Source organism: Caulobacter hibisci (assembly GCF_016135805.1).
Classification (GTDB): Bacteria; Pseudomonadota; Alphaproteobacteria; order Caulobacterales; family Caulobacteraceae; genus Caulobacter; species Caulobacter hibisci.
In genome coordinates, this window is record NZ_JADWOX010000020.1 from 1 (window position 1) to 55,642 (window position 55,642).

A 55,642-nucleotide genomic window follows, 5' to 3' on the forward strand; every position below is an offset into this window, starting at 1 on the left:
GGTTATGGTGGTTTGTCGTTCACACCCCGCGCTGCTGGTCGTTGGTCGTGAGCGCGCGTCCGGCCTCCCACCCCCCCCTCTGGTTGGTTCGGCACCCCCCCCGCGGGGGGCCCCCGGGGCCTTGGCGCGGCGGAAGCTGAAAACGGCCCCCCTCCGGCCCTTCGGGCCACCTCCCCCAGAGGGGGAGGATCGCGACCGTCATTTCGAGATCAGCGTGCCCGCGCCGTGCTCGCTGAAAAGTTCGACCAGCATGGCGTGCGGGCGGCGGCCGTCGAGGATGACGACGGCCTCGACGCCGCTCTCCACGGCGTGGATGGCGTTCTCGAGCTTGGGGATCATGCCGCCGGTGGCCACGCCGTCGGCGATCAGCTGGCGGGCCTGCTCGATCGTCATCTCGCGGATCAGCTCGCCGTTGGCGTCGAGCACGCCCTTGATGTCGGTCAGCATCAGCATCCGCTTGGCCTTCAGGGCGCCCGCCAGGGCGCCGGCCACGGTGTCGGCGTTGATGTTGAAGGTCTCGCCCTGCTCGGACACGCCGATCGGCGCGATCACCGGGATGTAGTCGGTTTCCGAGGTCAGCAGGGCCTGGATCAGGTGCGGGTCGACCTTGGTCGGCTCGCCCACGAAGCCCAGGTCGACGACCTGCTCGATATTGCTGTCCGGATCCTTCTTGGTGCGGGTCACCTTCTCGGCGGTGATCAGGCGGGCGTCCTTGCCCGACAGGCCCACGCCGCGCACGTCGGCCTCGGCGCCGGCGAGCGTGATCCAGTTGGCGATTTCCTTGTTGATGGCGCCCGACAGCACCATCTCGGCCACTTCCATCGTCGCCTCGTCGGTGACGCGCAGGCCGTCGATGAAGGTCGACTTGACGCCGGCCTTGTCGAGCATGCGGCTGATCTGCGGACCGCCGCCGTGCACCACGACCGGGTGCACGCCCAAGAGCTTCAGCAGCACGGCGTCGGCCGCGAACAGCTTGGCGACCTCTTCCTGGCCCATGGCGTGGCCGCCGTATTTGATCACCACCGTCTCGCGGTCGTAGATCTGGATATAGGGCAGGGCCTCGGCCAAAGTCTTGGCGGTGGCCCAGCCGGCTTCCTCGGCGACGTCGGTCAAGGCGGTGGTCCTGATGCGCGAAAATAGGCGCGCCTCGATAGCGGACCCCGCCCCCCCTGTCACCCTTTGACGTCTTTACGGTCCCTTTGGCGGCCATAGCGCCATTTCAACGCGAGCACGGCGGCCGACATCAGCAGGCAAGCCAGGTTCGAGGCCGCCACCGGCCAGGCCTTGATCATCAGACCGTAGGCCAGCCAGCAGGAGAAGCCGGCCACGGTGACCACATAGGTCCGCAGCGACACCGACGAGGCGTCCTTCTCGCGCACGATCTTGACGATCTGCGGGGCGAAACTGGTGATCGATAGCAGGGCCGCCACGGTTCCCACGACCACGGCGAAGGGCGAGGCCTGGGCCATCAGGCCGTGCGCGGCATGTCGGTCAGGCCCCAGCGCTCGGCGAAGGCCGGGGCCAGCTCCAGGCCCACGGGCGGCCAGCCGGGGGCGTGGCCCTCTTCCAGGCAGACGGCCAGATAGGCCAGGGCCATCTTCACCCCATGTTCGGAATAGGGCTTGCCGATCACCCCGCAGGCGCCGGCGAAATCGTCGGGCAGGCGCTTGACGTTGGCGGTCATGAACAGGGCCACGCAGCCGCAGTCGTCATGAATCTTGCGCACCACCTCGACGCCGGTCGGGCCGTCCTGCAGGTGCACGTCGACGAGAGCCAGGTCGGGATGCAGCGAATTGGCCAAGTCGACCGCCTCGTCCGAACTCATGGCCAGGCCCACCGAGTGGTAGCCCACCTCTTCGGCGAGATATTCCAGCTCCGTGGCCAGCAACACCTCGTCCTCGACGATCAGCACATCCAACGCACGCCCGGACATGAAAACTGGGTCCTAACTCTGCTCAATGATGCACGCCGTTTACGGGCAGATGGATGACGACGCGGGTGCCGGAATCGGCCGCCGTGGTCTCGGACCGCGCCTTGAGCTGCTGGCAGAGCAGCTGGACGATGGTCAGTCCGAAACCCGAAGACCGGGCCGTTTCAGATAGTCCAACGCCGTCATCGGCGATTTCGATCCGGAAATCGCCGTTCAGGCGAGTGATCGACACCAGGATCTCGCCGGGGCGGCCGTCGGGGAAGGCGTGGCGCAGAGCGTTGGAGAACAGCTCGCTGATCACCAGGGCCAGGGGCGCGGCCTTCGAGGCGGCGACGTCCACCCGCTCCAGGTCCAGCCGAACTCGGATCTCCTCGCGGTTGGCCGAGCCGGTCATGTCCGAGACCAGGTCGCGGACGAAGGCCGAGACGTCGAAGCGCTCGACGTCGGCGCTCTGGAACAGCCGGCGGTGGACGGTGGCGATGGCGTTCACCCGCTCGAGGATGCCGCGCAGGCTGGCCTTGACCCCCGGCTCCTTCTCGCGCCGGTTCTGCAGCAGCAGGAGGCTGGAGATGAGCTGCAGGTTGTTCTTCACCCGGTGGTCCACCTCGTGGAGCAGGGCGGTCTTCTGCTCCAGGGCCTGGGTCAGCTCGCGGGTGCGGGCCTCGACGGCGGCCTCCAGGTCGCTGCGGGTCTCGCGCAGGTGGTCCTCGGTGCGCTTCTTGTCGCTGACATCCAGCTGCGAGCCGAAGAAGTAGATGATCTGGCCCTGCTTGTTGCGCACCGGCGACAGGTACAGGGCGTTCCAGAAGGTGCTGCCGTCCTTGCGGTAGTTGAGGATGTCCATGGCGATGTCCTCGCCGTCGGCGATCGCGCCGCGCAGCTCGGCCACCGACGCGGGATCGGTCTCGGGACCCTGCAGGAAGCGGCAGTTGCGGCCGATGATTTCCGAGCGGACATAGCCGGTCAGCCGCAGGAAGGCGTCGTTGGCGAAGATGATCGGATTGTCGGCCTGGGTGGCGTCGGTGACGATCATCGCCATGCGGGTGGCCCGGATCGCCGCGGCGAAGGGGTCGTCTATGCCATGCTCGGCCGCGAGCTGGTCGCTCGCCCGCTGGGACTGCAGATAATCCGTCATTCCTCAGCCCGACCCCGGCGTTGTTTTTGTTATGCCCCGTATCGCCTCAACGCCGGGCGCAGGGTCGGGTTCCCGACCAAGCTTCAGTGCTGAAATGCAAAACGCGGCGGTCCCCATGGGGACCGCCGCGCCGCGATAGGTCAAGCTTCAGCTAAGCCGTTATTTCGGCTGGTAGATCTTGTCGAACACGCCGCCGTCGGCGAAGTGCGTGGCCTGGGCCTTGCGCCAGCCGCCGAAGGTGTTGTCGATCGTCACCAGCGGGATCTTCTTGAACTTGTCGGCGTACTTGGCCGCGACGGCCTTGTTGCGCGGACGATAGTGGTTCTTGGCGATCAGGTCCTGGGCCAGCGGGCTGTAGAGGAACTTCAGATAGCCCTCGGCGACCAGGCGGGTCTTGTGACGGTCGACGTTCTTGTCGACGATCGCGACCGGCGGCTCGGCCAGGATCGAGATCGACGGCACGACGATCTCGAACTGACCCGGAATTTCCTCCAGCGCCAGGAACGCTTCGTTCTCCCAGGCCAGCAGCACGTCGCCGATGCCGCGCTGTGTGAAGGTGGTGGTGGCGCCGCGGGCGCCGGTGTCGAGCACCGGCACGTGCTTGAACAGGTCGGTGATGTAGGCTTGGGCCTTGGCCGGGTTGCCGCCCTTCTGCTTCAGGGCCCAGGCCCAGGCGGCCAGGTAGTTCCAGCGCGCCCCGCCCGAGGTCTTCGGGTTCGGGGTGATGACCTCGACGCCCGGCTTCACCAGGTCGCCCCAGTCCTTGATCTTCTTCGGGTTGCCCTTGCGGACCAGGAACACGATGGTCGAGGTGTAGGGCGTGGAGTTGTCGGGCAGGCGCGACTGCCAGTTGGCCGGCAGCAGCTTGGCCTTGTCCGAGATCTCGTCGATGTCGTAGGCGAGCGCGAGCGTGACGACGTCGGCTTCCAGGCCGTCGATCACCGAGCGGGCCTGCTTGCCCGAGCCGCCGTGGCTCTGGTTGATGGTCAGGGTCTGGCCGACCTTCTTCTTCCAGTAACCGGCATAGGCGGCGTTGATCGCCTTGTAGAGCTCGCGGGTCGGGTCGTAGCTGACGTTCAGCAGGGTCAGCGGCTTGGGCTGGGCCAGGGCCTGGCCGGCGGTGAGGGTCGCGCCCCCGAAGGCCGCGGCGGCGCCGGCCGCGCCCAGCAGGCCGCGGCGGGTGGGAGACTTCAAGGCGGTGGTCATGGCGATGTCGCTCTGTCTCGGGTGATGTCCATGGCGGTGTCGTGCGGATAACGCGCGAAGCTGACGCTCAGGCTCATACCCTATTGCCTAGGTAGGCTTCACGCCCAAGAAGACTCTCAGGGCCGGTAGATTTGGTCGAAGACCCCGCCGTCGGCGAAATGCCGGGCCTGCGCCTTGGCCCAGCCGCCGAACTGGCCGTCGACCGTGGCCAGCGGGATCTTCGGGAATTTGTCGGCATACTTGGCCGCCGCCTTGGCGTTGCGGGGGCGATAGTGGTGCTTGCCGATCAGGTCCTGGGCGAGCGGGCTGTAGAGGAAGTTCAGATAGCCCTCGGCGATCAGCCGGGTGCCGCGCCGCTGCACCACCTTGTCGACCACGGCCACCGACGGCTCGGCCAGGATCGAACGCGACGGATAGACGATCTCGAACTTGTCGGCCCCGAACTCGTCGCGGGCCAGATGGGCCTCGTTCTCCCAGGTCAGCAGCACGTCGCCGACGCCCCGCTGGGCGAAGGTGGTCATCGAGCCGCGCGCGCCGCTGTCGAGCACCGGCACCTGGCGATAGAGCTGCTGGACGAAGGCCCTTGCGGAGGCGTCGTTGCCGCCCTTCTGCTTCAGCGCCCATGACCAGGCGGCCAGATAGGCCCAACGCGGGGCGCCGCCGGTCTTGGGATTGGGGGTGATGATCTCGACGCCGGGCTTGGTGATGTCGCCCCAGTCCTTGATCTTCTTCGGGTTGCCCTTGCGGACCAGGAAGATGATCGTCGAGGTGTAGGGGGCCGAGTTCTGCGGCAGGCGCGACTGCCAGTTCTTGGCGATCAGGCCGCGGGCGGCGATCTGGTCGATGTCGTCGGCGAGCGCCAGGGTGACCACGTCGGCCTGCAGCCCGTCGATCACCGAGCGGGCCTGTTTGCCCGAGCCGCCGTGGCTCTGCTTGATGTCCAGGGTCTGGCCGACCCGCTTCTGCCAGTAGGCGGCGAAGGCGGGGTTGATCTCCTGGTACAGTTCCCGGGTCGGGTCGTAGCTGACGTTCAGCAGAGTGACCGCTTTAGGCTGGGCCAGCGCCCCCAGGGGCGCGGCCGCCGCCACGGCGCCGACGCCGATCGACAGGTCTCGGCGGGAAAGCGGGCGGAGCAGGGTCATCGGGCGTCCTCTGGGATAACGCCGAAACCTTGGCCGATCCGGGGGCCGCCGCGCGCCTGAATGTTTCTGAAGGCGGGATCAGAAAGGGGCGGGGGAGGGCTGCTCCCACGTCTTCCCTTCATCCCACTTTGAAGCCGCGACCCCCTCCCCCTTGATGGGGGAGGGGCAGGGGTGGGGGTGGTGCGGCGTCAGACGCAGCACCGCCGCCAATTCAGCAGTCACCCCCATCCCCGACCCTTCCCCCATCAAGGGGGAAGGGAGAGTAGGCGGGAATGACGGGAGTTAGAGGCCTACCCTAGAACGCAAACTGGCTGCGCAGGTTGACGGCCTGGTAGCCCTGGCTCAGCGCCACGGCGCCGCCGGCCGGGTCCAGGCGATCCACGTCGACGTCCAGGTAGTCGAGCGAGAACTTGGTCACCGAGTTGGGGAACCAGTTCACCCCGGCAGTCCAGATGGTCTGCTCGCCGCCGCGCACCCGGTCGGCCGCCAGGGTGGCGGTCTCGTGGTGGTTCAGGTCGAGCACCGAATAGCGGGCCGCCAGCTCCCAGGAGCCCCACTTGCCGGCCTTCGGGTCGAAGGCGTTGGCGATCGTCGGGGCGTCGAAGGCGAAGGTCGAGGCGTTGTAACGGCGGGCCTCGCCGGTCAGCACCCAGCCGGCCTCGACATACCAGCCGCCGAACTTCGGATCGCTGACGCCTGCGGCGGGGTTGCGGCGCTCGACGGCGATGTCGAACACCTCGCCCTGCACCAGCAGGTTCTTGTGCTGCACGGCCAGTTCGCCGCTGAAGTGGCGCAGGTTGTCGGCGTCGATGGCGCCGGTGGTGACCAGGGTCGTGCCGTCGACGCGCAGTTCCGGACGCTCGGCCAGGGTCAGCGGATAGGCGCCGCCGATGGTCGACTGGGCCGGGGTGACGATGTAGCCGCCCGCGACGCCGGTGTGGACGATCCAGTCCTTGGCCTTGACCGGCGCGAAGGCCGCGCGGGCCACATAGGCCTGCTGCTCGTCGAAGGTCTGGGCGTCGCCGCTCTTGCCGCCGGTGGCGGCGGCCGACAGCAGCCAGTTCTCGCCGCTGGTCTGGACCTGCAGGGCGTAGCGGCGGTCGGCGGCGGCCAGGCCGCGCGTCAGTTCCGAGATCGCCGGACGCTCGGCGAACAGCGAGCCGTTGGTCGAGGCCGCGTCCTCCAGGCCCACGTTCGGGGCGAAGGCGCCGACCCGCACCTTGAAGGGCGCGTAGTTGTACTGGATGAACAGCTCCTGCAGCGCGCCGGCGCCGTCGGTGCCCGCGCCGCCGAAGTCGAGCAGGATGCTGTAGTCGAAGGCCTTGAAGAATTTGCCGTCGACGCCCAGGCGGGCGCGGCGGAAGTTGCTGCCGCTGTTGAGGTCGCGGCCGTTGCCGATCACGGCGGGCAGGCCCTTGTCCTGGAAGTAGTGGGCGGTGTCGAGCTGCATCACCCCGTGCAGGGTGGCGCTGAAGGCGCCGTCGGACGAGGCGATGGTCGGGCGGCCGCCGGCGATGCTGACGGTCGCGGCGGGGGCAGCGGCGGGAGCGGCCTTGGGAGCGGCGGCGGTGGCCGTCTTGATCTCGGCGATCTGCTTCTGGAGGGCGGCGAGCTGGGCCTCGAGGGCCTCGATGCGCGCCTGTTGATCGGTCTGGGCGTGAGCGCCGCCGGCGACGGCGAGCGTCGCGGCGCCGGCCAGGGCGGCCGCGCCCCGGGCGAAGCGATTGATGGTCAAGGTCTTCCCCTCACGGCGATCTGGGCCGCCGTCTGTTGTCGATGGGAGGATGCTTAACGTTAGTCCTTAAACGGACCTTTAGTGCAGCGGCTCGCGGCGACGCTCGGCGCTGCGGCCGATTGTCGCCCGAGCAGCATCAAGCCCTTATGAAAAAGGGCCCCGCACGTTGTGCGAGGCCCCTTGTTCCACCTGAGCGGAAGTCGATCAGAACATCGTCCGGCCGGTCAGTTTCACGTTGTAGCGCTTCTGGCGCTTGGTGCTTTCGGCCGTGCCTTCCAGCGCCACGTAGGACATCGCCGTGCCGGCCCGCAGGGCGAAGCCCAGGGTCAGGGCGCCGTCCTTGTCGTCGAACGGGGCCAGGATGTACTGCTGGCCGTTCAGGGTGGCGACGGTGTCGGCCAGCTTGCCGGCCACGGTCTTGCGATAGCCGATCCGCACTTCCGGGCGCACCCAGACGTCGCGGCCGAACTCGGCGCCCAGCACCACGCCGGTGTCGGCGCTGAGGTTGCTCCACTTGCGGCGGCCGATCAGGTTGTCCATCGCCTTGCCGCCGCCGGTCTCGTCGTGGGCGGACTCGTTCAGATAGGTGTAGTCGAGGCGGGCTTCGGGACGGCTGAAGAAGCGGCCGAACTTGACCTCGTAGGCGGCGCCGGCAAAGGCGTTGGCCGTCAGGGCACCCCAGTCGGCGCGCGAGGTGCGGAACGAGTCGGGCGAGCCGTCGCTGTTGGTGTCGAGCGCCAGGACGCGGTCGCTCTCGAACCAGCCGTAGCCGCCGCCGCCGCCGAGATTGAAGCGCCAGGGGCCCACCGACCGGCGCCAGTAGAGGCCGGCCTGCAGGATCGACGAGGTCGTCTGCTCGCCGACCTGCGCGACGGTGTCGTGCTCTTCCAGGGCGCTGTAGGCCAGGGTCACGCCCAGCGCGCCGCCGGCGTCGCCCATGGCCTCGTAACCGGCGACGAAGCCGAAGGCCTGGGTGTCGGTGCCCAGGGTCTCGCCGTCCTCGCGACGGACCAGGGCGTTGATCTCCTGGATCCAGATGCTGTCGGGGCCGTAGCGGTCGCCCGGATCGGGCCGCAGCGACGTGGCCTGCGAGATCTGCTGGTTGACCGTCTGCAGGGTGGCGAACATGCCCTCGCCCTGGTCGGGCAGCAGCTGGTTGTAGTTGTGCAGGAAGGTGGCGCGGTCGTTGATGCCCAGGAAGGTCGAGGCGACGTCGGCGTCGCCGGCCAGGGCGTTGAAGATCGCGTCATAGGCCGAGGCGCCCGAGCGGGCCATGCCGATCTCGGCGGCCGTGCGGCGGCGCACGTCGATATAGACGTTGTTGCTGTCGGCGCGGCTGCTGGCGACGTAGAGGTACGGCGCGTCGTTCAGCAGGCTCTGGCCCAGGGTTCCCGAGGTCAGCGAACCGGCGGTGATCACCGTGTAGGAGGTCGGGGCGGTCAGCAGACTGGTCAGGCGCAGGCCCAGCTGGGCGCCCGAGGCGACGTTGGCCGCGCCCGACACCACGAGGCGGGTGTTGGTCGAGGTCGACGGGTCGGCGGTGAACAGCAGCTTGCTCTCGGCGCCCAGGTTCAGGCTCGAGATGTTGATCGTCTCGGCCTTGGTCAGGCCCAGCGAGCCCTTGCCGATGGTCACGGCCAGCTGGCCGTCGCTGTCGCTGATCGCGCCGATCACCGCCGCGCCGCCGTCGATGCGGAAGACGTCGGCGCCGGCCCCGAACGAGATGTCGCCGATGACCGTGCCGTTCAGCACGTTGAAGGTGTCGGCGCCCGAGCCGAAGCGGATGGCGCCGATGATGCTCGGCTCGTCGGCGTCGTCCACGCCGTCGCCGTCCGTATCGGTGTCGGCGATGCCGTCGGCCCCGTCGTCGCCGTCGTTGACGCCGTTCTGGGTCAGGGTGACGCCGGTGGTGTTGCGGCTGACGTCGATGGCCACCGCCTTGCCGGTGATGGTCTCGTTGGTGGCGTCGGTGTCGGCGTCGTCGGTGTCGAGGTCGTCGTCGGTGGGCGAGATCGAGGCCAGGATCGCGCCGGTGTTCTCGATCGAGGTCAGGCTGCCCGAATAGTCGATGACGCCGTAGGCCGAGCCCTTTTCGCCGACCACCGAGGCGCTGATCACGCCGCCGTTGCGCAGGGTGGTGGCCGAGGCGCCGGCCTCGATGACCACGCCGCGGGCGTCGAACACGCCTTCCGACACGCTGTAGGCGGTCAGTGAGCCCTTGTTCCAGATCGTCGGGACGTTGGCGCCGGACGTGACCCGGATGGCGCTGCTGTTGGCTTCATAGGCCTGGACCGTGACCGAGCCGTCCTGGCGCAGGCCGCCGGCGATGGTCGTGGCCTGGCCCGCGTCGCCGCCCAGCTGGATGCCGGTGGCGGTCACGTTGTCGAACAGGCCGTTGGCGAGGATCGAGCCCTTGTTGATCACGCCATAGGCGTTGTCGCCCGTGCCCACCGCGCCGATGGTGATGGCGCCGGTGTTGGAGCCGACCAGCAGGGCCGGGGCCGAGCCGTAGACGGCCAGGGCGGCGTTGCCCTCGGCCGAATCCTCGACCCCGTCGCCGTCTTCGTCGGTCTTGGTGGTGTCGGCGTCGGCCGGACGCACGTCCAGCAGCACGCCGCCGGCGACGCTGCCGGCCACCCGCACCGCCGAGCCGCCCTGCAGCAGGTCGTCGGCGTCGAGCTTGTCGCGCACGGTCTTGTCGGACGGGCGGCTGGTGTAGCGGTAGCCGGTGGAGTTGACCGCGCCCTGCACGACGAAGGCGCCGCTGACGTCGCCGTCGATCGCCACGCCGGTGGTGTTCTGGCCGATGGTGCTGACGCTGCCGTTGATCGTGACCTTGCCGGTCACCGGGGCGGCCACGCGCACGCCGTAGGAATTGTTGCCCGTGACGGCGATCGTGCCGCCGTGGGTGAGGTTGCCGACCAGGGCGCTTTCCAGCGACACGCCGGCCGAGTTGTTGCCCTCGATGGTGATCGAGCCGCCGGTGAGCAGGATGTCGCCGGTGAAGGCGCCGGGGCCCGTCAGGCGCACGCCGTAGCGGTTGCTGCCCAGCGCGAAGGCGCCGTCGATGTCGCCGTCCGAGTCGGTGTCGGTCGGGGTGTAGTCCTCGTCCAGCGTGATCGTGCCGGTGTTGGTGACCGTGCCGGTCGTACCGCCGTTGATCTGGATGGCCGTGGAGTCGTTGACGCCCTGGGTGCTCAGCGCCCCGGTGTTGTTGACCTTATTGTTGCTGTTCAGCGTCACCAGCGCGCCGGCGGCCGTCAGCTTGATCGTGCCGGCCGTGTCGATCTTGACATCGTCGGCCGCGCCGTTCGTTCCGGCCGAGCCGGTGGCGATCGGTGTCGTCCGCGCGGTGTTCACCACCGTCTCGGCCTGCGCGGCCAAGGCCATGGCCATAAGAGGAGCGGCCGCGACCGTCGCGACCAGGACCTTGCGCTGCATACGAACCGACCACCCTAAGGAGAATACCCTCGACCCCCGAGATTGCGTCATGTTGCGGCGAAATTGCGGTGACCGCCGATAACCGACACGCATCCAGGGTTTCCCCGTCTATCCCATGAGATCGGGCGGCGCCATATCTGCTTCGACGAATCATCGCTTCGTCACAAAACTGGCCTACGAGCCTTGGTCCCGCCCTCCGGTCGTCCTTCCGGGGACGCCAGCGCCCTCTTTCCCGATGGAGCCCGTACGCCCGCCATGCCCACCGTTTCCCCCCCCTCGCCGGTCGCGCCGGAACGTTGGGGCGACGCCTTGGCGGGCGCGTGGGCCGGCGCCTGGACGGCGGTGGCCGCGGGGCCGGCGGCCCTGGTGGCGATGGCCGCCCTGGGCGCGGCCAAGCCGGGCGTGGCCCTGCCGGCCGCGGTGCTGCTGGGCGGCGGCGGGATCTTCCTCCTGCGTCGCCTGCGCCGCGGGATCGAAGGCCAGGCCCTGGCGGCGGCGCCCGCCGCGGCGGCGACCGACCGCGCCCCGCCCTTCGCGACGATCCTGGAGAACCTGCCCGAGCCGCTGATGGTGATCGCCGCCGAAGAGGCCGACGATCTCACCGGCCGCCGCTTCGTGTTCGCCAACGGCGCCGCGCGCGAGCGCTTCCGCATCCGCGAGGGGGCCCTGCTGGTCACCGCCGTGCGCAGCCCGCAGGTGCTGGAGGCGGTGGACGAAAGCCTGTTCGGCGGGCTGGAGCGCACGGTCGAATGGACCGGCGTCGGCTCGCAGGGCCGCGACTGGACCGCCCATTCCCGGCCGCTGGGCCGCGACGACCGCGGCTCGCAGCTGGCCCTGCTGGTGCTGCGCGACGAAACCGACGTGCGCCGCACCGAGCGCACCCGCGCCGACTTCCTGGCCAACGCCAGCCACGAACTGCGCACGCCCCTGGCCTCGCTGTCGGGCTTCATCGAGACCCTGCGCGGCCACGCCAAGGAGGATCCGGGCGCCCGCGACAAGTTCCTCGGCATCATGCAGGCCCAGGCAGAGCGGATGTCGCGGCTGATCGACGACCTGATGAGCCTGTCGCGCATAGAGCTCAACGAGCACATCGCCCCGGCCGGCCGCGTCGACCTGGCCATGGCGGCCGAGGACGTCATCGACGCCCTGGCGCCCCAGGCCCGCGACAAGGCGGTGACCTTCGACTCCATCCTGCCGCCGCGCGGCGCGGCGGTGGTCGAGGGCGACCGCGACCAGATCGTCCAGGTGATCCAGAACCTGGTCGACAACGCCATCAAGTACACGCCCAAGGAAGGGGTGGTGCGGGTCGAGATCTTCCCCGGCCTGACGGCGGGCACGGCCTCGGCGGCCCGCGATCCGGCGGCGGCCCGGCTGTCGCTGCTGACCCCCGACCTGTCCGACCGCGACGAGCGCTATGCCGGCCTGCGGGTCAGCGACAAGGGGCCGGGCATCGCCCGCGAGCACCTGCCGCGCCTGACCGAGCGCTTCTACCGGGTCGAGGGCCAGAAGAGCGGCGAGCGCCAGGGCACGGGCCTGGGCCTGGCCATCGTCAAGCACATCATCAACCGCCACCACGGCGGGCTGCACGTGGAGTCGCTGCAGGGCGAGGGCACGACCTTCGGCGTCTATCTGCCGATGGCGAAATCCTTGCCGCAGAAAGACTTGGCCACAGCTGACGGGGCGACTCCGGGCGGTGTCGTAAAACTGTCGTAGAAACGTCGCATAAGGTCGGCGCCCGCCCGGCATAGATCGGTCACGGGCGGGGCGGCGCAACGGGCGTCGTGCTCGCATCCTACGCGCAAGACCGCTTCACGCATGCTGACCTGGCTCTCGCTTCTCGCCCTGGCGCTCTTCGCGCTGGCGGCCTTCATGCTCGGCCGCGGCCGAGCGCTCAAGGCCGCTGGCGGCGCCTCCGTGCGTCTCCATTCGCTGCCCAACTACTACGGCGCCTACGCGGCGCTGTGGGCCGGCGCTCCCGCCGCCCTGCTCCTCCTGCTCGGCGCCGTTTTCGGCGGCCGGATCGAGGAAGCGGTGCTGCAGGCCGAACGCCCGGCGGCGGTCTCGGCCCTCACCCCCGATCGCCAGGACGTCTTCTTCAGCGACGCCCGCGCCATCGCGGCCAAGGAGTCGCCGTCGGAAGTCGCCTACGAGGGCGAGCTGAAGACCGCGCTCGACGCCAAGGTCGCCGAGTCGCGCAAGATCACCGCCACCGTGCGCTACACCACCATCGCCCTGGCCGCCCTCGTGGCCCTGGGCGGGGTGCTGCTGGCCCTGCCGCGGGTGGGCCTGGAGTTCCGCGCCCGCAACCGGGTCGAGGGCTGGATCAGCGGCCTGCTGATCGCCTGCTCGGTCGCCGCCGTCCTGACCACGCTGGGCATCGTTCTCTCCCTGGTCTGGGAAAGCTGGCGCTTCTTCCAGAGCGTGTCGCCGCTGTCGTTCCTGTTCGGCACCGAGTGGAGCCCGCAGATCGCCATGCGCGCCGACCAGGTGGCCTCCTCGGGCGCCTTCGGAGCCGTGCCGCTGTTCGCCGGCACCTTCCTGATCATGCTGATCGCCATGCTGGTGGCCGCCCCGGTGGGCCTCTACTCGGCGATCTACCTCTCGGAATACGCCAGCCGCGGCCTGCGCTCGACGATCAAGCCGCTGCTCGAGATCCTGGCCGGCGTGCCGACCGTGGTCTACGGCTTCTTCGCCGCCCTGACCGTGGGCCCGCTGTTCCGCGCCGGCTTCAACGCCATCGGCGCGGTGCTGATCGGCGGTCCGCTGGACGGCGTCGGCCAGTACCTGATGGAAGTCCAGAACCAGATGGCCCTGGTGGCCGGGGTGGTGATGGGGATCATGCTGATCCCGTTCGTCTCCTCGCTGTCGGACGACATCATCAACGCCGTGCCGCAGTCGCTCCGCGACGGCAGCTACGCCATGGGCGCCACCAAGTCCGAGACGGTCAAGCGGGTCATCCTGCCGGCCGCCCTGCCGGGCATCATGGCCGCCATGCTGCTGGCCGTGTCCCGCGCCGTCGGCGAGACCATGATCGTGACCATGGCCGCCGGCCTGCAGGCCAAGCTGACCGCCAACCCGCTCGACACCGTCACCACCGTGACCGTGCAGATCGTCACCCTGCTCACCGGCGACCAGGAGTTCGACAGCCCCAAGACCCTCTCGGCCTTCGGCCTGGGCCTGACGCTGTTCGTCGTGACCCTGGCGCTGAACATCATCGCCCTGCGCATCGTCCAGAAGTATCGGGAACAATATGACTGACGCCGCCATCAACGCCGGCGCCGGCCCGCGCGAGCAGGGGCCCCGCCCCGCGCTCTCGGCCGCCGAGGCGCGCCTGAAGAAGCGCTACCGCTCGGAAATGTGGTTCAAGGCCCAGGGCGTCGCCGCCATCGTCGTGGCCATGATCTTCCTGGTCGTGCTGGTCGGCCGCATCGTCGCCCAGGGCTACACCACCTTCGAGACCCACTCGATCAGCGTGCCGGTCTATCTGAATCCGGACCGCATCGACCGCTCCGCGCTCGACGGCGTCAACTACGACTACATCGTCGCCGAAGCGGTGATGAAGAAGCTGAACATCCAGGACGACGACCTGGGCACGACGTCGGGCAAGGTCATGGACCTGGTCTCGCGCGACCTCGGCTTCCAACTGCTCGACAAGATCAAGGCCGACCCGTCGGTGATCGGCAAGACCATCGAGGTCACCGGTCCGGTCAAGGCCGACGCCGATCTCTACTACAAGGGCGAGATCAAGCGCTCGACCGCCGAGGAAGACCGCAAGCTCGACAACCAGCAGCTCGCCTGGCTGGACCAGCTGGAAAAGTCCGGCACCGTGAAGGGCGGCTTCAACGTCAACTTCTTCACCCGCTCGGACTCCACCGAGCCCGAACAGGCCGGCGTGCTGGGCGCGGTGGTCGGCTCGGCCCTGATGCTGATCATCACCGCCCTGATCGCGGTGCCCGTCGGGGTGATGGCCGCCGTCTATCTGGAAGAGTTCGCGCCGAAGAACCGCTGGACCGACGTCATCGAGGTCAACATCAACAACCTCGCGGCCGTGCCCTCGATCGTCTACGGCCTGCTCGGCCTGGCCCTGTTCATCAACTGGCTGCACGTGCCGCGGTCCTCGCCCCTGGTGGGCGGCTTGGTGCTGGCCTTGATGGCTCTGCCGACCGTGATCATCGCCACCCGCTCGGCCCTGAAGGCCGTGCCGCCCTCGATCCGCGAAGCCGCCCTCGGCGTCGGCGCCTCGAAGGCCCAGACGGTGTTCCACCACGTGCTGCCGCTGGCCATGCCTGGCGTGATGACCGGCGCCATCCTGTCGCTGGCCCACGCCCTGGGCGAGACCGCGCCGCTGCTGATGATCGGCATGGTCTCGTTCGTGCCCGGCGTGCCGGAAGGCTTCACCGGCGCCTCGACCGTGCTGCCGGTGCAGGTGTTCATCTGGGAGAACGCGTCGGAACGCGCCTTCCACGAGCGCACCGCCGCCGCCATTCTCGTGCTTCTCGTCTTCATGATCGTCATGAACGCCGCGGCCGTCATCCTGCGCCGCCGCTTCGAACGCCGGTGGTAGGATCAAGATGACCGTCACCAATCCCCACGCTCTCGCCCTCGTCCAGGGACACGCCATGCCTACCCAGAACCGTGACGGCGGCGTCGCCGCCCCCGTGATCCACACCGCCGTGCCGCAAGGCCACGGCGTGGTCGAGACCCGCGACTTCAAGATCCGCGCCCGCGACGTCAACGTCTTCTACGGCGACAAGCAGGCCCTGTTCGACGTGGCCCTCGACATCCCGGCCAAGTCGGTCACCGCCTTCATCGGCCCGTCGGGCTGCGGCAAGTCGACCTTCCTGCGCTGCATCAACCGGATGAACGACACCATCCCATCGGCCCGGGTGCAGGGCGCGATCGAGATCGACGGCGCCGACGTCAACGCCAAGAGCGTCGACCCGGTGGTGCTGCGCTCGCGCGTCGGCATGGTGTTCCAGAAGCCCAACCCCTTCCCGAAGACCATCTTCGAGAACGTGGCCTACGGTCCGAAAATCCACGGCATCGCCAGCCGCAAGGACGAGCTCGAGGCCATCGTCGAAAGCAGCCTGAAGAAGGCCGGCCTCTGGAACGAAGTGGCCGACCGCCTGCACCAGCCCGGCACCGGCCTGTCCGGCGGCCAGCAGCAGCGCCTGGTCATCGCCCGCGCCATCGCCGTCTCGCCCGAAGTGATCCTGATGGACGAGCCCTGCTCGGCGCTGGACCCGATCGCCACGGCCAAGATCGAGGAGCTGATCGACGAGCTGCGCAGCCAGTTCTGCATCGTCATCGTCACCCACTCGATGGCCCAGGCCGCCCGCGTCTCGCAGAAGACGGCCTTCTTCCACCTCGGCAAGCTGGTCGAGAGCGGTCCGACCGAGGAGATGTTCACCAATCCTCGCGACAGCCGCACCCAGGACTACATCACCGGCCGCTTCGGCTAAGCGGAAGGGAACGAGGACATGACCGAACATACCGTCAAATCCTACGGCGAAGAGCTGAGCCACCTGACGGCCGAGGTGACCCGCATGGGCGGCCTGGCCGAAGCCCAGGTCGCCGACGCCATCGAGTGCATCGCCCGTCGCGACGCGGGCCTGGCCCAAAGCGTGGTCGGCCGCGACGAGCGCCTCGACACCCTGCAGGTCGAGATCGAGCGCAAGGCCTTCCGCCTGATCGCCCTGCGCCAGCCGATGGCCGTGGACCTGCGCCACGCCGTCGCCGCCCTGAAGATCTCGATGAACCTCGAGCGCTGCGGGGACCTCGCCAAGAACATCGGCAAGCGCGCCCTGATCCTCAACGACGCCGAGCCGATGAGCGCCCTGACCCGCTCGATCGAGCGCATGGGCCGCCTGGTGCAGAGCCGCCTGAAGGACGTGCTCGACGCCTACACCGCCTCGGACGTGCAGCGCGCCATCGGCGTGTGGAGCAGCGACGAGGAAGTCGACGAGCACTACAACTCGATCTTCCGCGAACTGCTGACCTACATGATGGGCGACCCGCGCACGATCAACGCCTGCACCCACCTGCTGTTCGTGGCCAAGAACCTCGAGCGCATCGGGGACCATGCGACGAACATCGCCGAGAACATCCACTTCGAGCTGACGGGCGAGGAGATCATCTCCCAGCGTCCCAAGCTCGACGTGATCGCTCAGTAAGCTTCTGGAGGGTCGGTCGACGTGACTCCGTACGTTCTGGTGGTCGAGGACGAGGACGCCCTGGCCACGCTCCTGCACTACAATCTCGACAAGGAAGGCTACCAGGTCGCGGTGGCCGCCGACGGCGAGGAAGCCCTGACCCTGGCCAGCGAGCGCGCGCCGGACCTCGTCATCCTCGACTGGATGCTGCCCAAGGTCTCGGGCATCGAGGTCTGCCGCCGCCTGCGCGGCCGCACCGACACCCGCAACGTGCCGATCATCATGCTGACGGCCCGGGGTGAAGAGAGCGACCGCATCCGCGGCCTCGACACCGGCGCGGACGACTATGTGGTCAAGCCGTTCTCGATGGTCGAGCTGACCGCCCGGGTCCGCGCCGTGATGCGCCGCATCCGCCCGGCCCTGGCCGACGACCGCATCACGGTCGGCGACATCATCATCGACCGGGTGGCCCACCGCGTGAAGCGCCAGGGCAAGGAAGTCCACCTCGGCCCGACCGAGTTCCGCCTGCTCGACTACCTGATGCAGCACCCGGGCCGGGTGTTCAGCCGCGAACAGCTGCTGGACGCCGTCTGGGGCTCGGACGTCTATGTCGAGGCCCGCACGGTCGACGTCCACATCGGCCGCCTGCGCAAGGCGCTGAACGGCTCGGCCGAAGCCGACCCGATCCGCACCGTCCGCTCGGCCGGCTACTCGCTGGACGTCGAGGCGGCTTAAATACTCCCTCTCTCTGAGAGAGAGGGCGGGGCCCGCGCCGAAGGCGTGGGAGGGTGAGAGGTTACAGTCTCACCGGATGAGGCTCGGCGGTTCGGCCAGGTCTTCTCTGCAAGTCCGAAGTTTGAGGTTTCCCGGCCGACGGTGAAACCTCTCACCCTCCCACCGCTTGCGCGGTGGGCCCCTCCCTCTCTCAAAGAGAGAGGGTTTGGTTAGCTCCCCCTCAACCGCTCCAGGATCCCGCACTCCGCTACCGTGTCGCTGTGGCAGTGGTCGAGCATCTCGCGCAGCTCTTCCCGCATGGCCTGCAGGTCGGCGATCTTGCGTTCGACCTCGGCCAGCTGGTCGCGCGCCAGGGCGTCGACCTCGTCGCAGGGGCGGTCGGCGGCGTCGGCCAGGTCGAGCAGGGCGCGGATGCGGTCCAGGCCGAACCCCAGATCGCGCGAGCGCTTGACGAAGGCCAGCCGCCGCTCGTGCGTCGCCTCATAGGCGCGATAGTTGCCCTCGGTGCGCGGCGGCTTGGGCAGCAGGCCCATGCGTTCGTAATAGCGGATGGTCTCGACCGGCACGCCGGTGCGGCGGGAAAGATCGCCGATGGACGACATGTCAGACTCCGAGCGGGGCGCTTGACCCTGTAGCGGCTACAGGGTGCAGAGATAGGATCTTCTTCGAGGAGGTCCAGTGATGGCCAACTGCTGCGGCGATGATCTGTGCAAGGCCGACGCCCCGGCGCCGTCCGGTCGCTGGCGCCTGGCGCTGTGGATCGCCCTGGTCGTCAATGGCGGCATGTTCCTGGTCGAGGGGGCGGCGGGCCTGCTGTCGGGCTCGGCCGCCTTGCAGGCCGACTCCCTGGATTTCCTCGGCGACGCGGCCAACTACGCCATCAGCCTGGGCGTGGCGGGCCTGGCCCTGACCTGGCGGGCGCGGGCGGCGCTGCTGAAGGGCGTCACCATGCTGGCGTTCGGCGGCTGGGTGTCGGCCATGACCGTCTGGGGCGTGATCGCCGGCCGCACGCCCGAAGCGCCGGTGATGGGCGCGCTTGGCCTCGTCGCCCTGGTCGCCAATGTCGCGGTGGCCGCCCTGCTGTTTGGCTTCCGCACCGGCGACGCCAACATGCGCTCGGTGTGGATCTGCTCGCGCAACGACGCCATCGGCAATGTGGCGGTGATGCTGGCGGCGGCCGGCGTGCTGGGCACGGGCTCGCGCTGGCCCGACCTGGTCGTCGCCGCGGTGATGGCGGCTCTCGCCCTGCAAGGCGGCTGGCAGATCGTCCGCCAGGCGCGGGCCGAGCTGCGCCAGGTCAAGACCCCGCCGCCGCCGAGGTTCAGCGTGGCGGCGCGTCGCCGTTAGCGCGTCACAGCCGCCACCACTTCCTCGACCGTCACGATGGCGTGGGCGTAGGTCGGGGCGTTGATGGCGTGGGCGGCGTGCAGGGCCTCGTCTGAGAAGGCCGCCGTGGCGTCGGTGACCAGGGTGACGTGGTAGCCCAGCTCCGAGGCGAAGCGGCCGGTGCCCTCGATGCAGGTGTTGGCCACCAGGCCGATCAGGATCACATGGGTGATCTCGCGCTGCTTGAGGCGGTAGTCGAGGTCGGTGTTGGCGAAACCGCTGGAGCCCCAGTGCTCGGTGACGATCACGTCGCCGGCCAGGGGCGCGAAGTCGGGATGCCATTCGCCGCCCCAGGCCCCCTTCTCGAACACCAGGGCCCGGGCGCTGCCCTGCAGATAGGGCGAGGCGTGCTTCCAGCCGTCGAGGTCGCCCAGGGCGAAGCGATGGTGCGGCACCACGAACACCGGCAGGCTCGCGCCCCGCGCCGCCGCCAGCACCGCCTTCAGGCGCTCATGCAGGCCCTGCGCGCCTTTCGTGGCGGCGACCCTGGGCCACAGCTTGCCGCCGTCGGCCAGGAAGTCGTTGTAGGGGTCGACGAACAGCAGGGCGGTGCGCCCCGGCGGATAGGCGAGCGACATGGCGGCGGCTCCGGTCGGCGTGGGCCGCCAGGAGGCGCGCGATCGGCGTGCGGGGCTTGGATGTTTCGGTCGTGACGGGAAGCTTCGTCCGCCTCCTAAACACCGTCATTCTCGCCTTGTGGCCAAGAACCCTCCGTCAGCCGCAAGAGCGGATGAGGCGGCGTGCTCAGTACGCCGCTTGCACTTCATCTGCGAGCGGAACCAGGGGGCGCCCCAAGGATGTTGACCGAACCGACACTTGCTCGCGACAGTAATCTGACCGTTCAAAGCAGGCAGGACCAATTTCGGTTTTCGCCCGATTGCGGACCCCGCGCCCTGACGACAATGATTGCCCATGCCCACTATCGAACTCATCGTTGAGGCCGACGAGCCCGCACTGTTCTTTTCGTCAGCAAGCGGGGCCGAGGCTTACCTCGAAGCCATTGATGTCCGAGAAGGTGTCTACTCCGTTGCCTACGGGCCTGACGGGCAAGTCTTCAAGTTGGAGGCGATAGGCGACCGTGTGCGGATCACCTCCGTCGAAGGCTTAAAGGAGCCCGACGCTCTACGCGCGCTTCTGCTTCGCTATCTCTCCGCCGCTAAAGCGCACGACGTCAAAGACACGGAAACCCTTTCAGGTCTTTTGGCGAGATGCGAGGCAGCAGCGATCTGATGCCCGCAACTAACCTTGGCTGACGTTTTGCCTGTCCGCCATTTAATGATTGCCAACGTCGGTGGAGGCCCCGCCACAAGGGCGGGAATGACGGGATGAAAGGGGGAGTGGCGTACCCCCTAGACCAGCGCCCCTAAACCGGCTCCGCCAGGTCGCAGGCCTGGGCGATGCTGTCGAACAGGGCCGAGACGGTGATCGGCTTGGCCAGGTGCAGGTCGGCGCCGGCCGCCAGGCAGGCCTCGACCTGGTGGGGCATGGCGTTGGCGGTCAGGGAGATGATCGGGATGCGGGTGCGGCCGGCGGCCCGTTCGCGCTGGCGGATCTCGCTGATCGCCGTCAGCCCGTCCATCACCGGCATCTGGGTGTCCATCAGCACCAGATCGAAGTCCTGGCGCTCGTAGGCCGCCAGCGCCGCCTCGCCGTCGGCGGTGATCACCAGGTCGGCGGCGCCGTCGAGCATCAGCTCCACGACCCGCTGGTTGGTCGGATGGTCCTCGGCCAGCAGTACGCGCAGGCGCTCCGGAGCGGGCGCCTTGGGCGCGCGGCGAGCCGGGACGGGGACTTCGGGGCCGGCCTGGGCCAGGCGGGCGGTGAAGGTGAAGCAGGCGCCCTCGCCGGGCGTCGAGCGGCAGGTGATGTCGCCGCCCATCAGCCGGGCGAAGCGCAGGGCGATCGACAGCCCCAGGCCCGAGCCGCCGAACCGGCGGGTGATCGAGCCGTCGCCCTGGACGAAGCGTTCGAACAGGCTGGCCTGCACTTCGGGCGTGAAGCCCTCGCCGGTGTCCTCGACGGTGACGGTCAGCAGCAGGTCGTCGCCGTCAGGCCGGGTTGCGGCGCGCACGATGACCGCGCCCTCGCCGGTGAACTTGACCGCGTTGCTGATCAGGTTGCTGACGATCTGGCCAAACTTCAGGGCGTCGCCGGTGACGCGGTCGTGGAAGCCGTCGTCGAAGCCCAGCGAGAAGGTCAGGCCCTTCTGGTGGGCGAGGCCCTCGAAGGTGGCGGCCGTGGCGATCAGCGCGCCGCGCAGGTTGAACGGGGCCGGCTCCAGCTCGACCTCGCCGGCCTCGACCTTGGCCAGGTCGAGAATGTCGCTGAGCAGGGCGTTCAGCGTGCGCCCCGAATTGAGGATCACATCCATCATCTCGCGCTGGCGCGGGGTCAGTTCGGTCTGGGCCAGCACCTGGGCCATGACCAGCACGCCGTTCAGGGGCGTGCGGATCTCGTGGCTCATGTTCGCCAGGAATTCGCTCTTGGCGATGCTGGCGGCGCGGGCGCTTTCCAGCGCGGCCTCGAGCGCGGCGGCCGAGGCCTTCCGCTCGGTGATGTCCTCGCTGATGATCAGCAGCAGCTTCTCGTCGCCCTCGCCGGGAATGGCGATCTTCTTGGTCTGCAGCCAGCGGTCGCCGTTGTGCGGGGTCTTCAGCGGCTCTTCGTCGATGACCCACAGCCGGTCGCTGTCGAGCACCTTGCGGTCCATCTCGGCGAAGAAGGCGGCCTGTTCGGGCGGGAAGAAGTCGGCGTCGCTGCGGCCGATCAGGGCCTCGCGCGGCACGCCCAGCAACTCCTCGCCGGTGCGGTTGACCAGCACGAAGCGGCCGTCGCGGCCGTTCTTGACCACCAGCATGGCCGGCACGCTCTCGACCACGGCGTCGAGGAAGGCCCAGGAGTGCAGGGCCTTCGACGTGCGCGACGCGGCGGCGGCTTCGTCCGTCGCGACGGCCGGGTCGCGCGGATGGGAATGGTCGTCCTTGGCCATGTCCTGGCGGTCTGCCCCGTTGATCGCGTCCAGCCCCAGACGCGAGAATTTACACGCCAGGAGGCCCTCGAGCGTCGCCGCTGGCAACGGCGCCAAGCGTCGCAGGGCGGGCGATGGGACCATAGGACGCAGCGCGCGCTTGACCCGGGGCCGCGCCCGCGCGACATCCCCGGCTCATGGAAAAGCTGACCATCCTCCTCGTCGGGTCCGGCGGGCGCGAGCACGCCCTGGCCTGGAAGATCGCGCAATCGCCGCTGTGCGGACGCCTTGTCGCCGCCCCGGGCAATCCGGGCGTCGAAGGCGTCGCCGAGCTGCGCGCCGTCAAGGTCACCGACGCCGACGGCCTGGTGGCCCTGGCCCAGGAGATCGGCGCGGACCTGGTGGTGGTCGGCCCGGAATCGGCGCTGGAAGTCGGCCTGGCCGACAAGCTGGCCGACGCCGGCATCCCCTGCTTCGGCGGCAGCCAGCGCGCCGCCCAGCTGGAAACCTCCAAGGCCTTCACCAAGGACTTCTGCCAGCGTCACGGCCTGCCGACCGCCGCCTACGGCGTGTTCGAGGACGCCGCCTCGGCCGGGACCTTCCTCGACACCTTGGAAGCGCCGTTCGTGATCAAGGCCGACGGCCTGGCGGCCGGCAAGGGCGTGGTGATCGCGCCGGACCGCGAGGCGGCCGACGCCGCGGTGGTCGACATGCTGGGCGGCCGCTTCGGCTCGGCCGGCGCGCGGGTGGTGATCGAGGAGTTCATGCACGGCGAGGAGGCCTCGCTGTTCGCCCTCTCCGACGGCAAGACCGCCGTGCTGTTCGGCGCGGCCCAGGACCACAAGCGCGCCTATGACGGCGACGAGGGCCCCAACACCGGCGGCATGGGCACCTATTCGCCGCCGCCCGTGCTGACCGACGCCCTGGTCGAGCAGGCCTGGCGCGAGCTGATCGTTCCGACCGTCGAGGGCATGGCCGCCGAGGGCAATCCCTATGTCGGCGTGCTCTATGCCGGCCTGATGCTGACGCCCACGGGGCCGAAGCTCGTCGAATACAACGCCCGCTTCGGCGACCCGGAATGCCAGGTGCTGATGCTGCGGCTGGAAAGCGACATCGTCCCGATCCTGCTGGCCGCGGCCAAGGGCGAGCTGGCGAGCGCCGAGCCGCCCAAGTGGCGCGACGAGGCGGCGATCTGCGTGGTCCTGGCCGCCGAGGGCTATCCCGACGCCCCCGAGACCGGCGGCCTGATCCAGGGCGCCGAGGCCGACTACGGCCATGAGGCCGAGATTTTCCACGCCGGCACCACCCGCGACGCCGAGGGCAACCTCGTCGCTTCGGGTGGCCGCGTGCTCAATGTCTGCGCCCTGGGCGCGACCCTGCACGAAGCCCGCGACGTGGCCTATGCGGCGCTGGGCACGGTGTCGCTGGAAGGCGGCTTCTACCGCTCCGACATCGGCTGGCGGGCGCTCTGACCTGGTCCCTCTCCCCTTGCGGGAGAGGGTGGCCTCCGAAGGAGGTCGGGTGAGGGGTCGATGATCCGGTCCGCCGCGTCGGTGGAGCGACCGGGTGCGGCCGTTTATGTTTGAGAGACCCCTCATCCGTCGGCTTCGCCGCCACCTTCTCCCGCAAGGGGAGAAGGGCTTGCGTGTCTGACTGCGCCCTCTAAACTCCCGTTCAAACAAACGTTGGGAGTGAAGCGCCGTGGCCGAGCCGTCCGCTCAGGAGCTGAATTCGGGCACCAAGCCGGTCGATCCGCGCCATGCGATCGACGAGGCCGCCCTGGCCGCGTGGCTGGAAGCCAATGTCGAGGGCTATGCCGGCCCGCTGGAGGTGCGCCAGTTCAAGGGCGGGCAGAGCAATCCCACCTACCAGCTGGTGACCCCGGCTAAGCGCTACGTCCTGCGCCGCAAGCCGCCCGGCAAGCTGCTGCCCAGCGCCCACGCCGTCGACCGCGAGTTCAAGGTGATCTCGGGCCTGCACCAGGCGAAGTTCCCGGTCGCCAGGCCCTACGCGTTCTGCATGGACGAAGGCGTCATCGGCACGATCTTCTACGTGATGGACAATATCGAGGGCCGCATCCTCTGGGACGGCAGCCTGCCGGACTACGAACCGGTCGAGCGCCGAGCGATCTACGAGGCCCAGATTGACACCCTGGCGGCCCTGCATAACGTGGACTACGCCGCCGTCGGCCTGGCCGACTACGGCAAGCCGGGCAACTACTTCACCCGCCAGATCGACCGCTGGACCAAGCAGTACCGCGCCAGCGAGACGACGAAGATCGAGGAGATGGACCAGCTGATCGACTGGCTGGCCGCCACGGCCCCGGCCGACGACCAGACCTCGATCGTCCATGGCGATTACCGGCTCGACAACATGATCCTGCACGCCACCGAGCCGAAGGTGATCGCGGTGCTGGACTGGGAGCTGTCGACCCTGGGCAATCCGCTGGCCGACTTCACCTACTTCCTGATGAACTGGGTGATGCCGTCCGACCAGCGCGGCGGCCTGGCCGAGATCACGGATCTCACCGCCTACGGCATCCCGACCATCGACGAGGCCGTGGCCCGCTACTGCGCCGCCACGGGGCGCGAGGGCCTGCCGCAGCTGGACTGGTACTTCAGCTACAACCTCTTCCGCCTGGCCGGCATCTGCCAGGGCATCGTCGGCCGCGTGCGCGACGGCACGGCGGCGAGCGCGCATGCGCAGCTGATGGAGGCCCGGGTGCCGGTGCTGGCCAAGGGGGCTTGGAGCTTCGCGAAGAGGGCGGGGGCGGCTTGACGGAGCAAGATGCTCCCCCTCTGGGGGAGCTGTCGCGGAGCGACTGAGGGGGTTCTGAGCGCCGCGCCGGCCCCCTCCGGCCCTTTGGGCCACCTCCCCCAGAGGGGGAGGATCTTGGCGAAAAGAAAATGGCGTGACAGCCCCGCCTCTACCCCGCCATCCTCGCGCCAAACGCCCCTGGGGAGGGGCAATCGTTCCAGAGGGGCTTATCCAATGCGCATCCGTACCCTGGCCGCCGCCGCGCTCGGCGTCGCGGCCGCCGCCCTGTCGTTCGCGGCGGCTCAAGCCGCCGGCCCGCTGACCTTCGTCCAGGCCGGCAAGCTGCTGGCGGATCCTGCCAGCGGCAAGGTCGAGAGCACCAAGACCGTGGTTCTGCAGGACGGCAAGGTGGTGCGCATCGCCGACGGCTATGTGTCCGAGCCCGGCGGGGTGGTGGTCGATCTGAAGGACCGCTTCGTCCTGCCCGGCCTGATCGACAGCCACGTGCACCTGACCGGCCAGCAAGGTCCCAATTCGCGCCTCGACGAGGTGACCCAGTCGTCGGCCGACCAGGCCATGGTCGGGGCCGGCTACGCCCGCAAGACCCTGCTGGCCGGCTTCACCACCGTCGCCGACCTGGGGGCCGACAACGACGCCATCTTCGCCCTGCGCGCCGGCATCAAGCGCGGCGACGTGGTCGGACCGAGGATCATCGCCGCCGGCTCGGCCGTGTCGATCCACGGCGGCCACGGCGACATCAACGGCTTCAGCGAAGAAGTCATGCACGTGCTGCGGCCGGAATCGGTGTGCTCGGGCGCCGACGACTGCCGCCGGGCCGTGCGCGAGCAGGTCTGGCGCGGCGCCGACGTCATCAAGATCACCGCCACCGGCGGCGTGCTGTCCAACACCGCCGCCGGCCTGTCGCAGCAGTTCAGCGACGGCGAGCTGGCCGCCATCGTCGAGAGCGCCCACCGCATGGGCCGCCGGGTCACCGCGCATGCTCACGGGGTGGACGGCATCAACGCCTTCCTCAAGGCCGGCGGCGACTCCATCGAGCACGGCACCTATCTCGACCAGGAGAGCATCGCCCTGTTCAAGAAGAACGGCGCCTATCTGATCCCGACCTTGATGGCCGGCGACTTCGTGGCCCGCATCGCCGCCAGCCCAGGCAACTTCTTCACGCCGGCCCAGACCGCCAAGGCCCTGGAGGCCGGTCCCAAGATGCTCGACATGGCCCGCCGCGCCCACGACGGCGGCGTCAAGATCGCCTTCGGCACCGACAGCGGCGTCAGCGCCCACGGCGATAACGCCTACGAGTTCGTGCTGCTGACGCGGGCTGGGCTGACCCCGATCGAGGCCATCCGCACGGCGACCGTCAACGCCGCCGACCACCTGGGGATCACGGCCGAGGTCGGCTCGCTGGCGCCGGGCAAGGCGGCCGACCTGATCGCGGTGGCGGGGGATCCGCTGGCCGACGTGTCGGTGCTGCAGAAGGTGGACCGGGTGATCAAGGGCGGGGTGGTGGTGAAGTAAATTCCCGGGGTCCCTCTCCCCTTGCGGGAGAGGATGGCCTCCCGGAGGGAGGTCGGGTGAGGGGTCGATGATCGGTTCCGCCGCGACGGCGGAGCGACGGGGCGCGGCTGTTCAAATCTGAGAGACCCCTCATCCGTCATCCTTCGGATGACACCTTCTCCCGCAAGGGGAGAAGGATTAGGAAACCCCCGCCAACACCCGCGCCAGCGCCTCTTCATCCTCGAACCGCGCCCGCACCGGCCAAGCCGCCACCCGCTCGCGCCAGGCCGGCGGCAGGCGGATCCAGTCCTTCTCCGTGGTGATCAAACTGGCGCCCAGGTCGCGGGCCCGTTCGGCCAGGCCTCGCAGGGTGTCTTCGCTATAGGCGCCATGGTCGGGGAAGGGGGCGAAGTCGACGAGGTCGCAGCCGGCGGCCTGCAGGGCGCGCTCGACCTTCCAGGGCTTGCCGACGCCCGCGAAGCCCAGCTGCGGTCCGCCGGGCGGCGGGGCCGACGGTTCCAACCGCGCGATCAGCACGGGCTTGGAGGCCAGCAGGGCCAGCAGTTGCGGATCGGCCTCCGGCAGGTCGGCTGGCAGTAGCACGATCACCGCGTCGGCGCGGGCCAGGCCGATGTCGAGCGGCTCGCGCATGGGGCCGGCGGGGAACACCCGGCCGTCGCCGAACGGCCACTCGTCGTCGCGGGTCTCGCCGTCGACCACCACCAGCGACAAGGTCTTCTTGAGGGCGGGGTTCTGGTGGCCGTCGTCCATGACGACGACCTGGGCGCCGGCCGCGGCGGCGGCCTTGGCGCCGGCGACGCGGTCGTGCGAGATCCAGATCGGGAAGTCCTGAGCCAGCATCAGCGGCTCGTCGCCGACCTCGCTGGCCTTGTGGCGGGCCGGATCGACTTGCAGCGGACCCTTCAGCGACCCGCCATAGCCGCGCGACAGGCCGTGGGCCGCCACCCCGCCGTTGGTCAGCACCAGCAGCAGCTCCCGGACGATCGGCGTCTTGCCCACCCCGCCGGCCGTGAGGTTGCCGACGCAGATCACCGGCGCGCCGGGATCCTGGGGGCTGGCCTTGGCGATGCGCCGGGCCGTGACGTCGGCCCACAGCCACGACAGCGGCGTCAGCAGGGCGCGGGTCAGGGGGGCGGGGCCGCCTTCGCGGCGATACCACCAGCGGGGGGTGGAAAGCTTCATGCGGCGGCTCCTGGCGCGAGGTTGGGCGGCACGAGGTCCAGGATGCGGGAGAGGCCGGCGCGGGCCGTGGCGTCGCGGGCCTCGACGAAGGCCTTGGCGCGAGCGGCCTGAGCCTTCAGTCGCTCGGGCGTCTCGAGCATCGCCGACAGGCGCGAGCACAGCACCGAGGCGTCGGCATAGGACACGCCCTCGACGGCGGCCAGGTCGCCGTAGGCGGTCAGCCAGTTCTCGACATGCGGACCCGAGACGATCGGGCAGTCCAGCCGCGCCGGCTCCAGCGGATTGTGGCCGCCGATGTCGGGCACCAGGCTGCCGCAGACCAGGGCCAGGTCGGCCAGGCGGTACCACAGGCCCATCTCGCCCAGGGTGTCGGCGATGATCACTTCAGCCACCGTCGACGGCGCCTGGCTGCGGCGCACGGCGTCGAGACCGCGCTCGCGGGCCATCTCCAGGATCGCCTCGCCACGCGCCGGATGGCGGGGCACGATCACCAGGCGCGGGGCCAGGTGGAAGCCGGCGACGGCGTCGAGCACGATCTCGTCTTCGCCCGGATGGGTGCTGGCGGCCAGCAGCAGCGGCCGGTCGGTCAGCTGGAAGCGTAGACGGGCATATTCGGCCTCGTCGACCGGCAGGGGCGGCGAGCCAAACTTCAGGTCGGCCTCGCCGGCCACGGTTCCGCCGAGGCTGGCGAAGCGGTCGGCGGCGCGGCCGTCCTGGGCCAGGATCAGGTCGAAGCCGGAGAACAGCCAGGCGGCCGCAAGGGGGCGCATGCGCCAGCTGTCATAGCTCTTGTCCGACAGCTTGGCCGAGACCAGGGCCAGCTTGACGCCCCGCTGCTTGGCGCCGAGCAGGAGGTTGGGCCACAGCTCGCTCTCGACGAACACGGCCAGGTCCGGCCGCCAGTGGTCGAGGAAGCGGGCCGCGCCGCTTGGCGTATCGACCGGCAGGTACTGATGGATGGCGCCCGCCGGCAGGCGCTTGGCCAGCAGTTCGGCCGAGGTGACCGTGCCCGAGGTGACCAGGATCGCCGCGTGCGGCCGCTCGGCCCGCAGGCGCTCGACCAGGGGCAGGATCGACAGGCTCTCGCCGACGCTGGCCCCGTGCAGCCAGACCAGCACGCCGTCGGGACGGGGGATCGCCGGCTTGCCCAGCCGCTCGTTCAGGCGGGCGGGGTCTTCCTTGCCCTTGTCCGCCCGGCGGCGCAGCAGGGCCGGGGCGAACGGGGTCAGGGCCGTGGTGGCGGCCCGATAGGCGGCCAGGGTGAAGGGCAGGCTCACACGCTGCCTTCGGCGGCGAGGGCGCAGGGGTGGGCGTGGCCGCCGCGCTCGATCTGGATCGTCGCGTGACCGATGCTGAACCGCTTGGCCAGGGCGCCGCAGACGTCGTGCAGGAACTGGTCGTGGTCGGCGTCGTCGGGGCGGACGATGTGAGCGGTCATGGCCGTCTCGGTGGTGCTCATCGCCCAGATGTGCAGGTCGTGCACCTCGGCCACGCCCGGCTGGTGCTCCAGCCAGTCGGCGACGGCCTTGGGGTCGATGCCGCGCGGGGCGGCGTCCAGCGCCAGGTCCAGGGAGTCGCGCAGCAGGCCCCAGGTGCCCAGCACGATGACCGCGACGATGGCCAGGCTGACCACCGGGTCGAGCCACAGCCAGCCGGTGGCCCACATGGCCAGGGCCGCGACCACCACGCCGGCCGAGACGGCGGCGTCGGCGGCCATGTGCAGGAAGGCCCCGCGCACGTTGAGGTCGTCCTTGGAGCCCTTCATGAACATCAGGGCCGTGGCGGTGTTGATGACGATGCCGATGGCGGCGACGATCATCACCGGACCCGTCTGCACGGGCTGGGGGTCGGCGAAGCGGCGCACGGCCTCCCAGGCGATGGCCCCGACCGCCACCAGCAGCAGGGCGGCGTTGGTCAGCGAGGCCAGGATCGTGCCCTTGCGCAGGCCGTAGGTGCGGCGACCCGTGGGCGCGCGCTTGGCCAGCACCGCCGCGCCCCAGGCCAGCAGCAGGCCCAGAACGTCCGACAGGTTGTGGCCGGCGTCGGCCAGCAGGGCCAGCGAGCCGGTGACGAAGCCGGCGACGGCCTCGGCGGCCACGAAGGCGATGTTCAGCCCGGCCCCGATCGCGAAGGCGCGCCCGAAGTCGGCGGGGGCGTGGCTGTGGCCGTGGCCATGTCCGTGATGATGGCCGTGCCCGTGACCATGGGCGTGCGCGCGGTCATGATCATGGTCGTGATCATGGTGGTCGTGGTCGTGGCCCGGATGGTCGTGCGGCATGGGGTCTACATCCCACCAAGGCGGGCGGGGATCAATCGTCCAGCAAAAGGAACCTCCCCCCGTGGGGGAGGTGATCGCGAAGCGATCGGTGGGGGGAGGCGATGCGAAGCTGGCCTCGTCAGCGAAAGCTGAAAACGTCCCCCCACCGGCCTTCGGCCGCCTCCCCCACAGGGGGAGGTTTCAGAGCCCGACGATCTCTTCGGCCCTGCGGGTCACGGCGGAAAGCCGGTCGGCCCATTCCTCCACCAGGCCCTCGGGGTCCTCGCCGCGGCCGGCGGCGGTGGGGCCGTCCCAGACCATGGCGGCCTTGGCGAAGGGCAGGGGGACCATGGTCTGGTCCCAGGAGCCCAGACGGATGCAGGGCTTGGCGGCCAGGCCGACGAACAGCACCGGGGCGCCGGTGAAGCGGGCCAGGGTGGGGGTGCCCTTCTCCATGTGCTCAGCCGGGCCGCGCGGGCCGTCGGGGGTGATGGCCATGCCGCCGCCGTCCTTCACCCACTTGATCATGTCGCGGAAGGCCTGCTCGCCGTGCTTGTTCTTGCCGAGATCGCTCTTCTTGGCCGACGAGCCGCGAATGGCCGGGAAGCCCAGCTTCTCCATGGTGCGGGCGATGAACTCGCCATCGTTGGACAGCGAGATCAGGGCCCGCATGTCCTGGCGGGCTGGGCTCTGCGGCCAGCTGAGGGGCGAGAGCGGTATGCGCGAATGCCACAGGCACAGGATCGCGCCCGTGCCCTTGGTGCGGCCTTGCGCCCACACGCCCTCGGCCTTGTCCTGGCCCTCGACGGTTAGGCGCAGGGTGGCGAACACCAGTTTCGTATAGCCGGCGAAGATCGAGGACAGGATCTTGATGACCAGGGGGGAACGCAGCGGCCTCAAGAGGCGGTCTCCTCGGAATCGGGCGTGGGCGCGTGGTCGAGGTCCTGGGCCTTGGCCAAGCGGGCATAGAGACCCTTGGCGCGGACCAGGCCGGCGTGGGTCCCGGTCTCGACGACGCGGCCCTTGTCGATGACGTAGATGCGGTCGGCGTGCTTCACGGTCGACAGGCGGTGGGCGATCAGGATCGTGGCGCGGCCGGCCATCAGCCGTTCCAGCGCCGCCTGCACCAGGGCCTCGCTCTCGGTGTCGAGCGCGCTGGTGGCCTCGTCGAGCAGCAGGATCGGGGCGTTCTTCAGGAAGGCGCGGGCGATGGCGATGCGCTGGCGCTGGCCGCCCGACAGGCGCGCGCCGGCTTCGCCGACCCGGGTCTGGTAGCCCTCGGGCAGGGCGCTGACGAAGTCGTGGGCGGCGGCCTGGGCGGCGGCGGCCTCGATCTCCGCGTCCGTCGCGTCCGGCTTGGCGTAGGCGATATTGGCGCGGATGGTGTCGTCGAACAGGAACGGCTCCTGGGTGACCAGGCCGATGCGGTCGCGCAGGGACGCCAGGGTCACCGACCGCACGTCGCAGCCGTCGACGCTGACCGACCCGCCGACGACGTCGTAGAAGCGCGGGATCAGGTTGAGGATCGAGCTCTTGCCGCCGCCCGAGGGGCCGACCAGGGCCACGGTCTCGCCCTGGCGCACGTGCAGCGACACGTCGGAGAGGGCCGGGGCGTTTTCGCCATAGGCGAAGTCGACATGGTCGAGGACCACCATGCCGTCGCCGGGCGGAAGGAGCGGGGCGCCGACCGGCTCGACGATGGTCGGCGCGACGTCGAGCGCGGCGAACAGCCGGCGGGCGGCGGTGAAGCCCTCGCTGAACACCGTCTGCAGGTTGGCTACCTGGCGCAGCGACTGGGCGGCCATCAGCAGGGCGGTGAGGAAGGCGAAGAAGGCGCCGGCGGTCAGGGTTCCGCCCAGGACGCCGGCGCCGGCGGTCGCCCGCCAGCCGGCATAGACGAAGACGGCGGCGACGATCAGGGTGGTGAAGGCCTCGGTGGCGGGGGCGGCCATGGCCTTGGCGTTGCTGCCCTTGATCAGGTGCCGCTGCCGGCGTTCGACCACGGCCTCGACGCGACCCTCCTCGTAGGCCTCGCGGTTCTCCATCTTGACGATCTTGATGCCGTCCAGGCTCTCCATGATCGCGGTCGAGAGGTTGGAGGTCTCGCCCATCGCGCCCTTGGCGGCCTTGGTGGTCTTCTTCGAGAAGCGCCGCATGATCAGGCTGGCCAGGGGAGCCAGCACGAGGATGCCGCCCGCCAGGATCGGGTCGAGGGTGAACATCACGTAGAGCGCGGCGATCACGGTCAGGAACTCGCGCACGTAGTTGACCACGCCCGTCGTGGCGGCTTCGCGGATCAGGCCGGCGTCGTAGAGCACCGAGGAGACATAGGATCCCGAATGGGCGCCGCGCAGGCGGGCGAGGTCGGCCCGGACCAGCTTGCCGAACAGCCGCACCTGCATGTCGCCGACGAGGCCGTTGCCGATGCGGCTGATCAGCACCGATTGCAGCACCTGGAACAGGCCGCGTCCGATCGCCAGGGCGGCGATGATGGCGGGAATCCTCAGGATGGCGCCGGGCTGGGGATGGGTGATCAGCTCGTCGATCGCCGGCTGAATGATCTGGGCCAGCTGGCCGCTCAGGGCCGCCACGGCCATGGCGGCGACCAGCGAAACCAGCAGGCCCTTCCAGCGCGTCCGCAGGAAGTCGCGCCAGACCCGCGCGGCCAGGGCGCGGTTGGAGGTCTCGGTCTCGGCGGCGTCGGTCATGGGCGAGGGGTCGGATTTCGCAGGAGGGCTGTCAAGGACGCCGGCGCCGCACCTCCCGGACAAAGCGACCAGAGCGGACCAAACGACACGGGGTTTTGCAATAAGGCCCGGCGGCACGTATCTAGGCGCGTTTTCAGAGGATCGCCACTTGGCCGGTTTCGACCTTTCCACGCGCTGGGGGCGCTTCAAGACCTATCTCCACTATCTGTGGAACGACCACGCCTATCTGCGCGTCGGCTTCACCAACGCCCACTGGGTCAGCCCCGAGCTCGTGCGCACCAACCAGCCGTGGCCGTTCCAGCTGGCCTGGTGGAAGAAGCAGGGCATCAAGACGGTGGTGAACCTGCGCGGCGGCTTCGACGGCAGCTTCTACGCGCTGGAGAAGGACGCCTGCGAGCGCCTGGGCATCAAGATGGTCGATTTCACCATCACCTCGCGCGAGGTGCCGATCCGCGCCCGCGTGCACGGCGCCAAGGAACTGTTCGAGACCATCGAGTACCCGGCCCTGATCCACTGCAAGTCGGGGGCCGATCGGGCGGGCATCATGAGCGTGCTCTACGCCCACTATCGCCTGGGCCTGCCGATCGAGGAGGCCAAGAAGCAGCTGTCGGGCCGCTACCTCCACATCCGCGAGGGCAACACCGGCGTGCTCGACTACACCTTCGACCAGTACCTGGAGCGCGGCGCGCCCAAGGGGCTGACCTTCACCCAGTGGGTGGACAGCGACGACTACGATCCGGTCGAGATGAAGAAGACCTTCCGCGCCGGCATGCTCGGCAAGATGCTGACCGACAAGTTGCTGCGGCGGGAATGAAGTCGTCCCTCTCCCCTTGCGGGAGAGGGTGGCCCCGCGGAGCGGGGTCGGGTGAGGGGTCTCTCAGAAATATCAGAAGTCATCGCCCGGCTTGTCCGGGCGACCCAAGCGGCGTGTCAGGACATGGCCGGCTCGGCTTGGGTCGCCCGCATAAAGCGGGCGATGACATCCGGAGAGGGGAGCGCGACCCCTCATCCGTCATCCTGCGGATGACACCTTCTCCCGCAAGGGGAGAAGGATCAGCCTTTACGCGACGCTCGGATCCAGCAGCTTGTGGGCGTGGATGATGAAATACCGCGCGTGGGCGTTGTCGACCGTGGCCTGGGCCTTGGCCTTCCAGGCGGCGTGGGCGTCGTTGTAAGTGGCGTAGGCGCCGACGAATTCCACCTTCGAGAGGTCGCGGAACTCGGTTCCGGCGACATCCTTCAGTTCGCCGCCGATAACGATATGAAGAAGCTGCTTGTCGGACATGGGGGAGCACGATCCTGCATAAATTATGATTATGGCAGGTCGATATGCCCGACGCGTGACAGGATCAACGGGTGAAGCGCCTCATTCGCGCAAACCAGGCTCGGAACCGTCGGATTCGGCTGGTTGTAGGCGAATTTTCCGCCGCGGTGGTCGGTAAGCAACGCTCCGGCCTCGGCGCAGATCAGGTCGGCGGCGGCCAGGTCCCACTCGCTTTTGGGGCTCAGCGCGATCGCCGCGTCGAAGGCGCCGGCCGCCACCAGGCAGATGCGATAGGCGATGGAGTTGCGCGCCTCGATCCGCATCGGCGGCCAGGGCGTGCGCCAGGCCGGGTGGCCGAACATCTTGGCGTCGCCCAGCATGGCCGAGCCTTCGAGCTCGGTGGTGAGGCTGGGAGCGATGGCCGCGCCGTTCAGGGTCGCGCCGCCGCCCAGGGTGGCCGCATAGGTCTCGTCCAGCGCGGGCGCATGGACCACGCCGACGATCGGCCGCCCGTTCTCGACCACGGCCACCGAAACGGCGAACCACGGCTTGTCCTTCATGAAGGCCACGGTGCCGTCGATCGGATCGACCACGAACTGGCGTGCAGTCTCGAGCCGGGTGGGATCGTCGACCGTCTCTTCCGACAGCCAGCCATAGTCGGGCCGGGCCGCGCGCAGGCGCTCCTTCAGCAGGGCGTCCACGGCCAGATCGGCGTCGGTGACCGGCGAGCCGCCTTCCTTCGACCAGATCTTCACGCCCTTGGCCCGGGCCGCCAGGGCCAGGGCGCCGGCCTCGCGGGCCGCGTCGAGGATCAGGTCGAGGTCGCTCATCATTTGCCCGCGATCGCCAGGCCGTCGACCAGGATGGACGGGCTGTTGCTGGCCCCGCGGATCTCCAGGTCCGAGCCGACCACCAGCCGGCCGTAGATGTCGATCAGATTGCCGGCCACCGTGATCTCGGTGACCGGATAGGCCAGCTCGCCGTTCTCGAACCAGAAGCCCGAGCAGCCCACCGACCAGTCGCCGGTGTTGCCGTTCAGAGACGGGCCGAACATCGAGGTGATGAACAGGCCATCCTTGGCCTGGCCCATCAATCCGGCCAGGTCGAGGTCGCCCGGCTCCAAGGTCAGGTTGTGGGTCGAGACCCCGGGCGGGCCGGCCGAGCCGCGCGAGGCGTGACCCGTGGTCTCCAGGCCCAGCTGGCGGGCGCTGGCGCTGTTGAGCAGCCAGGTGGTCAGCACGCCGTCGTCGATCAGGGCGCGCTGCACGGTGGCCACGCCCTCGTCGTCGAACGGGGCCGAGCCCAGGCCGCGCACCCGGTGCGGATCCTCGGTCAGCTGGACGCCGGCGGCGAAGATGCGCTGGCCCAGCTTGTCCTTCAGGAACGAGGTGCCGCGGGCGATCGACGGGCCGGAGATGGCGCCGATCAGCGGGCCGATCAGCGACATGGCCAGGCGGTTCTCGAAGATCACCGGGGCGGTGGTCGAGCCGATCTTGCGCGCGCCAAGTCGAGAGACGGCCTGGCGGCCGGCCTTGTCGCCGATGGCCTGGGGCGTGGGCAGGTCCTGCGCATGGCGCACCGACCGGCCCTCGCCGCCGCGCTCCATGCCCGCGCCCTCGCCGGCGATCGCCGAGGCTGAGATGCCAAAGCCGGTGGCCGCGTGCTGGCCGGAGAAGCCGTCGCTGGTCGCCAGGCGCCAGACGGTCGAGCTCCAGCTCGACGAGCCGCCGTCGGAATTGGTCACGCCCTCGACGGCGCGCGCGGCTTCCTCGGCCAGGCGGGCCTGGGACTCCAGGGTCTCGGCCGAGGGCTCGTAGGCGTCGACCAGGTCGAGCGCGGGGAACGGACCCTTGGCCAGGTGGTCCTGCGGGGCGAAGCCGGCATAGGGGTCTTCGGGGGCCAGGCGGGCCATGGCCACGGCGCGCTCGATCAGCTTGGCGCGGGACTCGGGGCTGACGTCGGAGCCGGAGACGGTGGCGCTGCGGCGACCGACGAAGACGCGCAGGCCCAGGTCCCGGGCCTCCTCGCGTTCGACTTCTTCGAGCTCGCCCAGGCGCACGCCCACGGAAAGCGACTGGCGCTCGGCGAACACGGCCTCGGCGGCGTCGGCCCCGGCCTTGCGCGCGGCGGCGACGAGGTCATGCAACAGATTTTCGTCCATGAGGCCTTATGGACGAGGCGGGCGGGGCGGAGCAAGCGTCGCCCGCGTCGTCTCCCTAGGGGATCGCGTAGAACAGCAGGATCACGCCGCCGAAGACGTAGGCCAGCCAGGTGCAGATCATGCCGACGGCGCGGGGGATCGACACCCCGCCGTTGCGCGACAGGCCCACGGCGTGGATCAGCCGGCCGGCGAACAGCACGAAGCCGACCCCGTGCACGGCGATGACCGGCGCGCCGACCACGGCCAGCACGGCCAGTATGCCCAGGCCCGTCGGGATATATTCGCTGGCGTTGCCGAAGGCGCGGACGGCCTGGGCCATCTCCGGCACGCCGCCGTCGCCCAGGGCGACCTTGTGCTTTTGGCGCAGGCGCACGACCAGCAGCGACAGCACCAGCAGCAGGAAGACGTGCAGTCCGGCCCAGAGGGCGGCGGCGTGACCGGCGGCGGAAACGTCCATGGCGTGGACCTTCGGAACAGAAAGCGGGGCCGCATAAGGGCCTCGCTTCTGTCGGGAAGGCAACCGGTAACGTGGCGTAAGCTAGGGTTGTGGAGGGCTGTCGGCGTCCGGCGTCTCGAACCAGTAGTGCCAGACGCGTCGACCGGGCGGACCTTGCGCCGGAAACGGCTCCAGGTAGATCGCATTGCTGGACATGGCGATGAAGCCGTCGCCCAGCCATCCGTTCGAGACGCTGCCCGTGAACAGTTGTGTGTTCGCCCAGACGCTGCGTCGGCAGCCGTTCAGGTCGGCGAGGCAGATCCTGTAGTGTCCCTTGTCGGCCTTGCTCGAGACCATGCCCAGGCCGGTCTGGGGATCGAAGTCCTCCCACGCCCCATCGACCTTGTCGCCGATGGTCGTGACTGCGCCGGTGTCGACGTCGATCTTCAACATGCCGGGGAAGATGCCGTTTCGCGCATAGACGTAGGGCGCCAGCTTGGGCTGGAAGAACTGCAGGAGCTCGGAGGCGCGGTGGATCACGCGCTGTTCGGTGGCCGTGACTCGGGTGATCCGGGTCCCGATGGCGCCCGGCCGATCATCCTGCTCGAACTGCGTCAGGAGAAGCGTCATCCGCTCCGCCTTGTCCCGTACGCAGATAAGGCCGCCGATATTGGGCGCGCCGGTGTTCCTTGGATTTTTACCTTGAGAAACCTCGATGACGCCGGGGGCGTCCAGGCGCACGGGCGTGCGTCCGCGGGGGTCGTAGTCATAGGCCCTGAGCACGCCGGACTGAGGCCAGGGGCCCTGGGCGACGAGGGAGGCGACCAGGCAACGGTCGCGGGGGTTCAGATAGACCGACATCAGGTGGAAGCCCTGCGGCACGATCATTGGGCGATCGAAGACCGTTCCCGCGCCGAGATCGATTTCGCGGATGGCCGGGGCGTCGCCGCCGCCGGGGAAATAGAGCAGCTCGTCCTTGCCGTCCCGATGGACGAAAGGCTGCTCGGGCATCATCGACAACTTCAGCACGGTTCGGGCGCCGGTGTCGGTCGAGACGATGACCACCACGCCCGGGGTGCATGTGAAGAGGACTTTCTCCAGCGTCGCGGAATGGGCGACGATCACGCAGTCCACGTACTCGCCGAGATTGGCGATCCTGGCGCGACCGTCCAACTGGTCGGCCCAGTCGCCCGTGGTCGTGGCGCAGGCGGCAAGCAGGGCGCCGCTCGCCCCGACCGCAATCGCTCTGGCGCAGCGCAGGACCCCGCGCCAGCCGCCGCGCCCCTGCTTTCGTGCTGGGCCGGAAACCATGCAAGCCTCCCTTTGCCGTCCGACGCCGCGGGACGCGACAAGCCCACACGGTGAGCGCAGCTTTCCGCCGCAATCGCGAAGGGTCAATCAAAAAGTAAGTGATCGCTCGCTCACGTTTTGAGATGCGTTTCAGCGCAGGCTGTAGCCGCCGTCCGTGAACAGGGTGGTCCCGGTGGTGAAGCCGTTGGTCAGCAGGAACAGCACCGCCTGGGCGATCTCGTCCTCGGTCCCCGGGCGGCCGACCAGCGAGCCGGCCGCCTGGCCGGCGAAGGCGGCGGCGCGGATCTCAGCCGGACGCCGCGCCCAAAGGTCGCCGTCGATCGTGCCGGGGGCGACGATGTTGACGCGCACGGGCGCGAGGTCCACCGCCAGGCCGCGCCCGAAGGCCTCGATCGCGCCGTTGGCGGCGGCGTAGAGCGCCGCGCCCTTGGGCGGCCGGGCGCTGGCGGCGCCGGACATCAGCACCACCGAGCCGTCGGGCGCCAGCTTACTCGCGGCGGCGCGGACGCAGCGCACCTGGCCCCAGAACTTGCCGTCGAACGGCGAGGCCAGGGCCGCTTCGTCCGGATGGTCGAACGGGGCGATCGTGTAGGTCGCGGCCGGGGTGAACAGGTGGTCGATGCGGTCGAGGCGCTCGAAGAACCGCGCGACCGAGGCGGTGTCGAAGAGGTCGATGGTCGCGGTCTCGGCGTCGGGGCCGAGCTGTTGTCGCGCCGCTTCCAATCGCTGAGCCGAGCGTCCGCCGATCACCACGCGGCCACCGCCGGCGACGAAGGCCTTTGCTGTGGCAAGCCCGATCCCCGAGCCGCCGCCGATCACCACCAGGGTCTTTCCATCATACTGCATGGCCGAGAGGCTAGGTGGCGACCCGCCACGACGGAAACGACTTGAATTCCGATCATTCCGGACTTCAGTGCCTGAATGATCTCGATCCCTTCTCTCGACCGCTACGGCGGCCTGCGCGCCTTCGTGGCGGTGACCGAGCATGGCGGGTTCGCCGCGGCCGCGCCGTTCCTGGGCCTTTCGCCCTCGGCGGTCGGCAAGGCGGTGAGCCGACTGGAGGCGCGGCTGGGCGTGCGCCTGCTGGCCCGCACCACCCGCAGCGTCGCCCTCACCGAGGACGGCCGCCGCTTCCACGCCCGCTGTGTCGCGGCCCTGGCGAGCCTGGCCGAAGCCGAGGCCGAACTGCTGCAAGGCCGGGGCGAGCCGTCGGGCCTGCTGCGCGTGGCCCTGCCGCCGCTGCTGGGGCGGGCCTTCGTCATGCCGGTGCTGCTGGACCTCGTCGCCCGCTGGCCGGCCCTGCGGCTGGAGGTCGTGTTCGGCGCGCGGGCGGTGGACCTGACGGCCGAGGGCGTCGACCTGGCGGTGCGCATCGGTGATCTCGACGACCGCGCCGGCCTGGTCGCCCGGCCGCTGGGCGCGCAGCGGCGGGTGGTCTGCGCGACTCCGGCCTATCTCGACGCACGGGGACGGCCTGCGAGCGTTGAGGACTTGCTGGCTCACGACTGCCTGGTCGAGGCCCGCGACGGTCGCCCGACGCCCTGGCCCTATGTCGACGGCGAGGGGACGGCGCGGCTGCTGGCGGTGGACGGCCGCCTGCGGATCGGCGACGCCCTGGTCCTGGCCGAGGCGGCGCGGGCCGGAACCGGCATCGCCATGGTCCCGCGCTGGGTGGTGGCCGACGATCTCGCCACTGGTCGCCTGGAAACGGTGCTCGACGGGGTGTTCGACAGTCCGTTGCCGGTGAACCTGGTCTGGCCGCGCACGCCGTATCCGAGCGCGAAGCTGCGGGCGGCTGTGGATGCGCTGGTGGAGCGGTATGGGGAGAGAAGGCCTTGGGATTCTTCCCCTCTTCCATAGGGAGAGGGAGGGGCCCGCCGCGAAGCGGTGGGAGGGTGAGGGGTTTCACCGCCAACAGGCAGATCCGAGATAGCGGCCAGCCTTCTGACGTAGAAGCTCGACGCGCGGCGCTTCATTCGGTGAGTTTGTTACCTCTCACCCTCCCACGCCTTTGGCGCGGGCCCCTCCCTCTCTCAAAGAGAGAGGGTTTCTATGCCCGATCCCTACTTCTCCCGGGCGATCGGGTAGAGCAGGTGGCGGTCGTCGTAGAACGGCGTGCGCTTGTAGAACCAGGCCAGGCGGGCGTCGGGATCGGCGGCGAACTTGGGGTCGGCGGTCAGCTTGGCCTCGAACTCCGCCTTCAGCGCCGGATCGGCGGCCAGCATCTTCTCGGCCAGCGGGGCGATGGCGTAGGGCTCGATATATTCGACGCGGCTCAGCACCTCGGGGACCATGCCCCAGGCGAAGACGCTTTCGCTCGATTGCGGTTCTAGCAGCAGCACGACGAGGTCGCCCAGCGGCTGGTCGGTTGGCACGCGGACCGAGCCCTTGGGGAAGGTCCAGTCGCGCTGTTGCGTCGTCACCTGCTCGACGCTCATCTGAACATGGCCCTCGTTGGCGCGCGGGGCGACCTTCGGCTCGACCAGGCGCAGCATCTCGACCGGCACGGTCCTGGACGCATCGAGGGTCTCGACCTTCACCCCGTGCAGCTTCAGCCGCTCGATGAGGTCGGCGCGATAGCTGGGCACCCAGTAGGCCTTGGGACGGGCCAGCTGCAGGGTGGGGTGCGAGCCGTAGAACGGCAGCTGCCAGAGGTCCGGGTCGGCCTGCCCCAGCCAACGGATCTCGGTCTTGCCCGAGGCGACGCTGTCATAGGTCTCGTACTTGATGCCCTTGAAGGCCCGGGTCGTGGTCGGCTTGTCGTCGGCGATGAAATTGGCCGGGATGGTCGCCGGACGCAGGGCGCTGTCGGCGGCGACGGCGGCGCGCAGCGTGTCGCCCTTCTGCGCCAGCAGCTTCAGCGACGTCTCGATGAACACGTAGGTCCCCAGCACCCGCTGGACGTGGGGCTTGAGGCTGTGGTTCTCGATCAGGATGGTCGGCACGTGGGCGGCCGAGCCCCAGCCGTTGGAGAACCGCTCGCCCAAGCCGCCGTCCGACAGCCCGGCCTTGGGATTGCGCTCGTCGATGCCGAACACCAGCTCGCCCGGGATGTGGCCCTCGGCCTCCAGGCTCTGGTTCATGGCCGGCTTGAAGGCCTCGTCCAGCCACTTGGCGGTGGCCGGCGAGCGCGACCAGACGCCCTCCTCGCCGTTGTAGCCGTAGGTGACGTCGTACTGGTAATCCATGCCGTCGGTGACGTGGACGTCGACGTAAAGGTCGGCGTGGTACTTGGCCTGAAGCCGCTTCAGCGCCTGCATCTCGGGCTGGTCGAGCTTCATGAAGTCGCGGTTGAGGTTCTGGTTGGTCGCCGTGTTGCGCCAGCCCTGGATGCGCGGTCCGCGCTGGTTGGGGCGCGAGTAGGGACCCGAGCGCTCGTGGCCGTCGACCGACAGGATCGGGATCAGCACCAGATTGACCTTGTCGAGCAGGCCGTCCTTGCCGTGAAAGGCGATGTCGCGCAGCAGCATCATGCCCGCATCCTTGCCGTCGATCTCGCCGGGGTGGATTCCGCACTGGACCAGCAGCAGCGGCTTCTTCGGATCCAGCTTGTCGCCGTCCTTGCTGGCGATCACCGCGAAGATCGGCCGGCCCTCGGGCGAGACCCCGAACTCCTCGACGCGCACAAGCTTGGACGCCTTGTCGAGCCTGTCGAACCAGGCGCGGGTGTCCACATAGGTCGGCGAGAAGTCGTGGCCGGGATCGGCCTCGAACGGCGTCACCCACGGATCGGACTTGTCGCGGATCAGCGCCTGGCTGGCGCCCTGCCAGTGCGGCGCGGGGGGCAGGAAGGCCTGGTCCCAGGGGGCTTTGGCGGGGGTCTGCGACATGGCGGGCGTTCCCAAGGCAAGCAGGGCGAGGGTGAGGAGAGCGGTCGAGCGCATGGCTGCTGTCGTCGCCCTTCCTCCCGCCGAAGGCAAGGGGGCTAGCCGCCGGTCAGCAGCCAGCCGCCCTTGGCCACCAGCGCCTTGGCCGAGCCGAAGATCTGCCAGGTCTGGTAGGCGAGCAGGATCCCCAGGGCGCCGGCCACCATCCACCGCCAGCGCGCCAGGGCCGCCACCAGGGTCAGCAGCAGGAACATCGGCGTGCCGATCCAGAAGGCCGGGCCCAGCCGCAGCTTGGCGATCTCGCCGTTCAGGGTCACCAGGCCCAGGAACAGCACGACGATCAGCAGGTTTGCGCCCATGACGCTGAGCAGCACCAGCCGCTTGCGGCCCCAGAAGTGGTCGTCCAGGTCCTCGCCGGGCTTCAGCTCGCGGGGGAAGACCTGGGTGGCGGCGACATAGAAGGTGCTGGCCACCACCAGGCCGACGATCAGCAGGGCGTAGTTGTAGGGCGCGGGGCGGAAGATCACCCAGGCCTGGTTCCAGAAGCTGGCGATGTCGATAGCCACGAACAGCGCCAGGAGCGGCGTCAGCAGGCCGAAGCGCACCGTCCGCCGCTCGTGCAGCAGCCGTGCGAAGCCGCCGACCAGCTCGGCCACCGAAAAGCCGAGCAGCAGGCCGTAGAAGCTGAAGAAGAACTCGAATGGGTCCACGAAATCCCCCGATTTCAGACGCGTCACTGAAGGCGGCGAGGCCGCGCCGCACTTCCTGGATCATGCGCGCATTGCGGGCAAGGTGCGGCCGCTTCTCGCTGACCGCGTCGATCGCCGCATGGTGCTTGCAGAGGCTGTTCAGCGTCCAGGTGCTGACGGCGATGCACCAGCCGAGGCGATGAAGGCGTCCAAGGCGTGCGAGATATCCTCGTAGAACCGGGGGTAGTCGAAAGTCTTCGGCAGGCGTGCGGGTCGATCGGCCAAGCGCGCCTTTAGCCGTATCGCGAAGACATGCGCCACCTCGGGCCCTGTCATCTCGACGATCTCCTCTGAGGAAAACCCGACCGAGACGCTGAGAAAGCGAAGGTCCGTGCCGGGAAATCGGCCGACCTTTTCGAAGGCCTTCCGATGGGGAGCGTTTCCGGCTTCGTCAGGCTCCATGGCCACCAACACCGCATGGAAGGCGGCGAGTCCGCCATAGTCGGCGCCGAGCGCGGGTTGCAGCGCGTCTTCAAGCCCGGGAAGCGCGGCCAGCACCTGGTCCTTGGCGTCGTACCAGGCCTTCGCCGTCAGGGTGATAATCAAGACGGATCTTCCCTCGCGCTACTTCGCCTTCCAGATCGGCTTGCCCTCGCCCGGCAGGCCCAGGCGCGACCACTTCTCGCTGACCGCGTCGACCACGGCCTGGTCCATGCGGATCTCCTCGCCCCACTCGCGATTGGTCTCGGGCTCCCACTTGTCGGTGGCGTCGAGGCCGATCTTCGAGCCCAGGCCGCTGACCGGGCTGGCGAAGTCGAGATAGTCGATCGGGGTGTGCTCGATCACCGTGATGTCCCGGGCGGGATCCATCTTGGTGCTGATCGCCCACATCACGTCCTTCCAGTCGCGGGCGTTGATGTCGTGGTCCACGACGATCACCCACTTGGTGTACATGAACTGGCGCAGGTAGCTCCACACGCCCAGCATCACCCGCTTGGCGTGGCCCGGATAGGCCTTCTTCATCGACACCACGGCGATGCGGTAGGAGCAGCCCTCGGGCGGCAGCCAGAAGTCGACGATCTCGGGGAACTGCTGGCGGATCAGCGGGATGAACACCTCGTTCAGCGCCTCGCCGAGCACGCTGGGCTCGTCCGGCGGCCGGCCGGTGAAGGTGGTCAGGTAGATCGGGTCCTTGCGCATGGTGATCGCCGTCACCTGGAAGACCGGGAAGGTCTCGACGCTGTTGTAGTAGCCGGTGTGGTCGCCGTAGGGGCCCTCCTCGGCGTGCTCGTCGAGCAGGACGTGGCCCTCGATGACGATCTCGGCCTGGGCCGGCACCATCAGCGGCACGGTCTTGGCCGGCACGAGGTCGAGCTTGGCGCCGCGCAGCAGGCCGGCGAACTGGTATTCGCTCAAGGTGTCGGGCACCGGCGTCACGGCGGCCAGGATCGTGCCGGGGTCGGCCCCCAGCACGACGGCGCAGGGCAGGGGCTCCTTCTTGCCAGCCTTCTTGTGGCGGGCGTAGTGCTGGGCCCCGCCGCGGTGGGCTAGCCAGCGCATGATTGCCTTGTCCTTGCCCAGCACCTGCATGCGGTAGATGCCGAGGTTGAAATCGTCCTCGCGGTCGTCGCTAGGCCCCTTGGTGACCACCAGGCCCCAGGTGATCAGCGGCGCCGGCTCGCCCGGCCAGCAGGTCTGCACCGGCAGCTTGGACAGGTCGATCTGGTCGCCCTTGAGCACCACTTCCTGCACGGGCGCCTTCTTCACCGTGCCCGGGCGCATCGACAGCACCGTCTTGGCCAGGGGCAGCATGTCCAGCGCGTCCTTCAGGCCCTTGGGCGGCTGGGGCTGGCGCAGGAAGGCCAGCAGTTCGCCGACTTCGCGCAGCTCGCCGGCGGTGGTGCGCGGCTCGCCGCCCAGGGTGACGCCCATGGCCACCCGCTTGACCGTGCCGAACAGGTTGGCCAGGGCGGGCATCGAAGACCGCGACCCGTCGGGCAGCAGCACGTGCTCGAACAGCACCGCCGGGCCGCCGGTGGCCAGCAGGCGGGTCTGGATCTCGGTCATCTCGAGGACGGAGGAGACCGGCTCCTTGACCCGCACCAGCTCGCCCTGGGCCTCCAGCACGTCGATGAATTCGCGAAGCGAGCGATAGGCCATGGGCGGGGAGACTCCTGGAACGGCGCGGAACCTAGAAGCGGGGGCGCGCCAGGGCAAGGCGGAGGGCCCGGTGTTTGAAGGGACGTGGAGGGGGCGTCGAGCGCGCGTGGAGAAAGGATGCAGGCCAAGCTTCGTCCTAGGCGCCGCATTCGGGGCGTGATCTCTGCTGCCTCGAAGGTTGCAGGAGCCCGTCGATGACCGACCAAACCGTCGAAGCCGATCCGCGCGCCGTGCGCCGGACGACCGTGCTGCGCCTGGTCACGGGCCTGGCCCAGGGGCTGCTGCTGTACTGGCTGTACCAGGCCAATGAGCACAAGTTCTGGCCCCATACCCAGCCGCAGGCCGATGCGGCGCTCGGGCTGGCCTTCCTGTTCGCGCCGTTCGTGGTGCTGGCGGGCGTCTCGACCCTGCGCTGGCGCACCCTGGCCGCCTGGAAGGGCGCGGCCGTGCTGCTGGCCGCCGGGGTCGGGGCCTACGGCGTCTGGAGCGGCGATCCGGCGGCGCGCGGCGTCGACGGCCTGGGGCCGTTGAACTTCATAGGTCTCGCGGCATTGCTGTTCATCGGCCACCATCTGGTCGAGCCGGCCGACATTGAGCGCCGGCCCATCGCCCGTTTCGCCAGCTATTTCGACATCACCTGGAAGCACGGGGTGCAGCTGGTGCTGGCGGCGGGCTTCACCGGGGCCTTCTGGCTGCTGTTGTTCCTGGCCGCGGCCCTGTTCAAGCTGATCGGCGTCGACGCCATCGACGCCCTGATCAAGACCGAGCTCTTCGCCTTCCCGGCCACCACCACCATGTTCGCCGCCGCCGTCCAGCTGACCGACGTGCGCGCGGGCCTGGTGCGCGGGGTGCGGACCGTGGCCCTGACCCTGCTGGCCTGGCTGCTGCCGCTGATGGTGCTGATCGCCGGCGGCTTCCTGCTGACCCTGCCGTTCACGGGCCTGGAGCCGTTGTGGAAGACCCGCAGCGCCACGGCCATGCTGCTGACCGCCGCCGCCTTCCTCACCCTGCTGACCAACGCCGCCTACCAGGACGGCACCGAGGCGACGGCGGTGGTGCTGAAATGGGCGGCGCGGCTGGCCGGCCTGCTGCTGGTTCCGATCGTCGCCCTGGCCGCCTATGGCCTTTCCCTGCGCATCGGCCAGTACGGCCTCAGCACCGACCGGATCATCGCCGCCGCCTGCGTGCTGGTCGCGGCCGGCTACGCGATCGGCTACGCGGTCGCGGCGGTGCGGCCCGGCCCCTGGATGAAGACCTTGGAAGCGACCAACATCGCCATGGCCTTCGGGGTGATCGTCGTGCTGCTGGCCCTGGTGACGCCTCTGGCCGATCCACGTCGGCTGTCGGTCGGCGACCAGGTGGCGCGGCTGGAGGGGGGCAAGGTCAAGGCCAAGGACTTCGACTTCCGCTTCCTGCGCTTCGACGCTGGGCGCTACGGCGTCGACGCCTTCGGAAGGCTGAAGACCAGCAAGGATCCCGAGATCCGCGAGGGCGCGCGCATCGCCGCCCTTCTGAAGGGGCGCTACGACAGATCGGATTCGAAGCCCTCGTCCGAGCTTAAGCCAATGTCTCAGATCCAGGTGTTCCCCAAGGGACAGGCCCTGCCGGCCGATTTCGTCGAGCAGTTCGGCGCGCCGGATGCTTATCGACCGTTCTGCGGAGCGAGCGACAAGCCATGCCGTGCCAACGTCAAGGACCTCGATGAGGACGGCGTCGCCGAGGTTCTCATCGAGGCGGGTGATGGGATCGCGGTCTATAAGCGCATGGACGGCCTGTGGAAGCGTTACGGCTTCTTCCGGCTGACCGGCTGCTATCCCGACGATGTCGATCCCGAGACGGACATGACGCGGTTCATCACCGGCGCGCTGGAAACCACTACGCCTGACATGCCGGACATCAAGCACGCCGGCCAACGGCTTCGCATCACGCCCGAACAGCCGCGCTGCGAAACTGCGGAGCGGCCGATCAAGCAGCGGAGCGCGCCTTTCACTCCGCTGGCGTACTGACGCTCAGACCCCCTCGCTGACCGCGTTCAACCGCGCATAGACCCCGCCGGCCGCCTTCAGCTCGGCGTGGCGACCTTCCTCGACGACGCGGCCGTTCTGGAACACCAGGATCCGGTCGGCGCCGCGCACGGTCGACAGGCGGTGGGCGATGACGATGGTCGTGCGGCCCTGCATCAGCGCCTCGGCGGCCTCCTGCACCAGGGCTTCGGTCTCGACGTCGAGCGAGGAGGTGGCCTCGTCGAGCACCAGGATCGGGGCGTCGGTCAGGAAAGCGCGGGCGATGGCCACGCGCTGGCGCTCGCCGCCCGACAGCTTGATGCCGCGCTCGCCGACCAGGGTGTCGTAGCCGTGCGGCAGCTTCAGGATGAACTCGTGGGCGCGGGCCTTCCTGGCCGCCTCCACCACCTGGTCGAAGGTGGCGTCGGGGCGGCCGTAGGCGATGTTGTCGAGGAGGCTGCGGTGGAACAGGGCCGGGTCCTGCGGCACCACGGCGATGGCGCGGCGCAGAGAGCCTTGGGTGACCTTGGCCACGTCCTGGCCGTCGATCAGGATCCGCCCGCCCTGCAGGTCGTGCAGCCGCTGGATCAGCTTGACGAAGGTCGACTTGCCCGAGCCGGTCGGGCCGACCAGGGCCACCTTCTCGCCCGGCGCGATCTCCAGCGAGAAGCGATCGTACAGCGGCGCGCCGGCGTTGCGGTAGGCGAAGGTCACGCCCTGGAAGGCGATGGCGCCGGGGCCGGGCGCGAAGGCGGGCGCGTCCGGCGCGTCGGCGATCTGCGGCGGCAGCCGCGACCAGGCCGCGACGTCCTCGGAATCGTCGAGGCCCTTCTGCAGCATGCGGATGTTCTCGCCCATGTTGCGCAGATAGCCGCTCATCAGCAGGAATGAGGTGATGGCCGCGACGATGTCGCCCGGCCCGGCCTGGCCGCGCATCCAGGCCCAGACCATGGCCCCGGTCAGCCCCGCCTGCAGCACGACCAGCAACAGGTTCTGGCCCAGCCAGACGTCGGTGAAGCGGTTCCAGGTGACCATCACCGCATCGCGCCAGGCCGCGGTGACTTGGGCCAGACGGGCGGTCTCGCGGTCCTCGGCCCCGAAGGCCTTGACCGTCGGATTGGAGGTCACCGCGTCGGCCAGGGCCCCGCCGATGGCGGAGTCGAAGGCGTTGGACTTCAGGTTGGCGGGCCGCACGTAGCGCTCGGTGATCCACAGGTTCACCGACAGGTACAGCAGCACCACGACCAGCGAGATCGCGCCGGCCAGGGGCTGCTTGACCAGCATGACGCCCGACAGCCCCAGCAGCACGATCATGCTGGGCGCCAGCCAGATGGTGAAGGCGTCGGTGACGCTGTCGTATCCCCACATGGCGCGGGTCAGCTTGCGCACCGTGGCCCCAGCGAAGCTGTCGGCGTGCCAGTCGGACGAGAAGGCCTGGACGCGGGCGAAGCCCTCGTTGGTCATCTCCTCCATGTTGCGGGCGGCCAGCGGGATCCAGAACCGGTGGGCCAGGTTGCGGATCAGCGAGAAGGCCAGGTAGACGCCGACGAAGATCGCCCAGGCGCCCCAGGCGCGCGACTTCTCGCCGGCCACGACGACGTCGACCAGATGCTCGGCGGCGGTCGGCAGGGCGACGTCGAAGGCCACCGCGACCAGGGTCAGGCTCACCCCGGCGGCGAAGATCAGCTTCCGGCGCAGCCAGAAGCGCGCCAGGAAGCCCAGCACCTGGCCGTTGGACAGCGCCCGGCGCTTGCCCTTGGTCTCGTCTTCATCGTTGAAGTCGCTCATGGGCGGCTAGATAGGCTGGATGGGAGCGGCTGGGAACGGTTTGCGGGTGCGCTGCTGCCAGGTTTTGGCGCCGCTATTCCGCGTCGCTCAGCACCATGGCGAAGGGGACCTGCGCGCCGTCGCGGTTCACATAGCCGCTGACCAGCTTGTGGCCCGGGTTCAGCACGCCCAGCTCGACGTCCTCGGTGGGGAAGACCACGGTGCGGCGGTCGCCGACGCAGACCACCAGCTCGTAGCCGTCATAGGCCCGCTGCGACATCGCCTTGATGCGCCGGTAGTAGGGTTCGCGCTTCCAGGCCGCCGGCTTGCCGGGGTCGACCACGACGTTGAGGCGTTTGCCGTCGCGGTCGGAATACATCAGGAAGCCGGCCTTGTCGGGCCGCCAGGCGTCGTCGAGCTTTTCCGAGGTCAGCCACAGGCAGTGGAAGCCGCGGCAGGCGCCCGGACGGGTCTCGTAGGAGCCGCAGCCGCCGCCCTTCTTGAAGTGGCCGCACCAGACGCCGTCGCGCTTGTTCAGCTCGTCGATGGCCAGCACCTTGCAGCACATGCCGCAGGAGCCGCAGGCCTTGCCGGGCGCGGGGCCGGGCGCAGGGGCGGGGGCGACGTCGGTCATTGGGCGGCTCCCGCGAAGGGCTTGGCGGCCATGTCGCGGACGATGCCGAGGTCGATATCCCGATCGCCCTGGATCTCATAGGCGCGCGGGCCGACCAGCACGTTCAGGGTCAGGCCGCCGGCCGCGCCGCGCCGGGCCCAGTCGCGCAGAGTGGCGTGGTAGGGGGCCTTGAGCCAGGCCTGGGGCTGGGCCGGATCGACCTCGACGATCAGCCGCCGGCCGCCCTCCTCGCGGTGCAGGACGAAGCGGGCGCGGTCGGGCCGCCACTCGTCCGACAGGCCCTCGGCGTTCAGCCAGTAGCAGGAGAAGTCGGCGCAGGCCTTGGGGCGGTCGGCATAGATCGCGCAGCCGGCCCCTTTGCGGAAGTGGCCGCACCAGGCGTGCGGCGACTTGCCGATGGCCTCGACGCCCATCAGCTTGCAGCACATCCCGCAGTCGCCGCAGCTCCGCTGACCCACGTCGTTCCCCCGCCCGAAGGCCAATCGTCAGGGTGCGGAATTTAGCGGGGGTTTGTGACGGTTTTTGCGGAGCAAAGACCCTCTCCCCGTGGGAGAGGTGTCCGCGAAGCGGACGGAGAGGGGATTGGCGCGAAGCCGGCCGGCATCAGCGGCGGCTGAAAACGGCCCCCCTCCGGCCCTTCGGGCCACCTCCCCCAGAGGGGGAGGATCTGGAAGCGCCGCGCCTCCAAGATGCTCCCCCTCTGGGGGAGCTGTCGGCGAAGCCGACTGAGGGGGTTACTCGAACCCCGTCGCGCTCCACACGGCCAGCTCATTCCCCGCCGGATCCAGGAAGTGGAACCGCCGCCCACCCGGGAATTCGAAGATCGGCTTCACCACCACCCCGCCGGCGGCGACCACCTTGGCTTCCATGGCTTCGAGATCGACGGCGTAGAGGATCACCAGCGGCTTGGCCGGCTCTTCGGTGATGTCGCCCACGAAGCCGCCGTCGGCGCCCTGGCCTTCGAAGGCGGCGTAGTCGGGGCCGTAGTCGGTGAAGCTCCAGCCGAAGGCGGCGGAATAGAAGGCCTTGGTGGCCGGGAGCTCGCCGCCCGCCCACTCGATATAGTCGATCTTGCCGTCCTCGCGCATGGGCGGGTCTCCACTTATGTTCCGCAAATGTTCTAGTTTGGCGTCAGGGCAGAGTCCAGACGCTGGTGCGCTTCACCGCCAGGTCTTCCAGTTCGCGGGTGGTGGGCACCTGGTATTCGGCCAGCTTCACCAGGCCCTCCTTGGGGAAGTAGGTGCGGCCCGGATCGCCGACCAGCACCGCCGCCCCGGCCGCGCGGCCCTCGGCCAGCCAAGCCATGACAGCCTTGGCCATCGGCCCCTCGTAGCAGATGTCGCCGGCCAGCAGCACGTCGGCGGCCGGCGGCGGGGCGTCCAGCAGGTTCTGGTCGGTGAAGCCGATCTCGACCCCGTTGGCCGCTGCGTTCATGGCCACGGCCGCCTCGCAGAACACGTCGATGTCGGCCGCCAGCACGCTGGCCGCGCCCGCCTTCATGGCCGCGACGGCGACGATGCCCGAGCCGGTGGCGAAGTCGATCACGTGCTTGCCGCGCACGATCTCGGGATGGTCGAGCACGTAGCGCGCCAGGGCCTGGCCGCCGGCCCAGGCGAAGGCCCAGAACGGCGGCGGCAGGCCGATTTCTTCCAGCGCTTCCTCGGTCAGGCGCCACAGGGGCGTCACCTCGTCGGCCAGGTGCAGCAGCAGTTCGGGCGCGTGCGGCGTGGGCAGCAGCCGGGTGTTGTCGCGGATGAAGGCCCGGCGGCCTTCCAGGGTCTGGACGATCATGGGCGGGTTATAGGCGTTTCGCGCGGACGCGAGACCCCCTCAGTCGCTCCGCGACAGCTCCCCCAGAGGGGGAGCATCTTCTTGGCGCGGCTTCGCCAGATCCTCCCCCTCTGGGGGAGGTGGCCCGGAGGGCCGGAGGGGGGCTACGCCGCCGCCTTGCTCGACGCCGCCTTCAGCACCGTCAGATAGCCCGGCGCGTTCAGCATCCCTTCGGTCAGGCCCTTCTCGGCCAGCAGCCGATGCGCCCGCGGCAGGTTCCAGCACGGCACGTGCATGAACAGGTGATGCTCGGCGTGGAAATTGACGTGGTAGGGGGCGACAAGCGCCCGCTCGAGCCAGTTGGCCTTCGTCGTGCGGGCGTGGCGGAACGGGTCGGGCTCGTCCTTGGCGACCAGGGCGTGCTCGGCGATGTTGCGCAGGCGGGTGACGAGCGGGAACCAGGTGGCCATCGGCACGATCCACAGCGCCAGCCACGCCCACCAGAGACCGGCCGCCGACAGCGCGACCCAGGTTGCTCAGCAGGAACCGCTTCTGGCCCGCCGCCGCGCGGGCGAAGATCGCGCCTGGGGCCTGGCCGTGCTGGCGCTTCTTCAGGCCGGCCAGGATCGGCCCGAACCGCTGCTTGAAGAAGGTCTGGCCCGTCAGGTCACGGACGATCTTGCGGCGCAGGGACGCTCGCGTGGTCGGGAACGGGGCCGACAGCACCAGATCCGGGTCCTCGGCCTGTTGGGCGAACTTGTGGTGGGTCAGGTGATAGGGCCGGTAGGCGTTCAGCGACGCCCCCAGCGGCGCGGCGCACAGCCACTCGCCCAGCCAGTCGTTGACCTTCAGATTGGAGTGCAGCCCGCCATGCGCGGCCTCGTGCATCAGGATCGCCAGGCCCAGCTGCCGGGCGCCGATCAGCATGACGGCGACGATGTAGGTCAGCGGATTGGGCCAGACCACGAAGACCGCCCCGGCCAGCAGGATCACGCTCCAGGCATGGGCGACCATGGCGATCCCCCGCCAGGACGAGCGGCGCGACAGGCGGGCCCAGTCTTCCGGGCGGAACAGTTCCTGCGGCTTGATACGAGCGGCGACGGCCATGGAACGGATCATCGCACGTTCAGGTTCAGGCCGACAGAATGACGTTAGGTCACAGCTTTTTGCGGAGCCTTTTCATGCGCTTGATCCTTCTCGCCGCCCTTGCTCGCTTGGCCTTGCGGGAGCGGCGAACGCCGCCAGCTTCGGCTGCGCCAAGGCCAGGCGGGCCGACGAAAAGGCGATCTGCGCCGACCGTAGCCTCGACAACAAGGACGTGCGGATGAGCGTGCTCTACGACATCAACAAGAAGACGATGGGCATGGGCAGCCGCGGCGCGCTGATGGACGAGCAGCAGGCCTGGCTGAAGGCCCGCGCCGACTGCCGCGCCAACCGGGCGTGCCTGGGGCGAACCTACGACCGCCGGCTGGGCGAGTTGGAGCGGTCGATGGAGCGGATCTACCGGGCGGGGCCGTTCTAGGTTTCCTTCTCCCAGAGGGAGAAGGTGGCGCGAAGCGCCGGATGAGGGGTTAGGGACGGTCGACGGCGTGCCGGCACGCCGGTTGGCGGTGTAACCCCTCACCCTCCCAGGCTATCGCCTGGGCCCCTCCCTCTCCCTATGGGAGAGGGTCAAAACCCCGCCGGCGTCCAGGCTCCCGCCACCAGCGCCAGCACCAGGATCGCCCCGGCCTGGGCGTTGGACTTGAAGAGCTTCAGCGCGCCGGTTCCGTCGTCCAGCCGCACGGCCACGGCCTGGCGCGACAGGTGCAGGGCGAAGACGCCCAGCAGCGGCAGGAACAGCGGTCCCAGGCCGCCGGCCCAGGCCGCGCAGAGGGCCAGCACGAAGGCCAGGGCGTAGAAGATCGCCACGCCCTGGCGGACCTTGGCCCCCAGGCGGCGGGTGGACGACTTCACCCCGGCCAGGGCGTCGTCCTCGATGTCCTGGATGGCGTAGATGGTGTCGTAGCCCAGGGTCCAGAAGATCCCCGAGGCATAGAGCAGGGCCGCCGACCAGCTCAGCGAATGGGTGGCGGCGGCGTAGCCGAGCAGGGCGCCCCAGTTGAAGGTCAGGCCCAGCCACGCCTGCGGCCACCAGGTGATCCGCTTCATGAACGGATAGCCGGCCACCAGCAGCAGCGAGGCCACGCCGAGTCCAATCGCCAGCCAGCCCAGGCAGATCAGGATCAGGAAACTGGTCAGGCTGCACCCCACGAGGAACAGCCAGGCCTGCTTGACGGTGATCAGGCCGGCCGGGATCGGGCGCAGGGCCGTGCGGGCCACCTGGGCGTCGAAGTCGCGGTCGACAATGTCGTTGAAGGCGCAGCCGGCCGCCCGCATCAGGGCCGCCCCGACGAAGAAGGCGATCAGCAGCCAGGGATTGGGCAGGTGGCCCTTCTCGGCGGCGGCCAGGGCGATGCCCTGCCAGCCGGGGAGCATCAGCAGCCAGATGCCGGCCGGGCGGTCGAACCGTCCCAGCTTCAGCCACGGCCGCAGGGGCTCGGGGGCGTAGCGGTCGACCCAGTTGGCGGCGGCGGCGTCGGGCAGGATAGCGGTCATGGCCCTGGATTAGACCGCCGGGCGCTCCGGGTCGAGGCGTGCGCGTTCAAGACCGGTGCGATGGCCTCGCCTAGATTTCCATAGATCGTTCCGATCCTGCGGAGAAAAACGATCAATTGGATTTATCGAGAGCCGCCTGGGACAGTGGCGCTACGAGATTGGCGAGGGCGAGATGAGCAAGACGATCATGACGACGACGGCCGGAGCGCCGATCGCCGATAACCAGAACAGCCTGTCGGCCGGCCCGCGCGGGCCCCTGCTGATGCAGGACTACCAGCTGATGGAAAAGCTGGCCCACCAGAACCGTGAGCGGGTGCCCGAGCGCGCCGTCCACGCCAAGGGCTCGGCCGCCTATGGCAGCCTGAAGATCACCCACGACATCAGCCGCTGGACCAAGGCCGCCGCCCTGCAACCGGGCGCGGAGAGCGAGGTGCTGTTGCGCTTTTCGACCGTGGCCGGCGAGCGCGGCGCGGCCGACGCCGAGCGCGACGTGCGCGGCTTCGCCCTCAAGGTCTATACCCAGCAGGGCAACTGGGACCTGGTCGGCAACAACACCCCGGTGTTCTTCCTGCGCGACCCGCTGAAGTTCCCCGACTTCATCCGCACCCAGAAGCGCCACCCGGTGTCGAACCTGCGCTCGCCGACGGCGATGTGGGACTTCTGGAGCCTGAGCCCCGAAAGCCTGCACCAGGTGACGACCCTGTTCTCGGACCGGGGCCTGCCGCAGAGCTATCGCCACGTCCACGGCTTTGGCAGCCACACCTACAGCTTCCTCAACGCCGCCAATGAGCGCGTCTGGGTCAAGTTCCACTTCAAGACCCAGCAGGGCATCAAGAACTGGACCAATGCCGAAGGTAACGCGGTCATCGCCAATGACCGCGAGAGCGCCCAACGCGACCTGTTCGAGTCGATCGAGAAGGGCGATTTCCCGCGCTGGACCTTCTACGTCCAGATCATGACCGAAGAGCAGGCCGCGACGTTCCGCTGGAACCCGTTCGACCTGACCAAGGTCTGGCCGCATGCGGACTATCCGCTGATCGAGGTCGGGGTGCTGGAGCTGAACCGCAATCCGGACAACTACCACGCCGAGGTGGAGCAGAGCTCGTTCTCGCCGTCCAACATCGTGCCGGGCATCGGCTTCTCGCCCGACAAGATGCTGCAGGCGCGGATCTTCGCCTATGCCGATGCGCATAGGTATCGGATCGGCACCCACTATGAGGCGCTGCCGGTGAACCGTCCGCGCTGCCCGGTGCACCACTACCACGCCGACGGCGCCATGCGGTTCGACAGCCCGCCGCGCACCGACGCTTGGTACGAGCCCAACAGCTTCGGCGGGCCGGTCGAGGATCCGTCGGTGGCCGAGCCGCCGCTGGCGATCCACGGCGACGCCGACCGCTACAGCCACCGCGACGGCAACGACGACTACACCCAGCCCGGCGACCTGTTCCGACTGATGAGCCCCGACCAGCAGCGCCAGCTGTTCGACAACATCGCCGCGGCCATGCACGGCGTGCCGGTCGAGATCCAGAAGCGCCAGCTGGTGCACTTCCATCGCGCCGATCCGGCCTACGGGGCCGGCGTCGCCTACCGCCTGGGGATCTCGACCGACGAGATCGCCATCGCCGCCGAATAGCCTGGAAAGGACTGTTCGGCGGTCCGAGGAGGACCGCCCACCCCCGCTCAGCCCGGCGGTCCTCCTCGACCCCCATTTTGGACTCCGAAGAAAGGAGCACGACCATGACCCGTTTCGACCGTATCCGTGACCGCGCCGTCGGCTGGAGCCTGCTGGCCCTGGGCCTCGCCGCCGGCGTCGTCGTTCCACACCCGGCGACCACGGCCTTGTGGTCGGCCTCGGCCCGAGCGTTTCGCCGGGCGGGCGACGAGGCGATGGTCGCGCGCCTGCTGTCGGCCACGAAGTTCGGGCCGCGGATCAGGCGAGGGCTCGCCCAGCCGGCGGCGGGGACGCTGTATTACGGACGGGCGGGGTTGGCGTGATCCGGTCCTTCTCCCCTTGCGGGAGAAGGTGGCGGCCGAAGGCCGTCGGATGAGGGGTCTCTCAGAATTCCGACGCCGCACCCGGCTGTTCCGCCTTCACAACGGACAGGTTTGTGCGACCCCTCACCCGACCCGCTTCGCGGGCCACCCTCTCCCGCAAGGGGAGAGGGATCAAAAACGGGGGTGAAAATCCCTCGGGCTCCACCCGAAATCCCTGACCGCATCGGCCGCGTCGAACACCAGGTCCTGGCTCATCCGCGCGCCCATGGCCGCCGTCGCGCCGGGGAAGAACGGCCGGGCCAGGGTCAGCAACAGCGAAAACAGCCACGGCGGCAGCGGCGCGATCAGCGGCGTGCGGCCCAGGCCCTCGTAGATCCGGCGGACCATGTCGCGATAGGCCAGGGTCTCGCCGCCGACCAGGGCGTAGGCGCGATTGCTCGCCGCCGGTGCGGTGGCGGCCGCGATGGCCCCGGCGGCCAGGTCGTCGGCGTGGACCGGCTGGCGCAGGCCCTCGCCCGTTCCCGATAGCGGCAGCACCTTGAAGCGGCGGATCAGGCCGGCCAGGCGGCTGACATTGCCGTCGCGGCCCTCGGCATAGATCAGGGTCGGGCGCAGGATGGTCCAGGCGATCCCGTGTTCGGCGCCGAAGGCTTCGACGGCGTTTTCCGCGTCGGCCAGGGCCTTGGCGACGGCGCGCTCGGAGGCCTCGGGCGAGGCCTCCTTGGTGAAGCGGCTGGTCGAGGAGAAGGCCACGAGACGG

General features: G+C 69.3%; 50 protein-coding genes and 1 pseudogene (1 of these 51 cut by a window edge). 17 read left to right on the forward strand and 34 right to left on the reverse strand.

All coding sequences use genetic code 11. The features are described 5' to 3' along the window. Window positions 1-198: 198 nt before the first annotated feature. The 8 genes from argB to I4Q42_RS21425 form a co-directional block, all read right to left on the reverse strand. Entirely contained in the window at window positions 199-1,113 is a 915-nt protein-coding gene (gene argB / locus I4Q42_RS21390) for an acetylglutamate kinase (RefSeq protein ID WP_198578124.1), read from the reverse strand. A 59-nt stretch (window positions 1,114-1,172) separates the two neighbouring features. Continuing rightward, on the reverse strand, window positions 1,173-1,469 hold the full coding sequence (locus I4Q42_RS21395) for a SemiSWEET family sugar transporter (RefSeq protein ID WP_198578125.1): 297 nt from the start codon (window positions 1,467-1,469) through the stop codon (window positions 1,173-1,175). Further along, window positions 1,469-1,933 carry a response regulator gene (locus tag I4Q42_RS21400; RefSeq protein ID WP_198578126.1) on the reverse strand — a complete coding sequence of 155 codons (465 nt, stop codon included), beginning with the start codon at window positions 1,931-1,933 and terminating at the stop codon, window positions 1,469-1,471. Before I4Q42_RS21400 ends, I4Q42_RS21395 begins: the two co-directional genes overlap by 1 nt. A 22-nt stretch (window positions 1,934-1,955) precedes the next feature. Continuing rightward, window positions 1,956-3,065, reverse strand: coding sequence for a photosensory histidine protein kinase LovK (gene lovK / locus I4Q42_RS21405; RefSeq protein ID WP_198578127.1), 1,110 nt, complete (start codon window positions 3,063-3,065; stop codon window positions 1,956-1,958). 159 nt (window positions 3,066-3,224) lie between these two features. Continuing rightward, window positions 3,225-4,271: a sulfate ABC transporter substrate-binding protein gene (locus I4Q42_RS21410; RefSeq protein WP_198578128.1), complete on the reverse strand. Its 1,047-nt coding sequence runs from the start codon at window positions 4,269-4,271 to the stop codon at window positions 3,225-3,227. 116 nt (window positions 4,272-4,387) lie between these two features. After that, window positions 4,388-5,413 (reverse strand): sulfate ABC transporter substrate-binding protein, encoded by a 1,026-nt coding sequence (locus tag I4Q42_RS21415; RefSeq protein WP_198578129.1) that lies wholly within the window; start codon window positions 5,411-5,413, stop codon window positions 4,388-4,390. A 295-nt stretch (window positions 5,414-5,708) separates the two neighbouring features. Then, window positions 5,709-7,148, reverse strand: a complete 1,440-nt coding sequence (locus I4Q42_RS21420; protein WP_198578130.1) for an OprO/OprP family phosphate-selective porin — start codon at window positions 7,146-7,148, stop codon at window positions 5,709-5,711. Between the two features lie 204 nt (window positions 7,149-7,352). Beyond that, window positions 7,353-10,589 carry an autotransporter outer membrane beta-barrel domain-containing protein gene (locus tag I4Q42_RS21425; protein WP_198578131.1) on the reverse strand — a complete coding sequence of 1,079 codons (3,237 nt, stop codon included), beginning with the start codon at window positions 10,587-10,589 and terminating at the stop codon, window positions 7,353-7,355. A gap of 255 nt (window positions 10,590-10,844) precedes the next feature. Between I4Q42_RS21425 and I4Q42_RS21430 the strand changes: the two genes are divergently transcribed. From I4Q42_RS21430 to phoB, 6 genes are all read left to right on the forward strand, one after another. Next, complete coding sequence (locus I4Q42_RS21430; RefSeq protein WP_198578132.1) at window positions 10,845-12,302, forward strand: sensor histidine kinase; 1,458 nt, start codon at window positions 10,845-10,847, stop codon at window positions 12,300-12,302. A gap of 102 nt (window positions 12,303-12,404) precedes the next feature. Beyond that, window positions 12,405-13,847 (forward strand): phosphate ABC transporter permease subunit PstC, encoded by a 1,443-nt coding sequence (pstC, locus tag I4Q42_RS21435; RefSeq protein WP_198578133.1) that lies wholly within the window; start codon window positions 12,405-12,407, stop codon window positions 13,845-13,847. After that, window positions 13,840-15,153: a phosphate ABC transporter permease PstA gene (gene pstA, locus I4Q42_RS21440; RefSeq protein WP_198578134.1), complete on the forward strand. Its 1,314-nt coding sequence runs from the start codon at window positions 13,840-13,842 to the stop codon at window positions 15,151-15,153. The genes pstC and pstA overlap by 8 nt, the downstream gene beginning before the upstream one ends. A gap of 55 nt (window positions 15,154-15,208) precedes the next feature. After that, window positions 15,209-16,051: a phosphate ABC transporter ATP-binding protein PstB gene (pstB, locus tag I4Q42_RS21445; protein WP_408611114.1), complete on the forward strand. Its 843-nt coding sequence runs from the start codon at window positions 15,209-15,211 to the stop codon at window positions 16,049-16,051. A gap of 18 nt (window positions 16,052-16,069) precedes the next feature. Beyond that, window positions 16,070-16,762 carry a phosphate signaling complex protein PhoU gene (gene phoU / locus I4Q42_RS21450; RefSeq protein ID WP_198578136.1) on the forward strand — a complete coding sequence of 231 codons (693 nt, stop codon included), beginning with the start codon at window positions 16,070-16,072 and terminating at the stop codon, window positions 16,760-16,762. 21 nt (window positions 16,763-16,783) lie between these two features. Beyond that, the gene (phoB, locus tag I4Q42_RS21455; RefSeq protein WP_198578137.1) at window positions 16,784-17,476 is read left to right on the forward strand and encodes a phosphate regulon transcriptional regulator PhoB; all 693 of its coding nucleotides are present in this window, start codon (window positions 16,784-16,786) and stop codon (window positions 17,474-17,476) included. A 209-nt stretch (window positions 17,477-17,685) separates the two neighbouring features. Here the strand turns inward: phoB and I4Q42_RS21460 are convergent, their stop codons facing one another. Next, on the reverse strand, window positions 17,686-18,078 hold the full coding sequence (locus I4Q42_RS21460) for a MerR family transcriptional regulator (protein WP_198578138.1): 393 nt from the start codon (window positions 18,076-18,078) through the stop codon (window positions 17,686-17,688). Window positions 18,079-18,157: 79 nt separating this feature from the next. Between I4Q42_RS21460 and I4Q42_RS21465 the strand changes: the two genes are divergently transcribed. Further along, complete coding sequence (locus I4Q42_RS21465) at window positions 18,158-18,823, forward strand: cation transporter (RefSeq protein ID WP_198578139.1); 666 nt, start codon at window positions 18,158-18,160, stop codon at window positions 18,821-18,823. Here I4Q42_RS21465 and I4Q42_RS21470 read toward each other — a convergent pair. Beyond that, window positions 18,820-19,440 (reverse strand): isochorismatase family cysteine hydrolase, encoded by a 621-nt coding sequence (locus I4Q42_RS21470; RefSeq protein WP_198578140.1) that lies wholly within the window; start codon window positions 19,438-19,440, stop codon window positions 18,820-18,822. The two genes, I4Q42_RS21465 and I4Q42_RS21470, sit on opposite strands and share 4 nt — an antisense overlap. Window positions 19,441-19,774: 334 nt before the next feature. Here I4Q42_RS21470 and I4Q42_RS21475 point away from each other — a divergent pair, with 334 nt between their 5' ends. After that, complete coding sequence (locus I4Q42_RS21475) at window positions 19,775-20,092, forward strand: hypothetical protein (protein ID WP_198578141.1); 318 nt, start codon at window positions 19,775-19,777, stop codon at window positions 20,090-20,092. A 133-nt stretch (window positions 20,093-20,225) separates the two neighbouring features. Here I4Q42_RS21475 and I4Q42_RS21480 read toward each other — a convergent pair whose 3' ends face one another. Beyond that, a complete protein-coding gene (locus I4Q42_RS21480) occupies window positions 20,226-21,851 on the reverse strand; it encodes a PAS domain-containing sensor histidine kinase (RefSeq protein ID WP_198578142.1) in 1,626 nt (541 codons plus the stop codon). A 176-nt stretch (window positions 21,852-22,027) separates the two neighbouring features. Between I4Q42_RS21480 and purD the strand changes: the two genes are divergently transcribed. The 3 genes from purD (at window position 22,028) to I4Q42_RS21495 (ending at window position 26,120) form a co-directional block, all read left to right on the forward strand. Next, window positions 22,028-23,302 (forward strand): phosphoribosylamine--glycine ligase, encoded by a 1,275-nt coding sequence (gene purD, locus I4Q42_RS21485; protein ID WP_198578143.1) that lies wholly within the window; start codon window positions 22,028-22,030, stop codon window positions 23,300-23,302. Between the two features lie 229 nt (window positions 23,303-23,531). Then, window positions 23,532-24,608, forward strand: a complete 1,077-nt coding sequence (locus I4Q42_RS21490; protein WP_198578144.1) for a phosphotransferase family protein — start codon at window positions 23,532-23,534, stop codon at window positions 24,606-24,608. A 213-nt stretch (window positions 24,609-24,821) separates the two neighbouring features. Beyond that, window positions 24,822-26,120: a metal-dependent hydrolase family protein gene (locus I4Q42_RS21495; RefSeq protein WP_198578145.1), complete on the forward strand. Its 1,299-nt coding sequence runs from the start codon at window positions 24,822-24,824 to the stop codon at window positions 26,118-26,120. A 177-nt stretch (window positions 26,121-26,297) separates the two neighbouring features. Here the strand turns inward: I4Q42_RS21495 and lpxK are convergent, their stop codons facing one another. From lpxK to I4Q42_RS21520, 5 genes are all read right to left on the reverse strand, one after another. After that, window positions 26,298-27,302, reverse strand: a complete 1,005-nt coding sequence (gene lpxK, locus I4Q42_RS21500) for a tetraacyldisaccharide 4'-kinase (RefSeq protein ID WP_198578146.1) — start codon at window positions 27,300-27,302, stop codon at window positions 26,298-26,300. After that, a complete protein-coding gene (locus tag I4Q42_RS21505; RefSeq protein WP_332873128.1) occupies window positions 27,299-28,579 on the reverse strand; it encodes a 3-deoxy-D-manno-octulosonic acid transferase in 1,281 nt (426 codons plus the stop codon). Before I4Q42_RS21505 ends, lpxK begins: the two co-directional genes overlap by 4 nt. Next, window positions 28,576-29,580: a cation diffusion facilitator family transporter gene (locus tag I4Q42_RS21510; protein WP_198578147.1), complete on the reverse strand. Its 1,005-nt coding sequence runs from the start codon at window positions 29,578-29,580 to the stop codon at window positions 28,576-28,578. Before I4Q42_RS21510 ends, I4Q42_RS21505 begins: the two co-directional genes overlap by 4 nt. A 180-nt stretch (window positions 29,581-29,760) precedes the next feature. Then, entirely contained in the window at window positions 29,761-30,459 is a 699-nt protein-coding gene (locus I4Q42_RS21515; RefSeq protein WP_198578148.1) for a lysophospholipid acyltransferase family protein, read from the reverse strand. Next, window positions 30,456-32,267, reverse strand: a complete 1,812-nt coding sequence (locus I4Q42_RS21520) for an ABC transporter ATP-binding protein (RefSeq protein WP_198578149.1) — start codon at window positions 32,265-32,267, stop codon at window positions 30,456-30,458. The genes I4Q42_RS21515 and I4Q42_RS21520 overlap by 4 nt, the downstream gene beginning before the upstream one ends. A gap of 148 nt (window positions 32,268-32,415) precedes the next feature. Between I4Q42_RS21520 and I4Q42_RS21525 the strand changes: the two genes are divergently transcribed. Then, entirely contained in the window at window positions 32,416-33,081 is a 666-nt protein-coding gene (locus tag I4Q42_RS21525; RefSeq protein WP_198578150.1) for a fused DSP-PTPase phosphatase/NAD kinase-like protein, read from the forward strand. A gap of 246 nt (window positions 33,082-33,327) precedes the next feature. On the opposite strand, the gene I4Q42_RS21530 is transcribed toward I4Q42_RS21525, so the two are convergent. The 6 genes from I4Q42_RS21530 to I4Q42_RS21555 form a co-directional block, all read right to left on the reverse strand. Then, window positions 33,328-33,552 (reverse strand): DUF4170 domain-containing protein, encoded by a 225-nt coding sequence (locus I4Q42_RS21530; RefSeq protein ID WP_198578151.1) that lies wholly within the window; start codon window positions 33,550-33,552, stop codon window positions 33,328-33,330. Window positions 33,553-33,581: 29 nt separating this feature from the next. Continuing rightward, window positions 33,582-34,361, reverse strand: coding sequence for a 3'(2'),5'-bisphosphate nucleotidase CysQ (locus I4Q42_RS21535; protein ID WP_198578152.1), 780 nt, complete (start codon window positions 34,359-34,361; stop codon window positions 33,582-33,584). After that, window positions 34,361-35,692: a TldD/PmbA family protein gene (locus tag I4Q42_RS21540; RefSeq protein WP_198578153.1), complete on the reverse strand. Its 1,332-nt coding sequence runs from the start codon at window positions 35,690-35,692 to the stop codon at window positions 34,361-34,363. Before I4Q42_RS21540 ends, I4Q42_RS21535 begins: the two co-directional genes overlap by 1 nt. A gap of 55 nt (window positions 35,693-35,747) precedes the next feature. Then, the gene (locus I4Q42_RS21545; protein WP_198578154.1) at window positions 35,748-36,149 is read right to left on the reverse strand and encodes an MAPEG family protein; all 402 of its coding nucleotides are present in this window, start codon (window positions 36,147-36,149) and stop codon (window positions 35,748-35,750) included. An 81-nt stretch (window positions 36,150-36,230) separates the two neighbouring features. Beyond that, window positions 36,231-37,439 (reverse strand): hypothetical protein, encoded by a 1,209-nt coding sequence (locus I4Q42_RS21550; RefSeq protein WP_198578155.1) that lies wholly within the window; start codon window positions 37,437-37,439, stop codon window positions 36,231-36,233. Window positions 37,440-37,568: 129 nt separating this feature from the next. After that, window positions 37,569-38,285, reverse strand: a complete 717-nt coding sequence (locus tag I4Q42_RS21555) for an SDR family oxidoreductase (protein ID WP_198578156.1) — start codon at window positions 38,283-38,285, stop codon at window positions 37,569-37,571. Between the two features lie 75 nt (window positions 38,286-38,360). Between I4Q42_RS21555 and I4Q42_RS21560 the strand changes: the two genes are divergently transcribed. Next, on the forward strand, window positions 38,361-39,299 hold the full coding sequence (locus I4Q42_RS21560; protein WP_198578157.1) for a LysR family transcriptional regulator: 939 nt from the start codon (window positions 38,361-38,363) through the stop codon (window positions 39,297-39,299). A 203-nt stretch (window positions 39,300-39,502) separates the two neighbouring features. On the opposite strand, the gene I4Q42_RS21565 is transcribed toward I4Q42_RS21560, so the two are convergent. The 4 genes from I4Q42_RS21565 to I4Q42_RS21580 form a co-directional block, all read right to left on the reverse strand. Further along, the gene (locus I4Q42_RS21565) at window positions 39,503-41,323 is read right to left on the reverse strand and encodes a M14 family metallopeptidase (protein ID WP_198578158.1); all 1,821 of its coding nucleotides are present in this window, start codon (window positions 41,321-41,323) and stop codon (window positions 39,503-39,505) included. Between the two features lie 41 nt (window positions 41,324-41,364). Next, window positions 41,365-41,976 carry a hypothetical protein gene (locus I4Q42_RS21570; RefSeq protein ID WP_198578159.1) on the reverse strand — a complete coding sequence of 204 codons (612 nt, stop codon included), beginning with the start codon at window positions 41,974-41,976 and terminating at the stop codon, window positions 41,365-41,367. A gap of 138 nt (window positions 41,977-42,114) precedes the next feature. Further along, window positions 42,115-42,561: a hypothetical protein gene (locus I4Q42_RS21575; protein ID WP_198578160.1), complete on the reverse strand. Its 447-nt coding sequence runs from the start codon at window positions 42,559-42,561 to the stop codon at window positions 42,115-42,117. A gap of 18 nt (window positions 42,562-42,579) precedes the next feature. After that, complete coding sequence (locus I4Q42_RS21580; protein ID WP_198578161.1) at window positions 42,580-44,115, reverse strand: UbiD family decarboxylase; 1,536 nt, start codon at window positions 44,113-44,115, stop codon at window positions 42,580-42,582. A gap of 194 nt (window positions 44,116-44,309) precedes the next feature. Here I4Q42_RS21580 and I4Q42_RS21585 point away from each other — a divergent pair, with 194 nt between their 5' ends. Next, a complete protein-coding gene (locus tag I4Q42_RS21585) occupies window positions 44,310-46,121 on the forward strand; it encodes a DUF4153 domain-containing protein (RefSeq protein ID WP_198578162.1) in 1,812 nt (603 codons plus the stop codon). Between the two features lie 3 nt (window positions 46,122-46,124). Here I4Q42_RS21585 and I4Q42_RS21590 read toward each other — a convergent pair whose 3' ends face one another. The 6 genes and pseudogenes from I4Q42_RS21590 to I4Q42_RS21615 form a co-directional block, all read right to left on the reverse strand. Further along, the gene (locus tag I4Q42_RS21590) at window positions 46,125-47,906 is read right to left on the reverse strand and encodes an ABC transporter ATP-binding protein (protein ID WP_198578163.1); all 1,782 of its coding nucleotides are present in this window, start codon (window positions 47,904-47,906) and stop codon (window positions 46,125-46,127) included. A 73-nt stretch (window positions 47,907-47,979) separates the two neighbouring features. Further along, window positions 47,980-48,519 (reverse strand): YkgJ family cysteine cluster protein, encoded by a 540-nt coding sequence (locus I4Q42_RS21595; RefSeq protein WP_198578164.1) that lies wholly within the window; start codon window positions 48,517-48,519, stop codon window positions 47,980-47,982. Continuing rightward, window positions 48,516-48,977, reverse strand: coding sequence for a YkgJ family cysteine cluster protein (locus I4Q42_RS21600; protein WP_332873130.1), 462 nt, complete (start codon window positions 48,975-48,977; stop codon window positions 48,516-48,518). Before I4Q42_RS21600 ends, I4Q42_RS21595 begins: the two co-directional genes overlap by 4 nt. A gap of 276 nt (window positions 48,978-49,253) precedes the next feature. Then, a complete protein-coding gene (locus I4Q42_RS21605; RefSeq protein ID WP_198578165.1) occupies window positions 49,254-49,607 on the reverse strand; it encodes a VOC family protein in 354 nt (117 codons plus the stop codon). A gap of 43 nt (window positions 49,608-49,650) precedes the next feature. Beyond that, window positions 49,651-50,310 carry a class I SAM-dependent methyltransferase gene (locus I4Q42_RS21610; RefSeq protein ID WP_198578166.1) on the reverse strand — a complete coding sequence of 220 codons (660 nt, stop codon included), beginning with the start codon at window positions 50,308-50,310 and terminating at the stop codon, window positions 49,651-49,653. A 143-nt stretch (window positions 50,311-50,453) separates the two neighbouring features. Then, window positions 50,454-51,396, reverse strand: a pseudogene (locus I4Q42_RS21615) (fatty acid desaturase family protein). On the opposite strand from I4Q42_RS21615, the gene I4Q42_RS21620 reads away from it, so the two are divergent. Continuing rightward, on the forward strand, window positions 51,395-51,811 hold the full coding sequence (locus tag I4Q42_RS21620; protein WP_198578167.1) for a lysozyme inhibitor LprI family protein: 417 nt from the start codon (window positions 51,395-51,397) through the stop codon (window positions 51,809-51,811). The pseudogene I4Q42_RS21615 and the gene I4Q42_RS21620 sit on opposite strands and share 2 nt — an antisense overlap. 149 nt (window positions 51,812-51,960) lie before the next feature. On the opposite strand, the gene ubiA is transcribed toward I4Q42_RS21620, so the two are convergent. Further along, window positions 51,961-52,887, reverse strand: coding sequence for a 4-hydroxybenzoate octaprenyltransferase (gene ubiA, locus I4Q42_RS21625; protein ID WP_198578168.1), 927 nt, complete (start codon window positions 52,885-52,887; stop codon window positions 51,961-51,963). Window positions 52,888-53,059: 172 nt separating this feature from the next. On the opposite strand from ubiA, the gene I4Q42_RS21630 reads away from it, so the two are divergent. Together I4Q42_RS21630 and I4Q42_RS21635 are read left to right on the forward strand one after the other, a co-directional pair. Further along, window positions 53,060-54,520 (forward strand): catalase, encoded by a 1,461-nt coding sequence (locus tag I4Q42_RS21630; protein WP_198578169.1) that lies wholly within the window; start codon window positions 53,060-53,062, stop codon window positions 54,518-54,520. Between the two features lie 104 nt (window positions 54,521-54,624). Beyond that, entirely contained in the window at window positions 54,625-54,882 is a 258-nt protein-coding gene (locus tag I4Q42_RS21635) for a hypothetical protein (protein ID WP_198578170.1), read from the forward strand. A 171-nt stretch (window positions 54,883-55,053) separates the two neighbouring features. Here I4Q42_RS21635 and I4Q42_RS21640 read toward each other — a convergent pair whose 3' ends face one another. Next, window positions 55,054-55,642, reverse strand: partial view of an NAD-dependent epimerase/dehydratase family protein gene (locus tag I4Q42_RS21640; RefSeq protein WP_198578171.1) — the 3' portion only. Its footprint extends 272 nt past the window's final position; 589 of the gene's 861 nt are visible here — the last part of the coding sequence; its start codon lies off the right edge, out of view — the gene reads right to left on this strand; its stop codon occupies window positions 55,054-55,056.

What these genes read in the sequence shown, in the direction of transcription:
- I4Q42_RS21510 (WP_198578147.1), bottom strand. Translation starts at nt 29,580, where the DNA reads ATGCCGCACGACCATCCGGGCCACGACCACGACCACCATGATCACGAC.
- I4Q42_RS21555 (WP_198578156.1), bottom strand. Translation starts at nt 38,285, where the DNA reads ATGCAGTATGATGGAAAGACCCTGGTGGTGATCGGCGGCGGCTCGGGG.
- I4Q42_RS21425 (WP_198578131.1), bottom strand. Translation starts at nt 10,589, where the DNA reads ATGCAGCGCAAGGTCCTGGTCGCGACGGTCGCGGCCGCTCCTCTTATG.
- I4Q42_RS21610 (WP_198578166.1), bottom strand. Translation starts at nt 50,310, where the DNA reads ATGATCGTCCAGACCCTGGAAGGCCGCCGGGCCTTCATCCGCGACAAC.
- ubiA (WP_198578168.1), bottom strand. Translation starts at nt 52,887, where the DNA reads ATGACCGCTATCCTGCCCGACGCCGCCGCCGCCAACTGGGTCGACCGC.
- I4Q42_RS21460 (WP_198578138.1), bottom strand. Translation starts at nt 18,078, where the DNA reads ATGTCGTCCATCGGCGATCTTTCCCGCCGCACCGGCGTGCCGGTCGAG.
- I4Q42_RS21585 (WP_198578162.1), top strand. Translation starts at nt 44,310, where the DNA reads ATGACCGACCAAACCGTCGAAGCCGATCCGCGCGCCGTGCGCCGGACG.
- I4Q42_RS21590 (WP_198578163.1), bottom strand. Translation starts at nt 47,906, where the DNA reads ATGAGCGACTTCAACGATGAAGACGAGACCAAGGGCAAGCGCCGGGCG.
- I4Q42_RS21635 (WP_198578170.1), top strand. Translation starts at nt 54,625, where the DNA reads ATGACCCGTTTCGACCGTATCCGTGACCGCGCCGTCGGCTGGAGCCTG.
- I4Q42_RS21395 (WP_198578125.1), bottom strand. Translation starts at nt 1,469, where the DNA reads ATGGCCCAGGCCTCGCCCTTCGCCGTGGTCGTGGGAACCGTGGCGGCC.
- I4Q42_RS21550 (WP_198578155.1), bottom strand. Translation starts at nt 37,439, where the DNA reads ATGGTTTCCGGCCCAGCACGAAAGCAGGGGCGCGGCGGCTGGCGCGGG.
- I4Q42_RS21465 (WP_198578139.1), top strand. Translation starts at nt 18,158, where the DNA reads ATGGCCAACTGCTGCGGCGATGATCTGTGCAAGGCCGACGCCCCGGCG.
- pstB (WP_408611114.1), top strand. Translation starts at nt 15,209, where the DNA reads ATGCCTACCCAGAACCGTGACGGCGGCGTCGCCGCCCCCGTGATCCAC.
- I4Q42_RS21530 (WP_198578151.1), bottom strand. Translation starts at nt 33,552, where the DNA reads ATGTCCGACAAGCAGCTTCTTCATATCGTTATCGGCGGCGAACTGAAG.
- I4Q42_RS21560 (WP_198578157.1), top strand. Translation starts at nt 38,361, where the DNA reads ATGATCTCGATCCCTTCTCTCGACCGCTACGGCGGCCTGCGCGCCTTC.
- phoU (WP_198578136.1), top strand. Translation starts at nt 16,070, where the DNA reads ATGACCGAACATACCGTCAAATCCTACGGCGAAGAGCTGAGCCACCTG.
- I4Q42_RS21495 (WP_198578145.1), top strand. Translation starts at nt 24,822, where the DNA reads ATGCGCATCCGTACCCTGGCCGCCGCCGCGCTCGGCGTCGCGGCCGCC.
- pstA (WP_198578134.1), top strand. Translation starts at nt 13,840, where the DNA reads ATGACTGACGCCGCCATCAACGCCGGCGCCGGCCCGCGCGAGCAGGGG.
- I4Q42_RS21580 (WP_198578161.1), bottom strand. Translation starts at nt 44,115, where the DNA reads ATGGCCTATCGCTCGCTTCGCGAATTCATCGACGTGCTGGAGGCCCAG.
- I4Q42_RS21605 (WP_198578165.1), bottom strand. Translation starts at nt 49,607, where the DNA reads ATGCGCGAGGACGGCAAGATCGACTATATCGAGTGGGCGGGCGGCGAG.
- I4Q42_RS21595 (WP_198578164.1), bottom strand. Translation starts at nt 48,519, where the DNA reads ATGACCGACGTCGCCCCCGCCCCTGCGCCCGGCCCCGCGCCCGGCAAG.
- I4Q42_RS21415 (WP_198578129.1), bottom strand. Translation starts at nt 5,413, where the DNA reads ATGACCCTGCTCCGCCCGCTTTCCCGCCGAGACCTGTCGATCGGCGTC.
- I4Q42_RS21430 (WP_198578132.1), top strand. Translation starts at nt 10,845, where the DNA reads ATGCCCACCGTTTCCCCCCCCTCGCCGGTCGCGCCGGAACGTTGGGGC.
- I4Q42_RS21540 (WP_198578153.1), bottom strand. Translation starts at nt 35,692, where the DNA reads ATGGACGAAAATCTGTTGCATGACCTCGTCGCCGCCGCGCGCAAGGCC.
- I4Q42_RS21470 (WP_198578140.1), bottom strand. Translation starts at nt 19,440, where the DNA reads ATGTCGCTCGCCTATCCGCCGGGGCGCACCGCCCTGCTGTTCGTCGAC.
- I4Q42_RS21630 (WP_198578169.1), top strand. Translation starts at nt 53,060, where the DNA reads ATGAGCAAGACGATCATGACGACGACGGCCGGAGCGCCGATCGCCGAT.
- I4Q42_RS21565 (WP_198578158.1), bottom strand. Translation starts at nt 41,323, where the DNA reads ATGCGCTCGACCGCTCTCCTCACCCTCGCCCTGCTTGCCTTGGGAACG.
- lovK (WP_198578127.1), bottom strand. Translation starts at nt 3,065, where the DNA reads ATGACGGATTATCTGCAGTCCCAGCGGGCGAGCGACCAGCTCGCGGCC.
- I4Q42_RS21535 (WP_198578152.1), bottom strand. Translation starts at nt 34,361, where the DNA reads ATGAGCGACCTCGACCTGATCCTCGACGCGGCCCGCGAGGCCGGCGCC.
- I4Q42_RS21475 (WP_198578141.1), top strand. Translation starts at nt 19,775, where the DNA reads ATGCCCACTATCGAACTCATCGTTGAGGCCGACGAGCCCGCACTGTTC.
- I4Q42_RS21520 (WP_198578149.1), bottom strand. Translation starts at nt 32,267, where the DNA reads ATGACCGACGCCGCCGAGACCGAGACCTCCAACCGCGCCCTGGCCGCG.
- I4Q42_RS21410 (WP_198578128.1), bottom strand. Translation starts at nt 4,271, where the DNA reads ATGACCACCGCCTTGAAGTCTCCCACCCGCCGCGGCCTGCTGGGCGCG.
- purD (WP_198578143.1), top strand. Translation starts at nt 22,028, where the DNA reads ATGGAAAAGCTGACCATCCTCCTCGTCGGGTCCGGCGGGCGCGAGCAC.
- I4Q42_RS21620 (WP_198578167.1), top strand. Translation starts at nt 51,395, where the DNA reads ATGGAACGGATCATCGCACGTTCAGGTTCAGGCCGACAGAATGACGTT.
- I4Q42_RS21545 (WP_198578154.1), bottom strand. Translation starts at nt 36,149, where the DNA reads ATGGACGTTTCCGCCGCCGGTCACGCCGCCGCCCTCTGGGCCGGACTG.
- lpxK (WP_198578146.1), bottom strand. Translation starts at nt 27,302, where the DNA reads ATGAAGCTTTCCACCCCCCGCTGGTGGTATCGCCGCGAAGGCGGCCCC.
- I4Q42_RS21400 (WP_198578126.1), bottom strand. Translation starts at nt 1,933, where the DNA reads ATGTCCGGGCGTGCGTTGGATGTGCTGATCGTCGAGGACGAGGTGTTG.
- pstC (WP_198578133.1), top strand. Translation starts at nt 12,405, where the DNA reads ATGCTGACCTGGCTCTCGCTTCTCGCCCTGGCGCTCTTCGCGCTGGCG.
- I4Q42_RS21480 (WP_198578142.1), bottom strand. Translation starts at nt 21,851, where the DNA reads ATGGCCAAGGACGACCATTCCCATCCGCGCGACCCGGCCGTCGCGACG.